At 61.2% G+C, this 50596-nt stretch carries 27 protein-coding genes and 1 pseudogene; 6 read left to right on the top strand and 22 right to left on the bottom strand.

Features of this window, described 5'->3' with window-relative positions; genetic code table 11:
• Positions 1 to 651: pseudogene (locus tag B0E41_RS27315) on the bottom strand (hypothetical protein); the annotation flags it as partial.
• A 982-nt stretch (positions 652 to 1633) separates the two neighbouring features.
• Positions 1634 to 3811: a PKD domain-containing protein gene (locus B0E41_RS05050; protein ID WP_077329591.1), complete on the bottom strand. Its 2178-nt coding sequence runs from the start codon at positions 3809 to 3811 to the stop codon at positions 1634 to 1636.
• A 1415-nt stretch (positions 3812 to 5226) separates the two neighbouring features.
• Between B0E41_RS05050 and B0E41_RS05045 the strand changes: the two genes are divergently transcribed.
• From B0E41_RS05045 to B0E41_RS05030, 4 genes are all read left to right on the top strand, one after another.
• The gene (locus B0E41_RS05045; protein ID WP_077329589.1) at positions 5227 to 6123 is read left to right on the top strand and encodes a glycosyltransferase family A protein; all 897 of its coding nucleotides are present in this window, start codon (positions 5227 to 5229) and stop codon (positions 6121 to 6123) included.
• Positions 6123 to 8081, top strand: coding sequence for an asparagine synthase (glutamine-hydrolyzing) (asnB, locus tag B0E41_RS05040; RefSeq protein ID WP_077329587.1), 1959 nt, complete (start codon positions 6123 to 6125; stop codon positions 8079 to 8081). The genes B0E41_RS05045 and asnB overlap by 1 nt, the downstream gene beginning before the upstream one ends.
• On the top strand, positions 8078 to 9292 hold the full coding sequence (locus B0E41_RS05035; protein WP_077329585.1) for a glycosyltransferase: 1215 nt from the start codon (positions 8078 to 8080) through the stop codon (positions 9290 to 9292). Before asnB ends, B0E41_RS05035 begins: the two co-directional genes overlap by 4 nt.
• Positions 9293 to 9446: 154 nt before the next feature.
• Positions 9447 to 10562, top strand: a complete 1116-nt coding sequence (locus B0E41_RS05030; protein WP_171984670.1) for a polysaccharide deacetylase family protein — start codon at positions 9447 to 9449, stop codon at positions 10560 to 10562.
• 177 nt (positions 10563 to 10739) lie between these two features.
• Here the strand turns inward: B0E41_RS05030 and B0E41_RS05025 are convergent, their stop codons facing one another.
• The 20 genes from B0E41_RS05025 to B0E41_RS04935 all read right to left on the bottom strand — a co-directional run bounded on the left by B0E41_RS05025 (position 10740) and on the right by B0E41_RS04935 (position 48242).
• Positions 10740 to 13148, bottom strand: coding sequence for an AMP-binding protein (locus B0E41_RS05025; protein WP_077329579.1), 2409 nt, complete (start codon positions 13146 to 13148; stop codon positions 10740 to 10742).
• A 228-nt stretch (positions 13149 to 13376) separates the two neighbouring features.
• Positions 13377 to 14186, bottom strand: a complete 810-nt coding sequence (locus B0E41_RS05020; RefSeq protein WP_077329576.1) for a hypothetical protein — start codon at positions 14184 to 14186, stop codon at positions 13377 to 13379.
• Between the two features lie 61 nt (positions 14187 to 14247).
• Positions 14248 to 15702 (bottom strand): undecaprenyl-phosphate glucose phosphotransferase, encoded by a 1455-nt coding sequence (locus tag B0E41_RS05015; protein ID WP_077329574.1) that lies wholly within the window; start codon positions 15700 to 15702, stop codon positions 14248 to 14250.
• Between the two features lie 141 nt (positions 15703 to 15843).
• A complete protein-coding gene (locus B0E41_RS05010) occupies positions 15844 to 16611 on the bottom strand; it encodes a hypothetical protein (protein WP_216350732.1) in 768 nt (255 codons plus the stop codon).
• A gap of 155 nt (positions 16612 to 16766) precedes the next feature.
• The gene (locus B0E41_RS05005; protein WP_171984669.1) at positions 16767 to 22817 is read right to left on the bottom strand and encodes a non-ribosomal peptide synthetase; all 6051 of its coding nucleotides are present in this window, start codon (positions 22815 to 22817) and stop codon (positions 16767 to 16769) included.
• Between the two features lie 46 nt (positions 22818 to 22863).
• Positions 22864 to 24111 carry a glycosyltransferase gene (locus B0E41_RS05000; RefSeq protein ID WP_077329567.1) on the bottom strand — a complete coding sequence of 416 codons (1248 nt, stop codon included), beginning with the start codon at positions 24109 to 24111 and terminating at the stop codon, positions 22864 to 22866.
• A gap of 170 nt (positions 24112 to 24281) precedes the next feature.
• Positions 24282 to 25334, bottom strand: a complete 1053-nt coding sequence (locus B0E41_RS04995; RefSeq protein WP_171984668.1) for a glycosyltransferase family 61 protein — start codon at positions 25332 to 25334, stop codon at positions 24282 to 24284.
• Between the two features lie 23 nt (positions 25335 to 25357).
• Positions 25358 to 26143, bottom strand: coding sequence for a 4'-phosphopantetheinyl transferase superfamily protein (locus B0E41_RS27705; protein ID WP_290440836.1), 786 nt, complete (start codon positions 26141 to 26143; stop codon positions 25358 to 25360).
• The gene (locus B0E41_RS04985; RefSeq protein WP_077329560.1) at positions 26143 to 30780 is read right to left on the bottom strand and encodes a MupA/Atu3671 family FMN-dependent luciferase-like monooxygenase; all 4638 of its coding nucleotides are present in this window, start codon (positions 30778 to 30780) and stop codon (positions 26143 to 26145) included. Before B0E41_RS04985 ends, B0E41_RS27705 begins: the two co-directional genes overlap by 1 nt.
• A 32-nt stretch (positions 30781 to 30812) precedes the next feature.
• Positions 30813 to 31805 carry a glycosyltransferase family 2 protein gene (locus tag B0E41_RS04980; protein ID WP_077329558.1) on the bottom strand — a complete coding sequence of 331 codons (993 nt, stop codon included), beginning with the start codon at positions 31803 to 31805 and terminating at the stop codon, positions 30813 to 30815.
• Positions 31802 to 38251, bottom strand: coding sequence for a type I polyketide synthase (locus B0E41_RS04975; RefSeq protein ID WP_216350731.1), 6450 nt, complete (start codon positions 38249 to 38251; stop codon positions 31802 to 31804). Before B0E41_RS04975 ends, B0E41_RS04980 begins: the two co-directional genes overlap by 4 nt.
• Positions 38252 to 38338: 87 nt before the next feature.
• Positions 38339 to 39238 (bottom strand): AAA family ATPase, encoded by a 900-nt coding sequence (locus B0E41_RS04970; protein WP_077329556.1) that lies wholly within the window; start codon positions 39236 to 39238, stop codon positions 38339 to 38341.
• Positions 39239 to 39537: 299 nt separating this feature from the next.
• On the bottom strand, positions 39538 to 41025 hold the full coding sequence (locus B0E41_RS04965; protein ID WP_171984667.1) for an oligosaccharide flippase family protein: 1488 nt from the start codon (positions 41023 to 41025) through the stop codon (positions 39538 to 39540).
• Complete coding sequence (locus B0E41_RS04960) at positions 41022 to 42533, bottom strand: O-antigen ligase family protein (protein WP_077329551.1); 1512 nt, start codon at positions 42531 to 42533, stop codon at positions 41022 to 41024. The genes B0E41_RS04965 and B0E41_RS04960 overlap by 4 nt, the downstream gene beginning before the upstream one ends.
• 150 nt (positions 42534 to 42683) lie before the next feature.
• Entirely contained in the window at positions 42684 to 43544 is an 861-nt protein-coding gene (locus B0E41_RS04955) for a CpsD/CapB family tyrosine-protein kinase (RefSeq protein ID WP_143433668.1), read from the bottom strand.
• A gap of 14 nt (positions 43545 to 43558) precedes the next feature.
• On the bottom strand, positions 43559 to 45157 hold the full coding sequence (locus B0E41_RS04950) for a hypothetical protein (RefSeq protein WP_077329548.1): 1599 nt from the start codon (positions 45155 to 45157) through the stop codon (positions 43559 to 43561).
• A gap of 12 nt (positions 45158 to 45169) precedes the next feature.
• Positions 45170 to 46270 carry a hypothetical protein gene (locus tag B0E41_RS04945; RefSeq protein ID WP_077329546.1) on the bottom strand — a complete coding sequence of 367 codons (1101 nt, stop codon included), beginning with the start codon at positions 46268 to 46270 and terminating at the stop codon, positions 45170 to 45172.
• Between the two features lie 2 nt (positions 46271 to 46272).
• Positions 46273 to 46833: a polysaccharide biosynthesis/export family protein gene (locus B0E41_RS04940; protein ID WP_077329544.1), complete on the bottom strand. Its 561-nt coding sequence runs from the start codon at positions 46831 to 46833 to the stop codon at positions 46273 to 46275.
• Positions 46834 to 47773: 940 nt separating this feature from the next.
• Positions 47774 to 47941 (bottom strand): hypothetical protein, encoded by a 168-nt coding sequence (locus B0E41_RS27030; RefSeq protein ID WP_171984666.1) that lies wholly within the window; start codon positions 47939 to 47941, stop codon positions 47774 to 47776.
• A 49-nt stretch (positions 47942 to 47990) separates the two neighbouring features.
• Positions 47991 to 48242 carry a transposase gene (locus B0E41_RS04935; RefSeq protein WP_171984665.1) on the bottom strand — a complete coding sequence of 84 codons (252 nt, stop codon included), beginning with the start codon at positions 48240 to 48242 and terminating at the stop codon, positions 47991 to 47993.
• 772 nt (positions 48243 to 49014) lie between these two features.
• Between B0E41_RS04935 and B0E41_RS04930 the strand changes: the two genes are divergently transcribed.
• Together B0E41_RS04930 and B0E41_RS04925 are read left to right on the top strand one after the other, a co-directional pair.
• A complete protein-coding gene (locus tag B0E41_RS04930; protein ID WP_077329540.1) occupies positions 49015 to 49980 on the top strand; it encodes a glycosyltransferase family A protein in 966 nt (321 codons plus the stop codon).
• Positions 49981 to 50004: 24 nt separating this feature from the next.
• Complete coding sequence (locus B0E41_RS04925) at positions 50005 to 50502, top strand: hypothetical protein (protein WP_143433667.1); 498 nt, start codon at positions 50005 to 50007, stop codon at positions 50500 to 50502.
• The last annotated feature ends 94 nt before the right edge of the window (positions 50503 to 50596 follow it).

Below are 50596 nucleotides of genomic sequence, written 5' to 3'. Positions count from 1 at the left end.
AGCAGGAGCAGGAGCAGGAGCAGGAGCAGGAGCAGGAGCAGGAGCAGGAGCAGGAGCAGGAGCAGGAGCAGGAGCAGTTGTTGTTGTCTTGGAGAGGAAGCACGACTTCGCCGTCAGCGGTATGGGATCGCCAAAGGTGGCGTTCGTGCAGCTAACCGGGCCGGTCAGCAGCTTGACAGTGAATCGGCCAGCGGCGCCGTAAGCCACGTATCGCGACCCGGAATAGGTGCAAACGTTGCCTTCAGAGGTGCAGGCTGTGCTGCTGAATGACTGACCATTGATGATCTGTGTGCCAGTCGACGCTTTTCCGAGAGGGCCAGCTTCCGCTTGTTCCAGGTCAGAGGTGGTTGCCACGACTTGTTCCAGGGTGTAGGAATCTTCGCCGGCAGTTCGCCCCGGGACAGATGCAATTGCTGCGCCTGTTTCCGACGTGTTGACGTCCTCGCCACCTGCTCGTTCCAGGCCAGAGGCCGTGACTGCGGCTTGTTCCGAAGTGACGATCTCCTCGCTGCTGCCGCCACAGGCACTCAATCCAAGTGCGCTGACCAATGCGATCAGCAGCACGGAGGGGGTTGGACCAGTGCCAGAACGCACTGCTTTCTTCCCATTGGGCAATATCGCCGAAGGGAGGGTTAACTCGGAATAATTCATCTTGCGACTCGTGAAGTAAATTAGCGTACAGTTTCAGGGTGGGCGGTGTGGTCTGGTGGAACTAAAAGCACAGCGAATTCTGGTCAATAATTAGTTTCTACCTGATCACTTCCGGGCGTATTGATATGTTCAAGTGCTGCGAATATATCGAAAACCATGCCGATACATTGACTTGAATTCGATGAACTGCGGCTGTCAGGCGACATGCGGCGAAACTCAACTAGATCTTATAAATGTTACCAAGCTCACAATTGGAAACAGTTAAATCGATTTAGTTAGTCTGAAATTTCGAGATAGTTCTAAGGATTTGAAAAGGGGCTCCATGCCTTGTGTAAATAGGAAAATGCCAGATCTTTGCTGGCAGGCTTTGATCATTCCCGAATCGATGCAGATCGAACGGTTTCAATTTTAAAGTGGTGGCGGTGCCAGCATGTAGCCAAATAATTCTGGCTTGCATTTGTCGTGCGGCAATTGAATTACTTTCCGCCTGTTTGGATGTCAGATGAAATGTGCTGTTACCTTGGTTTCAGCTGTATCGTTCTGAAATCACATCTTCGCCTCTTGATGGAAAGGCCTGACATACTGGCCTGCCCTCCATCGGCCGCGGCTGGCTGACCGCAGTGAAGTGGATCGCTCACATGGGAGGTGCAAGGACAAGTTAAGAGCAGATGCCCCGAAGACGTGATCTCCGGAGCATCCCTGGCCTTCTGTAGCGTGCCTGGACTCGCGAAAGAGCCGGGGCTAAGCCCCCAGGTGGGGTACACAGGTCAGGGGTGGTCGCCCAACCGCGCGTGCAAATATGGCAATGTCATCGGTGCTCGCAACAGGGGCTTGAAGTTGTCGCCTTTGTATGCACCACTCATTGCGAACTCTGCGGGTACAGTGATCACAATGCATCCATTGTCGATGCCATGCTCACAAAGTCTGACGCGTTTGCTGGACTGAGTCGGTTTAGCTGAAATTCAGCTGAATCCGCGGCCGTTCACTGGTAATAAAACGGGCCGACCCAATTGGAAGGCAGCAACTGGTAGGAATTGTTGTATTGACTGATGTTGGGCGTACCGCCATCGGCCCGCGTGTTGCCACGCGAAGTCATTCTTCGGCCCATGATGATGAACTCGGTGTTGGTATTGGGGCCACGGTGAAACACGTTGCTTTCAAGGACCACATCCTCCAGACCTTCACGGCTGTCGGAGCCATTGTTTTGGGGACCGGCAACCCCCGTCCACGAATTGTTGTCCGTGGCATCGCCCAGACGGTTGTTGCCAATGACAATCTGCCGCGAGGCCCAGGTGGTTCCTGAAATGCCATAGTTGTCATTGAAATCACCCAGCCCGCCAGAGTGCACCTTCAATGCATGCCGGATCCCATCGGCAGATCCACCGCGAAGTGCGTTGTGTGCGATATACCCCTTGTGCATGGCCCACAGGCGAACCGTGTGTTGCTGGGCCGTTCCCATGTCGTTGCCCATGACGACGAAGCGAGTTCCCAAGCCAGCCATTCCCATTTGCGGATTGGATGTGCTTCCACGGAGCTGATTCTCCACAACGAAAAGCTCTCTGGGCTGGAAGTACTGGCCGGGAGACAGTGAGTTGCTTTCAACCACATAGCCCAGCGCACTGGCGATATTGATCTGCGCCACGATGGTTCCGCTGGTGGGCGGGTCGAATGTATTGCGGTACAGCAGCAGTCGGGCCATCGTTGAGAACTGCTCAAATCCTTGAAGAATGTTGAGGTCCATGATGGAGACATCACGCGGGAAAGCGGTCGAAGTGGGGCGAACCGTGCCAACCACGACGCTGCTCACGCGCGGTTTCGCCCCAGTGCCAAAAGCCCCCACCTGCACATTCTGGCTTCCGTGCGGAATGGAGATGGAGCCGAACGTTTCACCCCTGCGAAGCAAAACACGGCGACCATTGAATGTGGCCGAACTGGGCAGCGTGGTCACGCGGGAAGCACCCGTGGGGCAACCAGTGAAGTTCGCTGCAGCTGACACGCAGACCGTTCCGGTGCTGGCGTACACGGCATTGGGGTCAAGCACCTGAACGGTCATCGACCTTTCCGAATAGCCGCCCGCCTGGTCGGTGGCACGAACCCGTACCTGATAGGTGCCAGGAAGATCAAACACGTGTGCGGAAAGCGGTCCCCCCGACTGAGCGTTCTTCGGGAGGCCCGATACGGGCCAGCTCAAACCGCGGTCATCACCGAAGTTGAATGAATAGCGCACGTGATGAAACGGGTGCTGGCTGGGCAGGCTGGACGTGGTGCCCGTGGAATCAAACTGAACCGCCAGCGGTGCGGTGCCGCTGAGTCGTGTGGCTGCAAGTTGGAGCACGATCGATTGGGAGGTGCCCGTCGCGGGTCCTGGCTGGGGTGATTGTGGCTCGGTGCCGCTGTCCAGCACGTAGTAACCAATGCCTTCATAGCGGTAGGCATTGCTCATATTGGCCTGGATGTTGGCCTTCTCGCTTTCGCTGGCGGTGTAGAAGTGAAACCCTTTGCCGGGCACATAGAAGCGGTGGAACGCCACCAGCCCCTGCCCAGCCACTTGGCTGGCATGGTAGGCCACACCTTCGTAGGTGTAGTGCCGCGAGGTTGCCACCAAGTTGGCGCGCTCGGCCTCGCTGATGGTGTAGAAGTGAACACCGGTTCGGGTGTTGAAAAAGCGGTGCACCGGCGAGAGGCCCGGCGAGGAGGAGCCGGCCACCCAGAAGGCCGGACCCTCCAGATTGAAGGGGGATAAGAAGTCGTCCGCGACACTGTCTCGTTCAATGGTGCTGATGGTGTAGAAGTGCGCGCCTGTGCCGGGGTTGTAGAAGCGGTAGGCCGGGATCCCCACCACAGCGGCTTTGCGAGCGATGGCGCCGGAGACGTAGGCCTCTTTGGTGGCGATGCTGCCCGGTAGCAGATTCTCCAACGGCTGTGAAGCGTCTGCCATCTGAGCCTGGGACTCTGCCTGGGCGAGTGTCTGGGCCGTCAGCTGGGCGTTGTGCGCGGATGTGTCTTCCGCTTCACTGCTCTCTTGGGTCATCGGCGTCGAAAGGGTCTGCGCACCGTTGGCCGAGGAATCGGCGGTGCCGGTTCCGCCACAGGCCGCCAGCAACAGGGCCAAGGTGCAGGCAAGGCTGGCCCGAATCCAGCCGTTGTCAGGTGTTGTCATGCTTGTTTCTTGGAGCGTGTTGACCGGCTTTATCGCGGACATGGGCATAGCGTGAAGGCAGCTTGGCAGCCGCCTCATCACGATTCTGGGATTGGGGGGGCTCACCAGGAGCAGCGTCAACGCCACCACTCCGATGCGTGAGAAACAAGAATGCAAGCGAACAAAGTGACAGAAATGAATGCTTTAGAAGCAGTCACGGAAGTCAATGGCGTGTTCATGGAATTGATCAGGATGTTGCTCGTTGAGTATCGGGCGCCATGCCCGTCGCATAGGCCTCCGGACAAACTGGCTGAAGCGCGGGTAGGAAATCAGTGTCACTCGCAGAGCCATCGGCCGTAAAGATCGTAAAGGACAGGCGGATGAAACCACCGATTCAGCGGGGTATCAATGCGTAAGCGGGTCTGCGTAAACGGGTACTTCGCCGCAATAGGTTAATGCGTGTAACTATATGTGCGATCTTGACCGCCTTTTGTTGGCCAACATCGACGGAGTCGACGGAGGGCTCCGCGCAAGTTTCGCCTCTGTCCGGTGGATGAGCGACCCGTTGGGTGAAGTCAGGTGTGTAACAAGAAAAGCTTACTGATGATTTCTATTGGTAACTCGCCGCTTCTGCCCCCTAGATGTGGCTGATGGGGGCCAGATGGCTTGTTCTCGTTGACCACGGGCATCCTTCCCGCGTTGTCGGCGCCATGGGCGCTCGTATCTGCCAGGGCCTGCGGTGAACCACTTTGGCCTGGGCCAGCCGTTGGCGGTTTTGGCCAGGCGCCCATGCGGCCCACCGATGGCTCGATCTCAACAGCGGTCCCAGTTGTACATGTACTGGAAAAGTGCTTGGTAACTTGAAAAGCTCGTCGGCCTTGTGCGTTCTGGTTTGACTTCGCTCTCGCCGGCATCAATCTGATCGCGTTTGACCGATTCATTGATCGTCTGTAGCGTGCAATCGATGGGATTTTTTTGAGTGGCATGTATTGGTCAATCGTTGAAATTCCTGTCTTAGGTCAGTGTCTTGATCCAATTTTTTGCCCAATGGTGCTATTGCGCAGTTTCCCCCCGAATTGAGGAGGTCACCGCCGTTTCATCCTCGGCCATTTTTCGCCAGCGCTCGTCAGGGGCCAACGCCCAAGGCACGTGCAAGGCGATGCCCGTGATTGAAGGCGGTGATCGTCGCCGTCCGACACGCTTCCAGATTCTTTGGCGCCGGGGCAGCAGAAAACTGTTACCTTTACCATTGAGCCTACGGCGTGAGTAGGTATGGACCTCACCCGTCGACCGAATCACGGGTTCCGGCCTTAGGGGCCGTCTCTCCGCCGTCTGGCATTCTTGTGTTCCATGCTGCTTCTTCAGGGATTTACGCGTGTAAGAAGTCGGCTTGGGTGCGTGCTGAGTCCTTCTACCGTTCTGCGACCTAAATTGATATGACCCAGCGCTATGTTCTGATCTCGCCGTGCCGCAATGAGGCGCACTACATGCGCCAGACGCTGGATACCGTCGTCGGCCAGTCCCAATTGCCCGCGAAGTGGGTCATTGTTGATGACGGATCGAGCGACGCCACGCCGCAGATCTTGGCGGAATACGCCGCCCGCCATCCTTGGATTGAGATTGTCACGCGCCAGGACCGTGGCCATCGTGCTGTGGGGCCGGGTGTCGTCGATGCGTTCTATTCGGGGTATGGGGCGATCAATCCGAGTGACTATGAGTTCGTGTGCAAGCTTGATCTGGACTTGCGGCTGCCGCCGCGGTACTTCGAGATCCTGATGCAACGCATGTCCGAGGACCCGCGCATCGCGACTTGCAGCGGCAAGGCCTATGTGGAGGAGGGCGGTGAACTCATTCCAGAGCGCCACGGCGATGAAACGTCACTGGGCATGACAAAGTTCTACCGCGTCAGCTGTTTTGAGGCGATCGGCGGGTTCGTTCGTGAGGTGATGTGGGACGGCATTGACTGCCATCAATGCCGCATGAAGGGCTGGATCGCCTGCAGCTGGGATGATCCGGCGTTGCGCTTCGTGCACTTGCGACCCATGGGGTCCAGCCAGGACAGCATTTTCACCGGCCGCATGCGCCACGGTTACGGTCAGTACTTCATGGGCACCGGGTTCCTGTTCATGGCGGCCAGCGCCTTGTCCCGCGTGAACCAGAAGCCCTACGTGATGGGCAGCGCTGCGATGCTGTGGGGTTGGCTGAAAGCGGCGCTGCAACGCAAGCCGCGTTACGAAAACCCCGAGTTTCGGCGTTTCCTGCGTGCCTATCAGCAACGCGCACTGCTCGTCGGCAAGTCCCGTGCCACCCGCGAACTGATGGGGCGGTCCTGATGTGCGGCCTTGCTGGAATTGTTGGACGGGTTGGTGAGGCGAATCGCGCTGCACTGCGACGCATGACGGATGCCATGGCGCATCGCGGACCTGACGGTGACAGCCTGTGGATGGGCCCGGCCGATGCGCGTGGCTGGGGCGTCATGCTGGGGCATCGGCGACTGTCGATCCTTGATCTGTCGACGGCCGCGTCGCAACCGATGGTGGATCCGCAGCGTGGCGATGTCGCCGTGCTCAACGGTGAGATCTACAACTACCTCAACATCCGGGGCTCTCTCGAAGCGCAGGGCCATACCCTTTGGTCAACTGGCGACACGGCCGCGATGCTGCGCCTTTTGAGCCTGAGGGGATTCGACGCGGTGCGGGAGCTGCGCGGGATGTTTGCGATCGCGCTGTGGGATCCGCGGCGCGGCGAGCTGCTGCTGGCGCGCGACGCGCTGGGGATCAAGCCCCTGTACTTTGCGCGCAATCCTGATCCTGCGGGTGAATGGTCTTTCGCGTTCGCGTCGGAGGTTCGTGCGTTGCTGCGCTCGGGCCTGCTGCACAAACCTCGACTGCGGTCTTCCGCCGTGGCGAGCGTCGTCTGGAACGGGTTCACCGTCGCGCCCGAGACCATCGTAGACGGCATCGAATCGCTCTTGCCGGGCGAAATGCGGGTCTATGCGCAGGACGGTATTGAGCTGCAGCGGAAGCGCTACTGGACCCAGGCCGAACTCCCCTGCTCCGGGTCTGCGACTGACCAGGATGTTTCACTGGCGCTAGAGGACAGCGTGCGACGCCATCTTGCTTCTGACGTGCCGCTCGGGGTGTTTCTTTCAGGTGGGGTTGACTCCTCCGCGGTCGCCAATGTGGCCAAGCGCGTGTCGCGTGACCCGGTCCACTCCTTCACACTGGCGTTCACCGAACAGGAGCGCAACGAGGGTGACATCGCGCGCGCCGTGTCGAAGGCGATCGGCACGCAGCATCATGAGGTCGTGCTGCGACAGGAAGACTTTCTCGACCGACTGGATGAGGCGGTTGGCAGCCTTGATCAACCGAGCTTCGACGGCTTGAACTCGTTCTTCATGTCGCAGGCGGTGGCACAGGCCGGTTTCAAGGTGGCGCTCGTGGGCAGCGGCGGTGACGAAATGTTCGGTGGATACACGTCGTTTCGCGACCTTCCTGCGATGGCTGCCTGGTCGCGTCGCCTTGGGTTCATGCCGGAGGGATTGCGGAACATGGCGGCGAGATCATTTGCGGCGTGGAAGGCGCCCGCCGAAGGCCCATTCCCGCCGCAGACGCGCTGGGCAAAACTGCCGACGATGGTTGCTGCGCGAGACGACCGGCTCGCGCTCTACCAGTGTGCGTATGCGTTGTTTCTCCCTGAAACCCATCGCCGATTGCTGGGAACCGCCGCTGACGGATTGGGGAACGGCTATGTCGGTTTGCCGCCAGAGATGGTCACCGTGCTCCGCGAAGAGACAGCGGGACGGACCGATCTGGCGGCGATCGCCGCGCTTGAGCAACGACTGTTTCTCGGAGAGCGCCTGCTGCGCGACGCCGACTCGACGAGCATGGCGGCGTCGATCGAGATGCGCCTGCCACTGGTCGATCAGCAGTTGCTCGAAACCGTTGCAGCCGTGCCGGACGACACGCGGTTCCACCCGGTACGGTCGAAGGCGATGCTGCGCCGTGCGGGGCTCCGAGGGCTGGATCCGGCGCTGTTCGATCGGCCGAAGTCAGGCTTTGAGTTGCCGTTCGATCACTGGTTGCGTGGCGCGCTGGGCGCAGAGGTGGATGCGGTTCTGACCGACCGCAGCTTGATGGCGAGCGTCGGCCTTTCGCCGCAGGGGGTGGCAGAACTCTGGCAGGCCTATCGGTCTGGCGCGCCGGGTCTGTACTGGACGCGCATCTGGTGCCTTTATGCACTGGCGGTGTGGGCGCGTCGACAGGGTCTTTCGATGGAGCTTTCGTCATGAGGATTGCGTACCTGATCAGCGAGTACCCGAAGGTCAGTCACAGCTTTATCCGTCGTGAGATTGCGGCGCTGGAGAGGCAGGGTGTCGAAGTGCTTCGATTCGCGATCCGCGGCCCCTCTGACGGGAGTCCGGATTCCGCCGATGTCGAGGAGTTGAATCGCACACGGTATGTGCTGGGCGCAGGCTTGATCGCGACGACTGCACATGTCCTGCGGGCGCTGGTGCGGCGTCCGGTGGCTTTTGGTCGTGCTGCGTTCAGTGCGCTGCGATTGTCCCGTCGGGCTGATCGCGGCCTGGTCCATCACTTGGCCTACTTCGTCGAAGCCTGCATTGTGGGGAACTGGATGGAACAGAGCAAGGTGCCTCACCTCCATGCGCACTTTGGCTCGAATCCGGCGGCGGTTGCGATGCTCGCCGCGCAGTTGAACGGGGGCACGTTCAGCTTCACGGCACACGGCACGGTGGAGACGGATGCCGCTCGGTTCATCGGCATCCCCGAAAAGGTCCGTCGCGCTGCGCACGTTGTCGCCGTCAGTGAATATGGGCGGAGTCAACTGTGTCGCTGGGTGGATCCGCCTCACTGGAAAAAGATTTCGGTGGTGCATTGCGGACTTGATGAGGGATACCGTGACGTTCCGGCCCAGGGGTTCAATGCGGTTCGGCGATTTGTCTGCGTCGGTCGACTGAGCGCGGAAAAGGGCCAGTTCGTGTTGATTGATGCGTTGAGTGAGCTTCGCCGCCAGGGCGTGGATGCCGAGCTTGTGCTGGCGGGTGACGGGGAGCTGAGAACAGAGATCGAACGCCATTGCGCAGCGCGTGGTGTGGCCGATCTGGTCCGGATCACGGGGTGGATTTCGGGTGCCACCGTTCGCAAGGAAATTGAAGCTTCTCGCGCACTCGTGCTTAGCAGCTTTGCCGAGGGATTGCCGGTGGTGCTGATGGAGGCCATGGCTTGCGCGAGACCGGTGATCGCCACTCGCGTGGCCGGTGTGCCCGAACTGGTGCGCGACGGGCAGGACGGATGGCTCGTGGCGCCGGGCAATGCGATGGAGCTCGCGGCTGCGATGCGACGGTGTCTTGAGGCAGATGTTCCACAGCTTCAAGCCATGGGGCATGCGGCCCGATCACGAGCGCTCGACAGGCATGACGTTGATCGTTCGGCACAGCAACTCAAGCAGGTCTTCGAACCATTCTCCGGGGCAAAAGCATGATCGCGAACATCGACTTCTGGCCGCGCTGGGGCACATCAGCGTTCCAACCCCAGTCAGACAACCGCATGCCCGATGGCATGGCACAGGACGAAGGGAAGTACTTTGGGCGTTTGCCTGCGCGCGACGGGCAAGCTCCAGCGAAGGTCGTCGCACCATGAGTGCCATTGCTTCATTCAAGGCCTTGGCGCGCGACACTTGCAGTCAGGTCCTTTCTCGTTTTCGGTTGACGGCGCCCGAAGCGCGACTGCACCAGCGGCTTTCCATCATCACCTTTCACCGGGTGCTCACTGAGCCACAACGTCAACGCTACCCATTGCCAGGGCTGGCCGTCACACCGGACGAACTGGACGCCCACTTGAAGTTCGTGACCCGTCACTTTCGATGCCTGTCGCTCAATTCGGCGCTCGAACTCTGGGGCCAGAACCGCGACGCCGGTCCACCACTTCTGGCCGTCACCTTCGATGACGGTCAACTCGACAACTACCAGAACGCGCTCCCCGTCCTGGAACGACATGGGGTGACCGCCAGCTTCTACGTACCCAGTCAAATCCTGGAGAACCAGGCGCCGCTGTGGCATGACGCGATGGCCACTTCTGTCGCTTGGCTGACCTCTCACCTGACCCACCAAGCCGTGTTGCCCGACCCTTCACAGCTCAAGGGCGCTGGTGAGTTGCTGGCCAAATTGAAGTCTGGCGGGGACCTCGAGCGCTCGGTCGGCCACACCACTGTCGAGGTGGCACTCGAAGCGACCAAACAGTGGAGCCCTGCGCAACGTGAAGACTGGATGCTGCGAGCCCAGACAATGCTGCCGCCGCCTGCGCGGCACAGTTGGGACGGTTTCATGACGGTGGCGCAAATGAAAGACCTGATTGCTCGCGGTCACGAGATCGGCAGCCATTCGCACTCCCATGCGCTCCTGCCGCAGTGCACGGCCGATGAGCTGCGGGCGGAGATTGCAGGCTCCAAGCTGAAGCTCGAATCCGCTCTGGGCTCGCCCATCACCACGTTCTGCTATCCCAATGGCTCTACCGATGAGCGATCAGTGGCGCTGGTGCGCGAGGCCGGCTATCGCGCCGCCGTCACCACCCAGTGGGGCAGCAACGCTCGGGGAGCCGGTCTCTACACGCTGCAACGGTTCAACATGAACGCCAGACACGCACAAGACCGCCAAGGCCGCTTTTCCGAGGCTCGCCTGGCCTGGCGGATGAGTGGTTGGCACCCCGGACTCACCGGAACAAAACAGGATCCGTACGGCAGAGCGTCTGCGTGACGAAGATCCGTGACCCGTCAAGCGAACAGGCCGTGCCGTGCACCATCGGCGATCAACGCCGGTAGCGACTGCATCACGCTGGGGTTTGCGCCACAAAGAGGATAAATTTCGCCCACGGGGCTGCCGGGGACCGGGTGCCCCGGGTGCGGCACGCGCCGTGCCATTGCGGCCTTTTCTCTATTGGGCCCAACTCACCAATCGCACGAATCTGCGTTTTGACCACGCATACATATGGGTCAGGGCGACGCCAGCAGCGATTGCCAAAATCAGCGACAACCATGGTTTGTTCTCGCCGAACAATTTGGTCACGATGGATATCATCACTTCGTGGCTGAGAAAAATAAACAGCGAGGCCCCCGCGATCTCCGAAATCACCACCTTGGCCGGTGCAGGCACGGAGAAGGCTCGCACGAACAACACGAGTGCGCAGCCACCACCCACGTAGAAGGCGGCAGTGGTTGGACCCCAGAAGAACAACGCCAGCACGATCGATACGGCCAAAGCCAAGAGCCGGGTGCGCAAATCATTCGCAATCGCCAGAACGATGCCGAGGGAGAAGGCCCATGCATAGTTCCATGGCGTTCGCCTGTAGTTGTAATCGGCGTCCCAGAGCATTTCGACAACTTGACGGAAAGCGACTGCTGCTGCGAGCAGGACAAGTGCGCTGATCAGCGGACGCACACGGAACGACTCTCGCACTCGCGCGAAAGAGAACATCAATGCAGCGAGCAGCAGCAATTGTGTGTATATCTCAATGAAGTAAAAGAGAAACCCTTTTAGCGTCTCCGGATCGAGAAAGTTGGAGATCAGCAGCAGCTGTGACAGTTCAAATTTTCTGGTGACCAACTGCAAAAATGCAACGATGAGAATGGTCGGTATTGCCACATGCTGAATGGTTCCAAGCAAGGTTCGGATGCTCCCGGTGCGGATGATTTCAGGCAGTTGAAAGCGGGTGACTGAATAACCCGCAAGCAAAACCAAAAAATACGCCGCCCCCCAGTTTGGGCTGTAGACAAATGCATCTGTGTGCAAAGCCACGATACAGACGATGAAAAACGCGCGCGCAAATGTGATCGATTCCAGCTGGCGCCAAATGGACTTGCTTCCCGTGCCGATATGGCGTTGTAAATCTGAAGCGCTGAGCTTTTCCCAACCCATTGGTAACGGTCCAAACCGCTGCTCGAAACTCAGGGAGAACTGTATGTAATGCAGCGAGTCCCCCCCAAGAGACTCGAAGGTATCTTCCGGCTGAACCGTTTGACCAGGGAATTCGTGTTTGAACAAGGACACCACGTCGTTGATCTTGCCGGCGGGCAAGTGGGTGTCGGTGGGACCCGCAGCGGGTCGTTGTGAAATGAACTGCGCCGCGAGCACACTTCGCTGCACTTTGCCTGTGCCAGTGACGGGTATGGCATCCACCGCCATGACCTGCAGCGAGCTGCCGGCCTCGATTCCCATGTCTCGCAACGCGGCCATCGCCACATCGTGCATTCGCTTGGTTCCGGATGGATCGGTTTGCACCGCGACCAAGATGCCCTCGCCGCGTTGAGCATCAGGAATTTTCGCCACCGCAATCTGCGCACCCGGTTCCAGACGGGAGCGAATGCGCTCTTCAAGCTGGTCGGGAACGATCTTCAGGCCGCCGCAGTTGATCAGGTCGTCCGCCCGGCCATCGAAAAACAGATGGCCATCCCGCATGTGGCCAAGATCGTTCGTCTGCAACCAGCCGTCCGAGTCCAGCAAGTCATGCAAACCGTCGGCATCGATGCGTGATTTCGCGACATGCGGTCCGCGAATCCGGATGCGGCTGTCCGTGCTGAGCTGCACTTCGGTCCGCCCAATGGGTCGTCCGACGGATCCCAGCAGATCCATGGGTGCGTCGGAAACCTGAAGGAAGGTGCTGCGCGAGGCTTCGGTCAGTCCGTAGTGCTGCACGATGAGCGCATGGGGGAACAGCTCTCTAACGCGGCGCTTTTCCTCCGCAGTCATGTGCTGCGAGCCGATTTCCATCCAGCGTAGGTGCTGGCCCGCCTCACCGATCACTTCGGGCGCGGACAACAGGATGCGAAGCAAAGTGGGCACCGCTGAGAGCGCATTGACCTCACCGGCGGCGAGCATGCGTGCCAGTTCGAGGGGATCGAAACCGCGAGGAGACAGGTAGGCCCGCCCGCCGACGGCACTGATGGCCCGGTAGCGCGCCATGCCGAAGCTGAAGGTGGCCGGTACACCCACGTACTCACGGATGTCTGCGGTCATCTGCATTTGTTCGATGATTCGCTCAGCAGCGTCCGCCAGGTTGGCGTAGGTCAGCAGGATGCCTTTCGGTTGGCCTTCGGTTCCTGAGGTGTAGGTGACCTGCGCGGGGAGATCGTCGTGAATCAGGGCATGCTGAGCCGCAAACCAGCCCGACTGCTCCTCGGGAACGATGCAGCGGTCAATGGTGATGCCTGACAGGTTCTCGGCTTGAGCTTCGTTCTTCACCGTTACCAGCGGTCGACGTGCCTCGTACAGCGAAAACACCTGCTCGACGAAAGCGATCGAGTTTTTGGCGACCACTGCGGTGGCCTGCAAATTAAGGACATGCATCTTGGGTTCTCGTGAGAGGGAGATTAAAACTGCAGCCGCCTCTGAATTCAGCTAGATTTCCTGCTATAGGCAAGAGCAAAGATTGCGAAATTGTTTGACACAGTATGCGACGAGGGCGTGACCCGCCCATGCCTTCGCACCCATCAAAAGTGGAGGTCACCTGATCAGCAGCCCCCGCTTCGACCGACCGATGCCTGAAGCTGAGCATCAGCGACGGCCGCACGCTGTTCAGGCCTTGGTGCCAAGCAGATCCGGGTGCCCCAGCCGATGCAACAATGCTTGCATCACCGACGGGTCCTGAAAACCACTGGCGAACTTACCGTACAAGGACCGTTTGAGCAGCGGAAATCCAGCATCCAGCATCTGTTCCGGGCAGTTCAGGCACAGGTCCTGGTAGCTCGAGCCGTCGGTGTACCAGAAGGCGCCCACGCTCATGTGATGGCTGGCGACGCGGGCCAGACGGGTTTCCTGCAGCAAAATGACAGGCCCTGAGGCGTCGTAGCACCATTTGGTGGATATCACGGGGGCGACCGCTTGCAGGAACTCGGCGTTGAGCTGGCGAACGATCAGGGCAAAGGACTGCAGGTGGTTTTCCTCCATCGAGCTGGCGCTCAATCCGGAAAGACGCCACCGGGATTTCTCGATGAAGGGTGTCAACGGTGCGAAGGGGCCCAACATCGAGTCGTTGAATACCATGACATCGGAGTCCGGTGCATGTCGCGCCAGTTCGGTCAAGCCGATTGCGTACGCCGAGAAGTCAAAGCCTTTGACCGCTTTCCAGCAAAGAGCGTCGCAATGGTTCTGGAGTTCTGCCAGCACCGGGTGATCGGGCGGGCAAGCGCAAACGATCATGAGTTGGGCATCTTCCACCGCCAGACGCTCCAGCGTGAAGCGGTGCTGCGGCGACAGCTGCCCCTGGGGCAGGTACATGAAGTACATCAGCCACTGGCCGGTGGTCGACGGGGGCGCCAGCAGCTTCCAAGCCGGCGCATCCAGACGGGCCCGGCGGGCGACCCAGCGACGCAACACGATTCCCAAGCGGGGTGTGCTGGGAAGGTAGTTCCAGTGCGTCTGGGCGCCGGGAACCGGACGAACAAGTTCAGTAGGCATTCTTGCCCGTCAGCGCACCCAGGGTACGCAGCAAGATGGTGAAGTCGAGCCACAACGACCAGTTGTTGATGTACTCGATGTCCGCCTCGATGCGCTGCTGCATGCGCTCGATCTCCTTGGTTTCGCCGCGCAGCCCACGCACCTGGGCCAGGCCAGTGATGCCGGGCTTGATGTTGTGTCGCGCGAAGTAAACGTCGATACCCTTGGAGTACTGTTCGTCGTGCTGCACCGCGTGTGGCCGCGGCCCCACCAGCGACATCTCCCCGTTGAGCACGTTGAAGATCTGAGGCAGTTCATCCAGGCTCGTCTTGCGAAGGAAGGCCCCGACGCGGGTGACTCGGGGGTCGTTTCGGGTGGCCTGCTGAACCACACCGGCATCTGGCTGGTGCACGAACATGCTTCGGAACTTCCAGATGTGGAAGACCCGGCCACTCCAGCCCTTGCGCGCTTGGCGGAAGAACACCGGTCCCGCGCTGTCCAACTTGATGGCCATGGCGATGAGCAGGAGAACGGGCGAAATCAGGATCAGAATGAGGGTGCCCAGAATGCGATCTTCCAGGGCCTTGAGCAGCAGCCTAGTACCGGTCAGAGGGGTTTCCGACAGGGTCAACACCGGCAGTCCTGCGATCTCCCGAACGCTGTGGTTGACCAGCAGGAGTGAAAAGATGTCTGGCACCCAATGAACCGCTACCTGGCGGTCCAGCAGCTGGAAGTACATGTCCTCGATGAGGTCTGATTCGCCCAGAGGAATGGCGAAGTAAACGGTGCGCACATCATGTCGGTCGATGATGGCCAGCATCTCGTCCAGAGGGCCGATGATGTTGGGTTCCTTGAGGGTGCCGAAGTCAGAGGTTTCGTAAAGGGATGCACCCGTCTTCCCGCTGCGACTCTGGGCCGCCGAAGGCAGCTGCAGGCAGCCCACCACGTGCTGGTTCAACCAGGGGTTGCCCGACACCTTGTTCTGTAGGTAGCGCGCGAGCTTTCCCGTGCCGACGATCAGCACGTTTTCAGCCGGCACCGCGTGGCGCATGACGCGGGTCTGTGCCTGACGGCTGAGGTACTGCAGCAGCACCTGCAGCAGGTAGCCCCCCACATACAGCTGCCCCAGCAACAGACGGGAAAATGTGTCTGTCTGCTTGGTCGCGAAGCCGACAACCAAAAGGAAACCGAAGGCCAGCGACCAGGCCTTGAAATGGGTCAGGGCCTTGCGCGTGAAACTGCTGTTGCTGCGGTAGACGCCGAATTGGTCATAAGCAAACAGCATGCCGATGGCCAGCAGCAGCAGCATCATCGAGTAGTCGGCCGTGAGTCCGCCGACTTGCTGACGGATCAGCAGCAAGGCAAGCCCCAGCACGGCCACAAGATCGAGCACGGTCTGTACGGCCGTGGAGATGCTGCCGCGGCGTTTGAGGATGGATCTGGGGGGTCGCTTGGGGAGGACCATGGCGAGGAAGTATAGGTGTGCGATGGCTTTCAGCGCCTGGCGAAGCCAGCCAAGCGTGATGGATCTGCCTCAGGTATGCGGATGTTCACGCTCATGGCGACACCCGTCACAGACTTTGACCAGCATTGAGTTTCAGGGCCATCAACGCTTGTTCTGCGCGACGCCGGTCTTGGGGTAGCTGGTCACCACCGACCAGACCACCTGGCTCATCAGCTGCGCCAACTCGGGCGAGATGGGGGGCAACCGGGTGCCGTCGACCAGCTGAAGATCAAGCGGCTCTGCGGGGGGCGGGCGGTGATAGAGCACGGCATAGTGGGTCATGGCGACCAGGTAGTTGCCCAGTGCACTCAGGTGAATCATGTCGCGCTCACCCTTCTCGTTGAGAAAGAAGAGATCTTCACGCGACCGGAGGCGATCCACGCCCCCTCGGGTTTCGATCTCCCGGACCAGGCGGGCCATCACCTGCCCAGCAGGAATGACGTACACAGGACCTCCGGTGTCCCCGTGCGCCAGTCCCTGTGCCAACAGCACGCCCTCCCAGTACAGGCCCAGGTCTTCATCCACGCGCTGTAGCCATCCTTTGGGGTCGTTCAGTTCGTGCCACGTTTCGTAGAGATAGACGCGGCTCCGTGGATTGGCGGCCCGGGCGGCACGGGCCCATTGGCGGATGTATTTGGGGCTGTCGTGGTATTTGATTGCGTCTTTGATTTCCACAGACTCGGTCAGCACCAGCACGTCGAATTGGCCACTGTCGACGGCCTGACGGGCATCCTGATAGCGAGGATGGGCATTTTCCACCTCGAATCCGTTCACGGGCACATCCGGTTCCCAGTGCGACCTCAGCGAGGCACCCCACCCGAGCTGAGAACGGTGATCATGGCCTTTCCCAGCCAACTGCTCCAGCAGCATCGGGACGTCCTTGTTGACCAGGCTGTGGCCGATGTGAAAAACCCGCAGGGGCTTGTCCGGGGGGGGCAGCGGTTGCGTGTACAGGGCGGAGAGCTCGGCTGGGTCCAGGGTCTTGTGCCAGTCGCAGGCACTCAGGACGAAGGCCAGGAGGTATTTCAACGAATGTCTGAGGCGCATGGGGTGGACATGGAGGAGGGGTGTTGCGGTGCGGTGCTGCCCATTGGCCCGGCGAGGGAACCCGTGGATTTGGCCTTGGCAATGTGCTGGCGCACAAGGGATGCCAACACCTCGACGTTGGGCGGCTCCAGGATGTCCATGTGTTTACCCGGCACGCGTTCCACGGTCAACCCTGGCACCAGTGAACGCCAGCCGTATGCCGGCGCGGTGGAGGCATCGTCACCCGCCTGCATGAACACCACGGGCAGGTCGCTGGGCACGGCGTCGTAGGCACGGATGGCCTGCGCGTATGCCTGAATGCGCCGGCTCCCGGGCTCGTGGCGATGCTTGGTTTGGTGTCGATAGACGTTGTAGATGTGAAGGAGATGCTTCAGACCCTGGCGACGGAGCAGCCGCAGGCGTCTGAGCACACCCGCCACCAGATGCTTGAAACCACGCCCGGGCAGCTTGGAGTCGAGCAAGACGATCAGGCCAATGTCTTCGCCTTCCTGTTGCAGACGCTGGGCCACCTCGAAGGCGAGCGGGCCGCCGATCGAAAAGCCACCGAGAAAATAGGGGCCGTGGGGTTGAATGCCGCGGATCAGCGCCAGGTACTCCAGCGCCAGCGTCTCTACCGACACTTCAGGCGGCGCAACGTCTGCCGGCCAACGCAGCAAGTCGATTTCGGTTTGCGAGAACACGCCGTACACCGGCATCGCCGGATCCAGTTGCTGCGCGAGACGGCGGTACATCTCGGCACCCGCCAGCAGGAAGAGCCCTGGCCCGCTCCCATGGGGCTGCAGCACGGCCACGGGGATGTCCACCGTGTCCTCTGCCTGCGTTTGCGCAAGCGCTGCGGCCAGCTCTGCCACCGTCGGGTGCTGGAACAGCAGGGCCAGCGCACAGGGGCGTTTGAGCGCCGTTTCAATGCGGCTCACCACGCCCACGGCCAGGATCGAGTGCCCGCCAAGGTCGAAGAAGTTGTCGTGGATGCCAAGTCTGTCGGTCTGCAAAGCCGCTTGCCAGATCGCGAGGAGGGTGGTCTCGGTGGCGTTTCGCGGCACTGCTGGTGGTGCGTTCGAACCCGCTTGACCGCTCGGCGGCACCGGAAGGGCCCGGCGGTTGGTTTTTCCGTTGGGCAGCACGGGGATGTTGGCCATTTCGACAAACAGGCCGGGCACCATGTGATCGGGCAACCAGCGTCGCAAGTGCTCGCGCAGGGCTTCGCGCGAGGGCATGGACCCGTCAGGCACCACGTAGGCCACCAGCCTGGCTTGGCCTGGCACATCTTCGCGCAGCATCACCACCGCGCGCGCCACGGACGGGTGGCTCAGCAGCCTGGTTTCAATCTCGCCAAGCTCCACCCGAAACCCACGCAATTTGATCTGATCGTCCAGCCGGCCACCATGTTCCAGCGACCCGTTGTGCCGCCAGCGCCCCCGGTCACCCGTGCGGTAAATGCGCGCGTGAAGAGGATCCTGATGGCCCGTCTGCTCAATGAATCGCTCTGCGGTCAGTGCTGCGAGCCGGTGGTAGCCGAGGGCGACGCCAGAGCCTCCGATGTAGATCTCTCCAGGAACACCAATCGGGCAGGGTTGAAGGTGTTCGTCGAGCACCTGGATCGAGGTGTTCAACACGGGGCGTCCCAGATCGATGGCTTGAACGGCGTCCGGTGACACCCGCCAGCAGCTCGACCACACCGTGGTTTCGGTCGGTCCGTACATGTTCCAGACCTCGCCACAGCGGGCCAGCAACTGTGAGGCCAGGCTGGGGGTCAGGGGCTCTCCGCCCACCAGCGCCTTGAGCTGAGGGTTGCCAGCCCAGCCGGCCTCCAGCAGCAAATGCCACCGCGAGGGCGTGGCTTGCAGCACCGTGATGTTCTCGCGCACCATCATCTCGGCCAGCGCGCGACCATCGGTGACCTGGTTTTCGCCCGCGACGACCACGGTGCCGCCCATCCCCAAAGGCAAAAACAACTCCAGGACCGCGATGTCGAAACCAGGTGTGGTCACGGCCAGAAGGCGGTCTTGCGCGGTGAAGCCAGGCGTGTGTGCCATGCTGGCCAACAGGTTCACCACCGCCCGGTGCGGCACGGCCACGCCCTTGGGCTGCCCCGTGGAACCCGAGGTGTAGATCACATAAGCGGGATCTTCGGGATGCGCATCGAGTCGGGCATCAGCTGGCAGCGGATCAGCGGCGGTGCCTGCGATCAGCGCGCTGTTCCCATCGATCAGCAGCCGCGGTGGCTGCTCGCCTGCCAGCTTCACCACACTGTGGGTCAGCAGCAGCGCCAGGTCGGCATCGGCGATCTGGTCGTTCAGCCGCTGGCAGGGGTAGTCCGGGTCCAGCGGCACGTAGGCAGCCCCTGTTTTCAGGACGGCCAGCAGCGCGATGACGAGGTCGTGGCTGCGGGGCAGGCACACACCCACGCGGGTGCCACGCGCGATACCGCGCAGGCGCAGCAGCCTGGCCAGCCGGTTCGACGCCTCGTCCAGCTGCTGATGGGTCAATTGCACGCTGCCGAACACCAGGGCCACCTGCTGCGCGGATGGCTGCAATCCGTTGGCCACCCACTCGGCCACCGATCGGGCCGTTGGCGCTTCGACGGCCCCGAGCGACCATTGCTTCAGAAGGTCGCGCTCTGCGTCGCCCAGCAGCGGGAGCGTGGCCACACGGGTTCCCGGTTCGCGTACCGCGGCACGCAGGATGTGCTGCAGGTGCTCCCCCATGCGTTGCACGGTTTCGGGCGCAAAAAGGTCGGTGGCGTACTCAATCACGAGGGCGTGGTCGTACAGCATGTCGGCCACAAACGTCAGGTCGAACTGGGTCGACGCCCGGTCGAAGTCGAGCCGGGACCACGTCAGCCCCTCGAAGTGGCAATCTCGGGCCTGCGAGTTCACCATGTTGAACATCACGTTGAACAGCGGTTGCCGGCTGCCGTCAGGCTTCGCAGCCAGTTCGCGCACCAACACCTCGAACGGCATGTCCTGGTGCGCGAAGGCTTCTAAGGAGACTTCGCGCACCCGTGACAGCACGGTGTGGAAATCCGGGTCGCCGTTCAGGTCGGTTCGGAACACCAGCGTGTTCACAAAGGTGCCGATGAGGTTTTCGGACGCGAGGTGGTGGCGGTTGGCGATCGGCACGCCAATACCGATGTCGGTCTTGCCCGTGTGCCGATGCAGCATCACGTTGAGCGCGGCGATCAGCACCATCGAGAGACTGGCACCATGGGCCGCGCCGAGGCCACGCAACGCCACGATGTGGTCGGGGTCCAAGGGCCAGCGCAGCGAGGCACCCCTAAAACTTTGTGCCAGCGGCCGCGGAAAGTCGTAGTTGAGCGGCAGCGGCTCCAGGCCGTCCAGGCGGCGCGACCAGTAGGCCAGTTCGTTCGCTCGCCGCTCGCCTTCAAACCAGCTCCGGTGCCAGCTCGCGTGGTCCGCATACTGGAGCGGCAGACTGGGCAACGCGGCTTCCGCGCCGGTCCGAATGGCGCTGTACCGCGCGGCCAGTTCCCGGCCCAGTTCGGCGAACGACCATTGGTCGCTGATGATGTGGTGCATCACGATCAGCAACACGGCATCCTGTTCGGCGATATGCACGACCTGTGCGCGCAGCAGCGGGCACCGATCCAGCCGGAAGGGCTCGGCAGTGACTTGGGCCAGGTGGCGATGCAACACACCGTCGGACACGGGTGCTCCGTCCAGGGCCAGCCGCACCTCGTCGATCAGCGGAGGAGGGGCCGACACCACTTCACCCCATGCGCCTTCAGGTGACTTGATGAACCGGGTTCGCAGGATTTCATGGCGTTCGACCACCTGCTCCAGTGCCGTCTGCAGCGCGGCGAGATCGAGCAGGCCCCACAAGCGAATGGCCAACGGCACGTTGTACGCGCTGCTGTGGGGCGCCAACTCGTGCATGAACCACATGCGCTCCTGCGAGTGGGACAGCGTGACCCGGGCTCCCGGCGCACGTACACCGTGCCGCGTCGCTGGCCCTACCGTCGGGTGGGGACGCGAATGGGACAGCTGCTCTTGCGCTTGACCCACCCGGCGTGCCAGTCCGCGCACCGTGGGGCTTTCGAACAGGGCGCTGATGGGCAGTTCAACGCCCAGCCTCGTTCGCAGGCGCGATACCAGCTGGGTGGCCAGCAGCGAGTCACCGCCCAGGTCAAAAAAGTTCGCGTCGGGTTGAATCCCATCGTGCTCGAGGACATCGGACCACACCTGGGTCAGGGTATCGATGAGCGGCGCATCAGCGTCGCCGTTCTGCGGCAACGCCAGAAGCGGTGGCGCCTCGGCCGCCAGCCGCAGGGGCTCCAGCGCTCCTTGCAGATAAAGCCGCCGCGCCGCACCGCGCATGGGCTTGCCGCTGGACGTGCGCGGGAGGGCGCCGGCTGGCAACGGCACGATGTCGTGCAGGTCCAGCTGGTGCTCGATGCCCACCTGTTCCTGCACACCGTCGAGCAGCTCACGCACCGCATCCGGCGCGGGTCGTCGGCTGCATTCGACCAGCATGACCGCGGTTTCCTTCAGACCTTTGTCTACCGAGATCGCGATGACACCACCCGAACGGATGTTCGGGTGCGACGCCTCTGCTGTCTGCTCCAGGTCGTGCGGATACAGGTTGCGCCCGTTCACCAGGATCAGGTCCTTGAGCCGGCCCGCGACGAACAACTCGCCTTCATGCATGAAACCCAGGTCACCTGTGCGCAGATGGTGCGTTGGGTCGGCGCCCGCATGGGCCAGGGTGGCGCCAAAGTGCTCGGCCGATGCTTCAGGTTGTCCCCAATACCCTCGACCCACGCTTGGCCCTGCCACCCAGATTTCGCCGATGCGATGAGGCAGGCATGGCACCGAAGTGTCAGGGTCGACGATGCACAGCTCAAAACCCGGGAGCGGGGGACCACACCCCACCAGGGTTCGGGTCCCGGGCGCCCCCAGAAGGGCATGCTGCACCTCATGGCGTTCGATGGCTTGCGCGTCGAGGGTGAGCTGCAGCAAAGGGGTGTGGGTGTCCCGCACGGTGACCGCCAGAACCGCTTCGGCCAAGCCGTAGGAAGGTGCCAGTGCCGCGTTGTGGAAGCCAAAGGGCGCGAAGGCTTCGGCGAAGGCGTTCAAGGTGGTGGCTCGCACCGGCTCCGCGCCACAACTGGCCACCTGCCAGTTGTCCAGCCGGGCGGTCCACCCGGGTGCGCGGGCCAAGGCCTTCACGCAGGCAACGTAGGCGAAATCGGGGGCGCCACTGTGCGTCACGCCGTGTTTCTCGATCGCCTCCAGCCACCTCAAGGGTCGCAGCAGGAACTGCGCGGTGGGCATCAGGAACGCGGTTGCACCCGAGTACAGGGGCTGGATCACGCCATGGATCAGCCCATAGTCGTGGAACCAGGGCAGCCAGATCAGCCCCCGCTTGCCGTGGGTGTCCAGCCTGCGCATCAAGGCAGCGCATTGCGCGAGCACGTTCCCGTGGGTGATCTCGACACCTCGCGGGGCACTGGTGGAGCCGGACGTGTATTGCAGGTAGGCCGCGTCCGCTGGACCTTCCCATTGGGCGGCGGGCACGGCTGGGTCGACCCCCTGCGGCAAGGCCAGCAGGGTCTGAAGCGAGTGCCAGCGCACGTCGGGGATCTGCCCGCGACCGGTCTCAACGTGGCTTTCATGGGTCAGGGCCAAAGCCACGTTCGCATCGACCGCGATCCCTCGCAGCCGTGCTTCACTGCCCCTGACATTCTTAGTGTCCGGTGCCGGTGCTGGGATCGGAAGGGTGCGGGCCAGGATGCAGCCCCAGAACAGCTGCACCGCCTCCAGGTCGTTGCTGAACGCCAGCAAGACCCGGTCACCGGCCTGGGTCAGCCCGCGCAGCTTGCGGGCAATGGTTTCGGCAGACTGGCCCAGCGCGGCGTAGCTCAGCGCTTGGGCGGGCTCAAGATCGCTGCCCAGGAACACGTAGGCCGGGAGGTCTCCGAGGTCCGCTGTCCGCTCACGCAGCAGCTCTCGAAGAGTGATTCTCTGAGCTATCGGTGTTTGAGCGTCGCAACTGTCTTTCGGCGACATGGTTTCTACCCGGTGCATGGTCCCGTGATCCCTTTAGAGCTGGAAATCATAGGTAGGTGCGAATCACTTCGCTTCGATGTCTGAACACTTCCACATCGTTGAAGGCGCTGCCATCCAGCGCGGCCTGACCGATTAAATTGGACAAGCGCTTGCGGTCACCCGCCAAGCCAACCAGAGATGACACCAGGGCCTTGACATCATCCTTGGGAGACAACAGACCCCCTCCGTTCGCCGAGATCAGGTCTTGGGGAAACGGGCTGTCGTACCCGATGATCGGGGTGCCAGACACCAGCGCTTCGATCAGATTCCTCGGCGACTCCGGCGTTTTGTGGCAAAACACGAATAGGTGAGCCTCTCGGAGTGCTTTCAGAATGGCCGTTCGGTCTCGCACGAAGCCGGGCAACGTGATCTGCTTCCCCAACCCCAAACGGCCCACCGCTGCCTTCATGGTCTGCAGGCGTTCTCCCTCACCCAACCAAGTTGCATGGAAGTCGATGCCTGCCGATTTGAGACCGGCCATCACTTCGATCCAGTCATCCGTTCCCTTCATGGCGTCGGCACGACCGAGATAGCAGATGTTCAGGGGTCCGTCCAGGACACGATGAAGCTTGCGATTGAGCTCGTCGGCGGGAATTCGATCCTGCTCGCGCAAGTGGATATCGTGAACGATTTCGGCTGCTTTGGCGTAGGGGGCATATGCGGCGTGGGTTTCCGCTCCGTGAAAAAGGCCGACAGTGGCTCGTCGAATGATGGCGCGCTCCAGCATGGCCATTGGACGGTGATACAGAGAGGCTCTCAAGCGTGCCTTGGCGCTTTGCGCAGTCTGCGCTTGGTGGCGGACGACCTCTGATTCCACTCGGTCTGTCCAGACGGCAAAGCGCCTCCCTTTTCTATGGGCCTCGATGGCAGCGACGGAGCCCCAGTCGCCGAACAGGCCACCGATAGAGAACGACAGGTAGTGCGCACGGTCAATGAGTTGCGCGATCTGTTTTCGAACCGACCAGTAGTGGATGAGAAATTGATCGGGACGGTAGGTGGTGGGCAGCGCCACCATTTCCACGCGGCTCAGATCAATGCCAGACGATTGAACGGGGATCCAACTGGGCGGTGCCGCACCGTGTTCGAGTGGATGCATCACGATCACCCGGTCAAAGTTCTCCGCCCAAAGTCGCAGACCATTGCATGCTTGGTCCTCAAGCAGGTAACCACCTTTGCCGGGGTAGATCGGAACAGGTGCGTACAGCAGCAAGCTGTTGCTAGGTATCGACATCTCAGTTCTTTCGTTGTACTTCATGCAGCTGATCTGGACGGACGCCCTGTTGGGATCCGTGGTCCTCAAGTCGTCGTTCGCGCGAGAACACAACTTTGAGCGCGAACTCAAACGCCGCAATAAGCACTTGGCCCAACTTGTCTTCAGCGATTGATCTCACGGTTGGGCCAATGAGCAGGCCATTGGGGCCGGGATCATTCGCATTTGTCTTCTCTCTGGCGCTCGGCAAGATCCAGGGTTCTGAAAACGTCGTCCACGTTGACGTGGTAGCCATGTTCGACCCGGTCAATCACCACGCAGCCCCATTGAAGTTCAATTGCTCTGGCATAGCCCAGCAAAACCACTGAGAAGCGATCAGACGGTATCAGTGAAATAAGGGATGCCCCCGGGGGGAGGGCGAAGGTGAGATGACACTGCTGACTGCCTTCGATACTGACCACGGTGCGCGCATGTCGAAACCGCTGTTGAATGTCGGAGACGCTGGCCCCTTCGAGATCAAAAACCTCGAACCCCTTGGCTGTGAGTGCCCGCATGAGTTCGTCTTCGTTTTCAATCAGCCTGGCAACACCGCTGTGTCCACGCCGGAAGTACACGGCGCTGCCCGGTGCATAGCGATCACCATCAGGAATGGCTGCTGCAAGCCGGGTTCGCAATTCGGCAATGCGTGCTCGCTTGGAGGGACCTTGGCCGTAGTCTTGGTAGCAGTGGAGTTCACGAGCCAAGTACACGCTGGCGGGTAAGGGGCTGAGTCCGGCTGCCTTCACATAGTCTGTGGCATGGCTGCCCTCGGTACCCACATCGAGAAGCAGGCCTTCATTCGGCTGGGCCAGCAAAGCGCTCGTGTACGCGTCTTGCAGCCAGTGGCCGAAGTACCGGTGGCTCACACTGGACATGCAGTAGCTCAATGATGCCAATTCGGTGATGGGCTGGATCAAAAAATCCGGCCGATCTATTCCCTTCTTGCGCCATGCACCACCCAGCACATCGAAACCTGCATCGTGCACGATGCAGTTGGACAAGGTGTAGCGGATGGTCGGGGCGTGTCGCACTTCGGTGATTTTGAGGATGGCCAGTTCATTCGCAAGGGTGTCGAAGCCCTGGATAGGTGCCGTGGCTTTGTCCAATTGCCCCTCAAGATACGCGAGCGGTTTGCATGGCTGGGTCTCCTCGGGGCAAATCACTTCGGCGCTGATGCGATCGAAATTCAGGTTGGTGGGTTGCCGTAGAAGCTTCAGTCCAAAATTCACGAGAGGGTTCAACCGTTGGAGCCTCATGGCAGGACCTCGGTGTGGTTCGACGGAGGGTTTTGGGGCAGGGCGGCTTGTAAGTTGCCTGGACGCATGCCCTGCGGCACCCGAGGTCGACCGGGGTGTCCACAAACCCAGGCGATGACCCATTGCTTGTCGGTGAACATGCCGCCAGTCACCGGTGCGAGAGCGTCAGGCCATCGAAGCGCATCAACAGGCCCAACCGAAAAACCGCCACCTCCCAGCTCCAGGTTCACCTGAACGTCCTGGAAGTCCAGCAAACGTCTCGTCAAGGGGTACTGCCATTTATAGAAGGCTTCCTTGGCGGAAAACAGTTGGGTGACGATGTCGCCCCGTTGCTCCACGGGCTGGCTTTGCAGGTAGGTTTGTTCTTTTGGGGTACAGATGCTGTGCCAGAGGTCCGGGCTGACCGGCAGGCGCTCTTCCACGTCGATGCCGATCGAGCCCACCTCTTTCGCGTGCCCCACGGCCACGATACAAATCTGCCGGGTGTGGGAGATCGAGCCCACCAGGCCCAAGGGCCATATGGGTGCACGGTCTGGGCCACTGGGTACTGGACCGCGCTCGACCCCTATGCAGGCCATGGCCTCCCGTGCGGCAGCCCGTCCTGCAGCAAATTCGCGCTGTCGGCCTGGTACCGCCTGGATGATCGAGATCCGCTCTTCCGGGTACAAATTTCGCGGGTCACCGTCGACCGCGGTACAAACCACGCCCAAGCGGGGGGGCAGCAAGGCGGCGATTGATGCCTGCACATGCCCCACGGCATTGGCCTGGTCTGGGGAGCGCATCATTCCTGCGGCTGTTTGACCGCCCGCATGGCCCGCCTGCGCGACATGGCGTCGGCGCGTATCTGTGCACGCTCGGTCGATTCTGCGGCAGCTTCTGCCGTGTCGCGGGGCTTGTCGTCGAGGTGCGCGGCCAGCGCGGCCAGGGTCGGAAAACGGAAGATGTCGGTGATGCTCAGGCGCGTGGTGTTCAAGGCCAGCTTGATCTCGCGATGGGCCTGCACCGCCAGCAGGGAGTGGCCTCCGAGGGCAAAGAAGCTGTCCTTGGAGCCCACTTGTGGCACGCCCAGCACCTTGACCCAGATCGCGGCGATTTTTTGCTCGACTTCGTTCTCGGGCGCTTCGTAGACTTCGGTGGAGGCGCGCTGCACGCTGGCACTCGGCGCAGGCAGGGCCTTGCGATCGACCTTGCGGTTGGGCGTGAGCGGGAACTCGTCGACGGTGACGAAGTGCGCTGGCAGCATGTGATCGGGCAGCACCTCGGCGATGGCCTCGCGCAGCGCGTCGGTCGCCACGCCGGGGTCGGTGCGCAGGTAGGCCACCAGGCGCACGTCGCCTGGGTTGTCCTCTCGTGCAACGACCACCGCCTGTCTCACCCCCGGCTGACCTTCGAGCACGGCCTCGATCTCGCCGAGTTCGATGCGGTAGCCGCGGATCTTGACCTGGAAATCGGCGCGTCCCAGGAAGTCGATGCGTCCGTCCGGGCGCCAGCGCGCCAGGTCGCCCGTGCGGTACATGCGCGCGCCGCCGGCGGCCACGCATGCCGCTTTCACGAAGGGGTCGCTCGGGAATCGCTCGGCGGTGAGTTCGGGCCGTTGCCAGTAGCCGCGTGTGACGCCATCGCCGCCAATGTAGAGCTCGCCCGGCACGCCCACTGGCACGGGTTCTTGATGTTCATCGAGCACGTACATCTGGGTGTTGGCAATCGGTCGACCGATGTTGACGATGGACTCGTTGGCGCCTGCGGTCTCGGTGGATGACCAGATGGTGGTCTCGGTCGGACCGTACATGTTCTCGACCGTGGCGTGGCCGAGCTGGGTGAGTTCAGCCACCAGTGTGCCGGGCAGGGCCTCGCCACCGATCATCAGGTGCTGGACTTTGCTAAGTGCCTGACGGGCTTCGTCGTTCATGGTGATCATGCGCGCCATGCTGGGCGTGCATTGCAGGTGCGTGACACCGTGGCGGACGATTTGCGCTGCGATGGAGAAATCGTCATCGGCCACGGCGGTGGGTTCGTTGGAGCGGCGAAGCACCTCAGCCAGAGGGTACAGGGCCTCCATGACCTTTTCGACGGGGATGCCGTAGTCGATCAGACAGGCGACTTCGGCCACACCGATGGCCTTGAGTTCCTCCACCCGTTTCAGGCAGTCGTCCACGGTGCCAAACAGACCGGAATCTTCGAAGTAGCGCAGGAAGGCGAACTCCAGGATGCCTTCCAATTCGTCTTCGGTCAGCGACCGGAGATCCAGCTCGAACGGATTGCTCACGCCCACCGGCTTCTTGAAGGCCGGGAAAGCCCAAGCGTATTGCTTGATCAGGCCGGCAGCGCTGCGCAGGTAGTCCTTCATCGGACCACGGGCTGTTTCGCGTGCCTGCGCACGGTCGCGTGCCACGTAGGTGTGCAGCATCAGGGTGATGGTGAAGTTCGCCGGGTCGTGGCCGGCGTCGCGCAGTGCCTGGTGGTAGATCTTGATCTTGCCACCCACCTCTTCGACGGTCTGTCCCAGCAGGTGGGTCAGCACGTTGGCACCGATGGCGCCGGCTTCCTTCCAAGTCTCGGGGTTGCCGGCGGTGGTGACCCAGATGGGCAACTCCTTGGAGACCGGGCGCGGCTGGGTGACCACGCTGAACGGTTCGCCGCTGGCGGTGGGGAAGGCCACGGCTTCGCCGCGCCAAAGCCGACGAAGTTGTTCGATGGTCTCGAACATGGCCTTCTTGTTGTTCGGCGGGGTGTTCTGAGGACGCAGCACGAAGTCGTCGGGCTGCCAGCCGGACGCAATGGCCAGCGCAGCGCGCCCATTGGTGAGGTTGTCGATCACCGCCCACTCTTCGGCGATGCGCGCCGGGTGGTGCAGCGGCCCCACGCAACTGCCCGCGCGCACGCCGATGTTCTTGGTGACTGCGGCCACCGCAGCGCCCGTCACCGAGGGGTTGGGGTAGGGGCCGCCGAAGGCATGGAAGTGGCGCTCAGGCGTCCACACCGCGCAGAAGCCGTGCTGGTCGGCGAACTTGGCGCCTTCCAGCAGCAGCTCGTATTTCTTGGGGCCGGCGCCGTCGTCGTTGCCCCAGTAGTACAGGCTGAAGTCCATCTTCTGCGCCGAAATCGGCATCGTGCCGCTGGAGACGAGCGCGCGGTTTTCGTCGCTGGAAAGCACGAGCTTGAAGCCGCGCGCCAGGGTGTAGAACAGCTCGAGCACCGAAATGTCGAACGACAGGCTGGTGACCGCCAGCCACACGCCCGGCGGATCGTGGCGGATGCGGTCGTCCATGCCGCGGAAGAAGTTGGCCACGTTGCGGTGTTCGACCATCACCCCTTTGGGGCGGCCGGTCGAGCCCGAGGTGTAGATCATGTAGGCGATGTCGGACGGGCTCACGCCGCTCGCCAGATCCGTGTTGGGCTGGCCGGCGATGGCGGTGTCCTCGTCGATCACCAGCACCTGGGCCTGATGGGCCGGAAGGCTGTCGACCAGCGTCGACTGGGCAATGATCACCGGGGCGCCGCTGTCCTCAATGTAGAGGGCGATGCGGTCGGGCGGATAGGCCGGGTCCAGCGGCACATAGCCACCGCCCGCTTTCTGGATGGCCAGGGCACCAATCAGCAGGTCCAGCGAACGGGGGGTGTACAGCCCGACCAACGTGCCGGGCAGGACACCCAAGGAGACGAGGCGGTGGGCCACCTGGTTGGCGCGTCGGTTGAGTTGCGCGTAGCTCAGAGCATCTCCTTCGAACACCACAGCCGTGGCATCGGGTGTCCGCTGCACCTGCTGCTCGAAGAACTGGTGCACACAAGTCTGGCGTTCGTAGTCGCAACGGGTGTCGTTCCACCCGTAGAGCACTTGTTCGCGCTCGACCGGGCTCATGACCGGCAAGCGACCCAGTGCGGTCTTATGGGCCGTCGAGTCGCCAAGGGCATCCAGCACCCGTTGCAGGCGCTGGGTCAGGGTCGATGCGGCCTCTGAGGTCAAGCGGGCTTCGTCGTGCCACAAGGTCAGCATGCCAGGGGCAGGGACCTGGACTGTGATTGCCGTGCCTTCGATTCCAGCCGCTTCGCCACCCACGGACAGGCCGACCTGAGGCACGTTGAGCGCCTTGATCGCCGGGTCGCGCGCGACGATGTCGAGGGCAAACGCGGGCGCGCGCCGGGCCACTTGCAGGACTTCAGTGCATTGGGCTGAAAAGGCTGAAAAAGGGGTGTCGCCGTTGGCCGTCAGCCGCAACGGCACCCATGTCGACAGGTAGCCGGCGGCCTGGGGCGCGTCGGTATCCCGGTAGGCCAGATCAAAGCTGCTTTTGCCACTGACGCGTGCCACCCAGGCAGCCACAGCGGCCAGCAGGCGATCACCCGACAGGACGGCGGGTACGGTCAGGGGTGTCGCATGCCAGCGACTCGGGCCAGAGGTCGGCGCCACCAAAGGCAGATCGACCCCTTCAGGTGTCTGCAGGCACCGGCGCCAGCCGGCTTCCCCGCTCACCACACGCGCCATGGTTTCAGAGAGCATCCTGGCGGTGTCGGCATCGAGCAATGGCAGGCGCTCCCCCGGCTTCGCCACCGTCGACGGGCACACGGCAACACCATCGAAGTCTTTCAAACCCGTTAGGCGCACAGGGACCGAACCGGTGCCCACCACCAGGCCTCCCATGGTCGCTTCCAGTACCTCGCCGGGTGCCGCAGCGGCTGCCCCGGCCTCGGCGGCGGCCGCGGACACGAGCAGAACCCGTTCACCCACCACCAGCTTCGGGCAGGTCATCGGGTTCCAGTAGCTGCCATGGTCCAGTGCGCCCACCAGGGCCACCACCTCGTTGGCAGGCCTGGCCAGGTCGAGGCGGGCGGCGGCGGCGGGGCGGTCCAGGCGTGCGTGGTAGCTGCGCTGGCTCAGATCCTGCGGCTGGCGCTGCGGGCCGGGACCGTGCAGATCGACCAGCAACTCGGCAAAGCTCTCCATCGCGGCCTCGTAGCACCGGGTGTTCAGGGTCAACGCGGTCTCGTTGGGCGCCATCTCGAACAGGTGCTGTTTGACGATGTCGCCTTCGTCAATGCCGCCTTCGATCATGTGCCAGGTCACACCGTGCTGCTTCTCGCGCGCGAGGATGGCCCACACCGGTGCGTTCAGGCCGGCGTGTCGCGGCAGGGGGCCGTCGTGGAAATTGATGGCGCCGCGTGCCGCCTGGTCCAACACGGCCTGGGGAATGACCGACAGGTTGGCGATGCTGAACAGCCAGTCGAAACCCACGCCAGCCAGCCGATCGGCGAGCCCCTCGGCGGGTGCTTCGACGCGCAGACCCCGGCTCGCCGCCCACGAGCGGATGTCCGGATGGCGCGTGATCACCGCATTGACCCTGTCGCCATCCTGAAGCAGACGTTCCGCGCACTGAATCAGGAGGGACTCGTTGCCCATCACCACACAGGAAAAATTGTTCATAGACGACTCCTGGGATTGCCAAAAATGGAATGTCAGACGGATGCGGCGCTGGAGCGTCCGACAAGACGCCGGTGCCACGCGCAACGCAGAGCGTGAGAGACAAGATCGCCCAGGAAGTGTTTGGGCTGATCGGGGCTCTTTTGCTGAAACAACCGTCGAAACCTGGCGATCAAGGCGCCGGCGACATGGGCCAGCGTGGCCATCGCGGCGTAGAGCACGCCATGGTTCTTCGTGAAGTACCACATGCGCGAATCGAACCAGAACGGAGGCATCCGCTTCCAGGTCTTCATACCGGTGGAGACCGACCCGATGTGCATGACGCGGCTCTGGGGCAGGTAGACGGACAGCCAGCCGGCCCGACGTGCGCGCAGGCACAAATCGGTTTCTTCGAAATAGAGAAAAAAACACTCATCGAATCCGCCGGTTTCCTCGAAGGTGCGGTGGCGCACCATCAGGCTGGCGCCCGCCATCCAGTCCACCGTCTGTGCTTCTCGAGGTTCTGGCAGGGCCACGATGTAGCGCCGGAGCAGGCGGGAGATGGGGCCGGTCACCGCGGCCCCCTCGAATTCGCTGAAAACGGTGGGAAAACGGAACGCCGTCTGGTGGTAGACACCGTCTTCCCCGTGCAAGCGGCTGCCAGCGAAACCCACCTGGGGATGGGCCTGCAGATGCTCGGCCAGCACCCGAATGGCACCGGGCTCAGGAAAGGCGTCGGAGTTGAGGATGTAGATGTAGTCGGGCGAAGAGCCATCGGGCAGACCGTGGCGGATGCCGAAGTTGTTGCCAGCCCCGTAGCCGCCGTTGTGACCGGATTGCAGCACCCGCACCCGGCTCCAGCCGCGTTCCTGCACCGCCCGGGTCAGGGTCTCGTACGACCCATCTCCCGAATCGTTGTCGACGATCGTGATGGCACCAGCCAGCCCTTCCATTTCCCTTAGGGCCGCCTCCACCGCCCGCAGCGTCAGCTCGGGTGTCCGGTAGTTGAGCACGATCGTCAGGACACGTGCTTCCACGGGCTGGTTCATGCGTTTGCCCCAGGACGTTGGGCCTCTTCGATGCACCCCTTCATCAGGCTGGCCATGACACGCACATTGGGCTCCAGCACCATGGAGTCATGGTCGCCAGGCACTTCCAGCACGCGCAGGGCCGGCATGAAGCGGGTCCAGTCGTTGTCGGCATGGACATATTCCCGTTCTGCGCTGACCCAGCGTCCTCCAGAGACCTTCCATTGCAGGTCGAGAGGCGGGCGGAACAGCACCGCAGACCCGTTCCAGACGTGCAACTTGTAGCGGGGAAGGGCGGCCAGGAAGGCCGCCTGGATCGCTTCGTTGTTCAGCTGGTTGGTCCGGGGCTGGACGGGCAGCACATGCCTGTTGCGAAGCCGGTCGAGCTCCCAGCGGGCGCGTCCCAGCGCCCAGGTCCACAGGAAGCCCGCGCCCTTCTTGCGCAACTCGGCCAGCTTGATGATGGTTTTGTCGATGCGGTTGATCGGCGGGTGTGTGGGCAGCGGTGTGTCCAGCAGCACCAGAAGGCTAACCTTTTCTCCGGCGGACTCCAGCTGACGGGCGATCTCAAAGGCCGTGATGCCCCCGCCCGAGAAACCACCCAGCAGGTAGGGGCCGTGCGGCTGGACCTGGCGCATTTCAGCGATGTAGTCGGCCGCTGCTTCCTCAAACGTTTCGTGGGGCGCCTGGTCTCCGTAGAGGCCGCGAGCTTGCAGGCCGTAGAACGGCCGGTCGGCGCCCAGCAAGCGGGCCAGGTGCCGCAGGTTCAGCACGTTGCCGAACATGCCCGCCACCAGGAAGAAGGGCGTGCGCTCACCGCCTTCGCCGTCGTGCATGGGCACCAGGTGGACGAAGCGGCGCCGGGCTGGCGGCGGTGCCGCACCGCCTGTGACGGGGGACGCTGCATCTTCAGTGCCACTGTCTCCAATGCGCTCCCGGATCATCGCAGCGCACAGCGCGATGGTCGGCGCTTCAAACAGCACAGAGATCGGGAACTCGACCCGATAGGCCTTCTTGATCATGGCGAACAGGCGCACCGCGATCAGTGAGTGCCCCCCGAGATCAAAAAAGCTGTCTTGAACGCCCACCTGATCGACACCCAGCAATTCTTCCCAGAAGCCCACCAGCGTGCGCTCCACATCATTGCCCGGCGCCACATAGTCGCTGTCGAGGTCGGGTCGCTGGAATTTCTGTCCGGAACCTGCATCGTTCGCCGCGGACTCGCCGGCCTTGTGAACCAGCGCGTCCAGGTTCATCGATGAAATCACCACCTGCGACAGACCGGTGGCCAGGGCGCGTCCGAACGCGTCTGCACCTTCGTTCGGCAAGATGCCTTGCGACACGTTGTACTGAAGCTGTTCTTCGGCTGGGGATAGCTTGGCGTGCGCTCCAGTTGCCTTGTTGTCCTCGAACACGAGTTCGCGCGCATCGAGCCGGCTGATCGAGGCTGAAAAACCGCCCTCCTGCAGGCGTTTGATCGAGAAGCCTTGCACCTCCACGCAGACCTCACCCTGTGCGTCGCACAGCGTCACGTCAAAGACCGCGAACGGCGCGTCAGATCGGTTGTCTTGGGCATTGCGCACCCAGCTCCACACGGTGCCGGGCAAGGGGCGGTGCACTTTCACCGACTCGTATGAAACCGGCACCCACAGGTGATCGGACTTGTAGCCGTCGATCAGCAGCATCGCCCAGCCGGTGGCCAAGTCCAGCAGCGCCGGGTGCAGGAGGTAGCCCGCCGCGAGGTCGTTTTCGAACGCGGTTGGCAGCTGCAGTCGGGCTATGCCTTCGCCCTCGCCGTAGGCGACCGTTTGCAACACCCGCCAGCGAGGGCCAAAGTTCAGGTGTTCCTCTTGAGGCGACCGAAGTCCATTGGCGTCCTCGGCGCCGTGGAGCGTGCAGCGAGCCTGCAACGCGGCGATGTCCATCCGTCCAACGGTGGGCAATGCACCCGGGACCAGCGTGGCCTGGGCGTTGAGCTGAAAGCCCTTGCGACCTTCAAACAGCACGTCGCTGCGCACTTCCAGGGCATAACCTTCGTCGCTGCGTGCCAGCTTCACGCGCACATCGCGTGTCTGGCCGTCGTTGACCTCCAGGGGGCGGAAGAAGTACAGATCTTTGATCGAGAAAGACCCCGTTTCGCCGTTTCCACGCAGGGCCTCAGCGGCAAGCTCAAGGTAGCCGGTGCCAGGCAACAAGGCTTGCCCGGCCTTGGTGCGGTGGCCGTCAAGAATCCAGCGGCCTTCGGTTTGCCAGGTGGAGGTGAACATCCGGTGGCCGCTGGCATCGAAGGTGGCCTCGTCCAGCAGCGGGCTGCCGGCCGGGTGGCGGGGCGGTGGTGCCGCTTCGCCCAGGCGGCTGGCCATCGCTTTCGCCGCCATGCCGACCTCGTTCCAGATGCCCCAGTCAATGGCCAACACCTTGGTGCGTTGCCCGGCGCGACTGTGTGCGTAGGCGTTGAGGTATTCGTTGGCCGCCACATAGTCGACCTGACCCGCCGGCGCGGTGACGGTGCTGGTCGATGAGAACAGGATCAGGCGGTCGATGCTGCCGTCGGGGAACAGGTCGTGAAGGATCTGAACACCATGCACCTTGGGCGCAAACACCTCTTCCACGCCGCCCGAGGTTTTGGTCATCAGAGGACCGTCGTCCACGACACCAGCGGCATGGATCACCACCTCGATGCGTCCGAAGCGCTGTTGCGCCTGATCGGCCGCCGTCCGCATGTCCTTGACGTTGCACACGTCGGCGGCGATCACCAGCACCTCGGCGCCCAGGCTCTCCAAGCGGCGCACCGCCAGAATGCGCTGCACCACCGGGTCCATTGGATCACCACTGCGCAGTCGCGCGTCCCAGGTCTCAGGCGCGGGCAATGGCTGGCGAGCCAGCAGCACGAGGCGCGCCTGTTTTTCGCGCGCCAACCGCTCGGCCAGCGTCAGGCCGATACCGCCCAGGCCGCCAGTGAGCAGGCAGACGCAGCCCTGCGAAAACCCGGAAAGTCCTTCGGTGGGCGCCAGTGGCAGCGGGGCGAAGCCCAGTTCGAAGCGCTTGTCGGCCCGCCAGGCAACCACACGGTTGTCAGGCGCTGCAAACAGGTCCTCAAGCACATGGTCTGCCAGGGCGTTCAGCGCATTCACATCCGGTTTGGCGCGCCAGCTTTTGTTCACGGCAGGCAGCACCACATCGAGCACCGAACAGGTCAAGCCGGGCAGTTCGCGCGGAGCCACCCGGGCCGGGCCCATGAGCGTGGCTTTTTCAGGGTAGGGCAGGGCTTCGTCGCGCACCCGCACCGCACCAGAACTCAGCACGGTCAGGTGCTGCGGCTTGGGCAGGTTTTCGCCGGCCATGGCCTGCGCCAGGAACAGCAGGCTGAAAAAACCCTGTTCCAGGTTGCGGTGAAAGAAGCTGCTGCCAGGACGAAAGCGCTCCTCCTGCGTGACCAGCCAGGCATGCACGATTTGTTGCGGTGTGTTGCCTGTGGCCACCAGATCGCGCAACAACTCGTCATAGCCTTCGCGCCCGCGCTCCGGTGCCAACAGGTACTCGAACTCGCTCAGTCGCGCAAAAAGGTCGCCCGCGCGCACCACCGTGACCCGGTGGGACGCTCTGCGCAAGCGTTCGATCAGCTTGTCAGAGAGGCCGGTCTCGTCCGCGAACAACAGCCAGTTTTGTGGCGCCGTGCTGGCCAAGTCTTGGGTGACATCGATCTCGATGTTGGCTTGGCGGGGGCGCCAGCGCGGCTGGTAACCCCAGGTGCGGATGTCGTCGGTGCGCACCAGCTGTGGCGCCGCCTCCGGCGCCGAGCGGGCCGCGCCCGGCTCGATGAAATAGGGCTTGCGCTGAAAGGCGTAGGTGGGCAAGGGCACGCGGTGCCGGCGCGCCTCGCCCCAGATGGGCTCCCAGTCCACCTTGACACCGGTGGCCCACAGCCGACCCAAGGTGCCCAGAAACCACACGTCATCAGGCACGGCATGGTCGGCGTGGCGCAGCGAGTTGATCACCTGGGAGGCAGGAACCCCATTGGCCTGCGCCAAGGAACACAGCGCTTTGCCTGGGCCTACCTCCAGGTACACCCGGTGGCTCTCCTTCTTCAGCGTGGCCAGGCCATCGGCAAAATACACCGTGCTGCGCAGGTGCCGCACCCAATACAACGGATCGGTGGCATCGGCAGCGCTCAGCGGCAGGCCGTCACGGTTGGAGATGATGGGGAGCTTGGGGGCACTCAGGCGGATGCTGCGCAGGTAGGCCTCGAAACGGCTCAGGATCGGCTCCAGCATGCGCGAGTGCGCAGCGATGTCGATCTGGATGCGTTGCGGCTCGATCTCGCGCTCGCGCAGCCGGGCCTCCAGTCGATCCAGGGCATCCTGCGGCCCCGACACCACACACAGCTCCGGCGCGTTCACGCTGGCCATGTCAAGTTCTTGGCCCAGCAGACTGCGCACTTCGTCGGCAGGCAGCGGGACGCTGAGCATGCCTCCAGGTGGCACGGTGTCGAAGAGCTGTCCGCGCAAAAGCACCAGACCGATGCAGTCTTCAAATGACATCACGCCCGCCAGACAGGCGGCGGTGTTTTCGCCCATGCTGTGACCCACCAGCGCTGCGGGCTTGACCCCCCAGGACATCCAGAGTTGCGCCAGCGCGTGCTCCACGATCATGATCAGCGGCAGCTGAACCGACGGCCGCTTGAGTTTTTCGACCGCTGCGGCGTGGTTTTGCGGCTCAGGCAACCACAAGGCCCGGATGTCGTAATCGAGTTGTCTTTGCAGCACGTCCAGCCCGCGGTCCATCCAGTCCTGGAACACGGGCTCGGTGGCGTAAAGCTCCCGTGCCATGCCGGCGTATTGCGCGCCTCCACCCGGGAACATGAACACGACTTCGGGGTCGTCCAGGTGGCTGTGGGTGAACACGCGGCGGGTATCGCTGCCTTCGAGCAAAGTGGCAGCTTCTTCGTGGCTCTCGGCCACCAGCACGCGCCGGTGTTCGAACGCCCGGCGCCCTTGCTTGAGCGTGAAGGCCACGTCGGCCAAAGCTTGTTCGGGATGGGCCCTCAGGTGGGCAGCCAAGGCCTTGGCGTTGGCGTCGAGCGCCGCTCGCGAGCGGCCCGATACCACGAGCAGCTGGAATGGCCAGTCGGAGGGCTCGGAAGCCTCTCGCGCAGGAGCTTCTTCCAGAACCGCGTGCGCATTCGTTCCGCCCACGCCAAGCGAATTCACCCCGGCACGCCGTGGACCCTTGTGCGACACCCAGGGGCTCAGGGTGTGGTTGACCTGAAAAGGGCTGGTGTCGAAGTCGATCGAAGGGTTGGGCTGCTCGTAGCCCAGACTCGGCGGAATCTCCTGGTGCTTGAGTGCCAGCGCGACCTTGATCAGGCTGGCCACGCCAGCGGCGGTGTCGGTGTGCCCGATATTCGTCTTGACTGAACCAATCCGGCAGAACCCCGTGTCCGACGTGGTTTCGCGGAAGGCCTGGGTCAGCGCAGCCACCTCGATGGGATCGCCCAGGTAGGTGCCGGTCCCGTGGCATTCGACGTAGTCGATGGTGTCGGCGCTCACGCCCGCCACGGCCTGCGCCTCCGCAATGGCCTTGGCCTGGCCATCCACGCTTGGGGCCAAATAACCTGACTTGGCCGCGCCGTCGTTGTTGATCGCAGTTCCCTTGATCACGGCCCAGATATGATCGCCGTCCTTCAAGGCGTCTTCCAGGCGGCGCAGCACCACCACACCTGCACCAGAACCGAACACGGTGCCTTGGGCACGGTGGTCAAAGGCATGGCAATGACCGTCGGGCGAAAGGATCTCGCCATCCTGGAAGATGTAGCCACGTGCGTGGGGCAGTTCGATCGTCACCCCACCGGCCAGGGCCATGTCGCACTCGCCGAGCAACAAGGACTGGCAGGCCAGGTGCGCCGCCACCAGCGAGGTCGAGCAGGCCGTCTGGACATTGACGCTTGGGCCCTTGAGGTCAAAAATGTGGCTCACCCGGGTGGACAGGAAATCCTTGTCGTTGCCTGTGTGGCGCAACAGGAACATGCCCGTGCTGGCCACCAAGTCGGGGTTGGAACAGATGTTGAAATAGAAATAGCTGCCCATGCCACAACCGGCATAAACCGCAATCGGGCCGGCAAAAGTCTCGGGTGGGTGACCGGCGTTTTCCAGAGCCTCCCAGGCCACCTCCAGGAACTGGCGGTGCTGCGGGTCCATGATGGCCGCTTCCTTGGGGCTGAAGCCAAAGAAATCGGCGTCGAACTGCTCAAACCCTTCAAGCGGCGCCGCCGCTGGCACATAGTTTCGGTGCCGGATGCGTTCCGGCTTTTCCCCGTTTGCCAGCAGCTCGGTTTCTGTGAGTCGCCTTATGGATTCAATCCCCTGGCGCAAGTTGGACCAGTAGGCCATCGGATTGGAGGCACCTGGCAGATGCGCTGCCATGCCGACGATAGCAATGTCGTTCGAAGCGGCTGAAGGCGTGGTCACACAGTTCTCTCAAGTAGGAACACCCGTTCTTGCTCCCATCGGGTAAACCATTATGACTCAACAATTTGTTACCTGATGTGAGCGAGGTCACACTTTTGGGGGATCAAATGGCAAGGAAACGGGCCCGTCTCCCCATTGACTGTCCCCGGCTTGGCCGATATTGAAGTTGGTGTCCCCCAGCACACCGTACTCACTGCGGTCACGCAGCACTTCATCGATCACCTGAACGTCGATCAGCCGGGATTCAGCGGCAAAACCGTACACGAGTGCCATATCGCAAAGGATGTTGATGCTGCGGGGAATGCCATGGGCTGCCCTGGCAATCTTGGCCGTGGCGTATGGCGTGAACAGCTGACGAGTCCTTCCCGCCACCTTCAACCGATGCGCTATGTAGTCTCCAACCTCCACCGAATTCAATGGTGAAATGTAGAAATCTGCTGCTACCCGCTGGGCGAACTGTTGCAGTTCCGGTCGCCTGAGCAGATCGCGAAGCTGGGGTTGCCCGACGAGCACCACCTGCAACAGCTGGTCTTTGTCGGCGTTGATGTTGGAGAGCATGCGCAGCGACTCCATCGCTGCCGGGCTGAGGTTTTGGGCCTCGTCGACAATGAGTACCACCCGGTGGTGCTTGGCATATTCGCTGATCAGAAAGCGCTGAAACGCATCGTACCGAGCGACGGGCGAGAGTCCATCGTAGGGCTGATCGAAGGCCAGCATGATCCACTCGGTCAAATCTGCCAGGTCGGGGTGCGTGTTGGTTACCAGCCCCACCTTGACCTCGTCTCCCAGCTCGTTGAGCAGGCGGCGAATCAGCGTGGTTTTGCCACACCCTATGTCACCGCAAATGACAGTGAAGCCCGCCCGGCTGCGTATCGCGTACTCCAGCATGGTGTAGGCCAGTGAATGGCGCTTTCCCATGTAGAGGAAGGCGGGGTCAGGCTGTATCGAGAACGGCTTTTCTTTCAGCTCGTAGAAGGATTCGTACATGTTCAGTTTGGTGGTAAATGCCGCCGATATGCCTGTGAGGTGTCAGAACCACCCGTTTCTTCGCAACGCTCAAGCGAGAGAGTATGTCGCAACGTGAGAAATAGGCGCATGTGTTGACCCGGCCCTCAAACAGCCTCATGAGTCGTAGGTGACGAACGGGTCTGAGAAGAAGATCAGACTCACCATGTGCTCAGCGGTGGCTGCCAGCATTTTGCTTTGGTTTGCACGGGCACCCAGGATCGAATCACATGTTTGTGGTCCGAGCCGATCCAAATCTGAGCCAGGATGTCATGGGCTGCCTATGAAGAACGCCTTCTGAGAAGCGGGTATATCGCCTTCAAAAATAGCGGCGCGAAGAGAGTCGTCGTCAGTGTGCCCAGCACCAGCAACTGCAGCGCCGGGTGCAGGTGTGCGAATGGCTGAAAGTGGTGAACCAGCAAGAGGCCTAGTCCTGACGAAAAAATCAGCATGAAGAGCATCACGACCTCAACACGCAGGTTCTTCAGACCCAGTCGCCATCCGAGATAGCGACTGACGATCACCGTGATGATTTCGCTCGCCAGGACCAACGTGGTCGCCATGACCATCGTGCTTTCAACCAGAGAGAGCAAAGCCAAAAGCAATAGGAAAGAAAGCACCTTCACCGCACTCGCAAATGCCAGCCACTTGGACAGCCCCTTGACAAGAAAGGCCGATCCGTACAGCCCGCCAATGTTGCTAAACCAGGCGCTGGCAGCAAGTATTGGCAGAAACACTGCTGCCTGCGAATAGCGGTCATCGTAGGCCAAAGCAAAAAAACTCTGGGCTCCAACGATCAGCAACACGACCACATAAGTCGACATCACCAGCACGGGCATCATGGCTTTGTGAAAGGCTTCAGACAGAGCCATGCCATCTTCAAGCATGCGCGCGTACCATGGAAAGACTATGGCGCTCTGCAAACTGCCTATCAGACTTGGAATCATCAAGGCCAAACTGGACGCAATGGAATAGACCCCGACTTCAGCCAGTGGATACATCGCTGAAAATGCCAAGCGATCGATTTGAATTGAAAGAAAGGTCAGCAATGTGGATAGAAAAATCCACTTGCCGAAAGAAAAAATGGATCGAACTGCCGTTGCCTCGAGAACAAAGCGAGCACGCTCGCCAGGCAAGAACCAATAGGTCAATGCCGCATGGAGTGACGCCGACACCACAGCAGCAATTGCCAGGGCGTACACCGAACGCAAGTACCAGGCCAAACTCAGAAGCACTGTCGTATTCACGATCGTCACAGCGATTTCGATCCGCGTAATCTGGGCCACTCGCATGTGCCTGGCAGCACTGAGCACGCGGGGCGACCTCAACCCTTCTATCAACGCTGTCAATGCGACCATTGGGATCAACCATCGCAGCTCCAGCGCTGCAGAATCATTGGCGCCATAGAATGCGGACATCGGCCATGCCAAACTCGCCGCCAGCAAGGTCAGAACGACGCCCCTGATAACCTGCATGGTCCAGGCGGTATTCAGAAACTCCGGTTCGTCGCCACGCGGACTTTGAATCACGTTCTGCTGTAGCCCAATGTCCGAGAACATCGCCAGCCCCATCATGACCGCATTGACAAGTGCCATGAGGGCAAACGCCTCTTCGAACAGCAGCCCCGCCAGGATGATGTTCATCCCGAGGCGAATCACCTGTCCCGAACCGAATGCAATCACAATCCAGGTCGTGCCAGAGCGGGCCTTCGCATTCAACGCTGACCGGTTCTGAGCAGACATGGTTGTGGTGGTGGCGTTGATGGTCACAGTACAGGAGCCTCTTTGGGTTTGCGAGCCCATCCGTTCATTAGCGTGGCGTAGGCCACACTCAACCCAAGCACCGACCAGTACACCACCGGTATTGCGCTGATGCTGCTGACGGTGTAGATGATGAGCATGATGGCCGACACTATGGCGAACAGAGCGCGCCCTAGCAAAGCGGACCGGGGGTCATGCCGCCGCGCAATTCGCATGCCTTTTCGCAGTTGGTGGAGCGCGCACACGAAGGCTCCAACGAAAAGCGTCAGTCCCATTAAACCTGAATACAGCGCCACGCTGACATAGGAGTTGACCACATCGATGATTCCCTCTCCTTGCATCATGACCTGCAATTCAGGCGCGTCGAGGTAATCGTAGGAGCCAAACAACAGGTTGCGCTCAATCACAGGCAACGCCGATGTGAGCAAATTGGCACGGTACTCCACATTTTCCTGCTCGGTCGTGCCGACAATTGGCAACATGTCGATCAGCAACTGACCGCTTGGCAACAGACTCAGCAACAGAAAGAACGTGATTGCGCCCAACCCCAAACTGCCCAGTCGCTTCACGGATTTGGGTCCGATCAGGAAGAGCATGACCACGAGGAACGCCGAGCCCACCCACGGCCCACGAGACAGAGAGGCAAGGATGCCCGCGGCGAGGAGCGAGGCTCCAAGAAACCGGTACAGCGGCTTGGAGACGAATTCCTTGAGGTAAAAAAAGAAACCCAATGCCACCACCAGGACGTAGCCGAGAACAATCGAATTTCCCACTGATGCGTTCGGTCTCAGCAGGCCAGATCGCAACAAATAACCACCGAACATGTTTTGATGTAACCCCAATGCCCCCAGCACACCTGAGTACAGTTTCCAAGTGCGAAGCACTTCGACAATAGCTACAATTGCCAGGATCATTGCAGCGATCAAGTAGCCTGTCATGGCTTGTCTGAAGCCGTCTTCGCTGCGAATGCTTCTGCTCGCCACGTAGTACGGCAGGAAAATGTCGACCCATAGCGACAACACCGATCGCAACCCACTGGTGACATTGCCCTCGCGAAATGCCAGCAACGACATGAGGGAAAGGTAGCCCAGCACCATCCAGTCAACAGGCGAACTGCCCAGACGGGCAGTCGTTGTCCGCTGTAAAAGAGAAAGGGCGGCAGGCAGCAACAAAGTCACGCCGAGCAGCCGATAGTGATTGAGCACCCAGAGATGGTCGATGATGCCAAGACCTGGAATCTCCGCAGGCGCTGGGGGTGCCACAAACAGCAAAACGAAGTAGAGGCCCATCACATAGGCTTCTCTGCGCCGACAGGCCAGGATGATCGCACCGAGCACTAGGAAATAAAGCAGGATGCTGTTCGAAAGGAATAGCACAACCGTGGCCACCAGCCAAAGGTTGCGCCAGCGCTTGAACGTTTCTTCTGTCAAGAGTTGTGAGAGAACACCTCGGGCAACATAAAAATAGCCCAGACTCAGAAACATCAACACCAACAGGGCGCGCAAATGCTCAGCCATGAATGTGAAACACCGGGCTCAAGTGAGTGCCACGGCAACAGCCATGGATGTGGGTTGGAGCAGACTCAAAGGGCCGCTGCAAAAAGGGGCGAGGCACAACTGTGCGAATGGAGCGGCCACAATCACGCACCGTCTTTATCTGGTGCCACGCTAGTAGTAAGCGTTCTGGACGGGCGCCTCGTCTTTGTTCAGCACCACGCCCAGCAAATTGGCCTTTGAAAGGCGGCCCATGGCCTCCTCGACCTCATTCTGGGTGGACGCCCCGCTGCCAACAACCATCAGCACACAGTCAATGCGCGGCAGCACGGTCATCACATCGTCGGCCGCCAGAACGGGAGGCAGATCGAATATCACGATGCGATCGCTGTACCGCTCACGCAAATCACCGATGAGGTTGCCCACCTTGGCGGAAGACAGCACCTCGGAGGCACCGGTGACCAGGTGGTTGGTTGGAAGGACAACAAAACGCTCAACACCTGGATTGACAAGGGCTTCTTCAATATTTACACGCCCGTCCAAAAAGTCATTTAACGACAGTGAGCGGTTCAAGCCCAGGTAGCGGGCCACACTGGGGCGGCGAAGGTCAAAATCAACCAGCAAGGCTGTGCGGTTCGTCTGCTGGGCGATGCTCATGGCCAAATTGATAGCCACCACAGTCTTGCCTGACTCCACGCTTGGAGACGTGATGGCCAGTGTCCGCCAGCCGTTTTCGTCCATCTTCTGCAAGACCTGGGTTCGCAGCACGTCGAAGGCCCAACTGGCTGAATGGGTCTTCTGATGGGAGACGACTCTGTGGCGTTCCAGGTGTGCAGCGTCCATCGAGACCACTGCCGTTTGGGTGTAGTGCACGGAAGAGGCGTCTCCCGGCGATGCTTCACGTCTGATCGCTGAACTGGATTCGCCTGCGGGTGTTTCCGAGTCACTGACCTTGCGCAGCAGTGGAACATCTGGCCTGGCCGAATCAGCTTCGGCGGCCTTGGCCTTCTCAATCGCGAGCTTGATGCGTTCCATTTGGCAAATTACTTTCAGCCCAGACGGGAGAACAATGAGATCAGCAGGGTATGCAGGGGCATCACAAAGGTATGAACCACCACAAGAGCCATCAGCACCAATCCCGCTATGAGTCCTATCAACCGTTTTCGCAGCAGTTGTGACGATTGGAGTTCGGCGGCTGAGGGGATGTAAGGGATGACCACCATCGGTCGCTGACCGGTGAGTGCGGTCACTGCGCTGACCCCTCTGACACGGCCAAAAATCATCTCGAGCAATATCACCACACCTGCGGAAGCGGCGAGCGAGAGGAGAAATCCGAGTGCAACAAGTTTCTTGCGATTCGGCTTAAGGGGATATTCAGGCATGAGGGGGGGCTCAAGCAGCGTGAAGCGTTCCCCTTGTTGATCACCCTCCAGGTTTTGAACGATCTGCGCTGACATTTGCTTGGACCGTAGGTCCTCATACTTTGCCCGAGCGGCATCGTGATCTCGCTGAAGAGCGGCCAGATCACGTTCCACCTGCGGCGCACGCGTCACTTGAGACCGTTGTTGATTGATTGCATTTCGAAGGCTCCTCTGTTGATCTGCCAACAAGTCGGCTCGTGCGCGCGCCGTGCTGCGTTGGGCCTCAAGGCGGGACACTGCCAGCCTTGCTTGGGCAGCGATAGCATCACGGGTTGGGCTGCTGACCGCCGTCTCCGTCCGCAAAGCCCGCTCCAGTAAATCGATCTTTCGCCGCTGCGCTTGCACGTCCGGATGGTCCTCTGTGGAAACACCGCGGATGCGCGCCAATTCGGATCGAGCCCGTTCCAGATCCTGCTCCGCAACGCTGGGGACGGTGGGGTTCACCGTACCGGGTGACAGAACACCCGCACGTGCTCCGGCCAAATCCACCTCCAAAGTCTGCAATTCGTCCAGGGCCAAACGGTGATCTCGCTCAGCCGCTCGAAGGTCGCTCTCAAGCGTTTGAATGCTTGCCGCCGCCACCTGACTGTCTACTGTGGAACTGCCCTGTGTGCGCTTGTAGTTCGCGATGCGACGCTCCAAATCTTCCAACTGGGCCTTGACGCGATCGGCCTCCTGGCTCAAAAACTCATTGGCGCGAGAAGCCTGATCCACCCTCTCGCGAACGCTGCTTTCCAGGAACAACTGAATCAATGCGTTTGCAACCTCCAGTGCCTTTTCCGGTTCGCCGTGCTGAAAAGACACATTGAACGCAAAATTGTTGGTGGGGCGCTCCCAACTCGGCATATTGCCGATGAGCACGTTCACGCCAATGCTCGCGCGCATGGCGTTGACCATGTCCGTGTCCTTCAATACAACCCCGGACTTGGGATCAAACACTTGATGTTCCGCCGCAATGCGCAACAAGCTCTCCCGGGTCATGATTCGCTGGCCCAAGGCTTGAACCCGCTGTTCCCCGTTTCCAGGCAGAGCCGAGCGCACGACGTCACCCGAGATCGGAGGTCCCTCAACCAGCAACGTCCCAGTGGACTCGTACACCCGCGGCAACAACATCGCAACCACCACAGAGGTTGTCAGGACAACACCAATGGTCAGGATGATGGCCGTCGCTCGGCGTCGGGCGATGGACAGGTAGTCTTGGAGGCTAAGTTGGTAGTCGGCCGACATGAAGTTGTTGAGTTAGAAGTTGGGGTGCGCGTACACCAGCCCCACGGCCACCGAATTTCCCCGCGCAGTGGGACCGCCAAAAGGCTTGGCTCGCCTTTGCTCAAAACCCAATGTGAATGCCCAAAAACGGGTGAGCTCTGATCGGATCCGTGCATATGCGCTGACACCGGTGTCTCCATTTGCCTCCAGGGATCGGGCGCGTGCAATCCCGAGAGACAGCGACGTGTTGACGGTGAACGGATAAGTCAATGAGCTTTCGAAGCTCTCAGCACGGGTGTAAGCCCCCGACGAGCCGCCTGCGCTGACATACCTGGACCAGGCCACAGCGTAGTCGAACCGTTCACCCGTGAAGGTGAGGCGCAAAGCGCCCACGGGAACGGTTTTGCTGCGCTGCGCGTTGGTGCGAACGGCGCCAGCGGTCGCGTTCAGGTTAACGCCCTCACTGAGGTCGACTTCGTAGCCCAGCCCGAGTTCGCCACGCGATGCGCTATCGCCAACCCCGTCCGGGTTCAGGCGCGAAGCACTTGCAGACAGCGAATAGCGTGAATTGGCGCTCGACTCGAAGCGATATGCCACGGATCCAAGCGTCTCGCTGTAGTCAACAAGCAATGGTGTGTCGTAGCTCAAGCGTGCATGTGACGCAGCCAGTTCAACAGAAGATCCTGCCGTCAGATTGCGGGTCCACGAGCCTCCCAGCGTTCCGGTGCGCTGAGTGCTGTCCCGAGTCACCCTACCGAATTCTGCAAATTCGGTCTCCCGGGTCGACGCTTCTTCCAACGATGCCCGCAACCCAAACAAAGCGACCGGGCTGGAGCTCTCCCAAAGCACTCGCACGCTGGGCAGGGTGCGACTGGCGCTCAGATCGGTGTTTCCCGACCTTTCGATCATCCCGCCAAGAGACAACTCCGTGCGCGAACTCCCCTGAACCATCTGGAGCGTGTATTGCGGGTGAAATCGATAAAGCGTGACGCTTCCCCGGCTTTCTGCTGAAAGGTCAGGATTGCTGATCCGGACGATTTCCATTGGGACGGTGAGCGTGTTCTGCGCTATCGCCGGTAGACACACGAAAGCCTGGGTAGTCAGCACGGAGAAGGCAAAGAGCCGCGAATTCATGATCAGGGCACCAGAATGGTATCGCCGGGCACAAGAACCACATTGGTGTCGAGTTGGCTGCCTTTGACCAGGTCGTCGTACCGGACCGGCAAGATCCGGTTGCCTTGCGGCGAGTTGCGCAACACACGGATCGAATTGCCATCAGCGAAGCGATCAAGCCCTCCTACTTGGCTGAGCATCTGCAACACCGTGGTTTCTGGCGAAGTCAGGGTCACTGCTCCAGGGCGGACCACCTTGCCAAGGACATAAACCTGATTGCCATCGGTAGCCGTAATTGCAACCGTCACAACCGGTACCGGAATGTACTTCTTGAGCTTTTCCGCTACACGGGCTTCGACCTCTGGCGTGCTCAATCCCACCACCTCGACACGCCCGGCCAGCGGGAAGGTGATGCTGCCATCCGGCAGCACACGCACTTGCATCCGCAAGGCTTCATCCCGCCAGACGGACACCATCAAGGCATCACCGTGCCGCAGCTTGTAAGCGGACTCCGTTTGGGCAATCGCCGATCCACTGACCGCCACCAACAGAAACGTCATGGCGAAGCGCAAAAAAGCAGGCATGTTCAGTCTCCAAATACCAGAGTCGTTACAAGAGCTCTTCAAGAGCAAACATTATCTTTGCCTTGACTGGATACGCCAAGTTTCAAATTTTTACAAGTGCAACTTAAGCCAAGCCAGCCCAAAGAGTTGGAACCATTCGGTTACAGACACGTCCTGATTATGACTGCCGCGAATGGGGTGGAGCACCTCACAGAGAAGAGAAAAGAGAAAAGAGAAAAGAGAAAGTTTGCCCCGGAGCGGTGACAGAGCTGTGCATGCTCGTCCTGAAGATGGGTGATCTTGGCTTCCAGCTCCGCAAGTTGCGTATGGTCGGCACGTTCCGTGCCTTCAAATAGCGTCGGACGCGCTCGTCGGTCTTGCCAGAAGTGGAGACCCTTGTGATACAACGCACAGAAGGGGCTTCCCTCGAAACCCTGAGAACATGTTTTTTCAAATCTCTCGCAACGACGTGAACGCCGACCTGCTGCACCTATATTCCCAATGTGGTGCCCATGGTGAAAGTCAGTTTCCCCCAGGCCATGATTGACAGCCAAGAAGCCGATTTGGACCGCGAGCATCTGCAATCAGGTGATCGGCATCCGGGTGGGGAATTGTCATCATGATCAACCACCGTAGCGCGGTCTGCGGGCCACAGGGGACATTTTTCGGCGCTTTTTCTGGAGCGCGGTGAGTGGGGCAGTCGTTCCCTTGAGGTTCCAATTTGGAGGTGGCTTGCACTTGCCTCACCTCCGTGTGGGTTATCTGTCCCTTTGTTTTTACCGTGAAAGCCGTGTCCCATAGAGACGCGCCCATGCGTGCCGGCCCGCAGCAACGAGAGGGAAACCGCTGGGCCCGACCCCAGGAATTCAGCGGTGAATCAGTTGGCGGCGTGAGCCGCTGAAGCGTTGGAGGTAGGCCACTTGCCGATGGCCTTGAGCTGCTTGATCCAGCGCGGCGCGCTCTACTTGGCGCTCATGGCGGCGTGGTCGATGTCTTGGTCGAGATGGGGCTGGCGTCGAGACAGCAGGATGTAAATCAGCCGGATCATCTTGTGGGCCACGGCCACGATGGCCTCCTTGTGCGACTTGCACACCATCAGACTTCGGTACTTGGCAGCCAGCGTGCTCATGGTCATGCGCGCAGCGTTGGCGCATTCGCACAGAATGAAGCGGATGGTGTTATTTTGCCGTGGCGTGTGCGCCCGGACTTGCGCTTGCCTGAACTCTCGTTGTTGCCGGGCTCAGCGCGGCCCAGCAGGCCAGGCGCTCGGGCGAGCAGAAGCGGGCCATGTCCTCGCCGATCTCGATGAGGATCAATGCAGCGGCGACTTCATCAATACCCCGAATCGTCTGCAGCAAGCCATGAGCCCAGGCGTAAGGCCGCATGGCTGCGGTCAGGTTGGCGTCGATGTCGGCGAGCTGACGCTGCAATGCGTCGATGCTGTCAGGCGGCCAGGGCGCGGCAGTCGCGCTTGAAGCCGCCGAACTCCCGACTGTGCTTGGCCATCGAGCCGTCGGGCTGCTCGATGAGAACCGTGTCCACATGTAGCATGCGGTGCACATCGATACCGGCCACACGCCGGTGCAAGGGGGGAAAGACCTTCCATGACGATGCTCTTTTGAGTAAAGTGCCGTGTGAAGTCACCAATGGCACGCAGGAGCGTCCCGTGACCAGCCAGTGGCAGAGCTGCAACCGCAGCCCTGTTGCAAGCCGGTGAGCTGCAAGACTCCTCGAACCGAAACCGGTTCGGGCCTTCTTACCGTACGTGCTGTCACCCGCTCCACGGCAATGGCGCCGGCAGCGCAACAGTCGGGGGTACGTGTCAGCTCGGGTCCGGTTAGGCGCCGGGGTCGGGCCTTCATTCGTTTTACAACCTCTTCGCACCTGCGTGCCACCTCACGTGGTGCACTCGAACTGGGCTTTCATGCTTGGGGGCGAGTGGGCCAACTCATGATTGCTCAGGTATGGATGCTCCGATCCAGCAGAAAATGGCAACTCGCGGATCGCTGGCGCCAAGCGGCAGGTCAATCGACGGTGGGCTATGGATGTAGCCGCACGTGCCATGCTGTTCGGTGGCTCCGTCGCCGCAGATTCGGCCAGGTTGGGTGCCGATGCAGTGTGTTAGTGGAAGTCGCAGTGTGGGATCCGAAGCTTTGGGTGCTCCGGAGTGCCGCCGTTTAGTCAACCGGGGAATCGCTTCGCATGCATGACAACAATCTGGGTGTGGTGGTGATCGGACGCAATGAGGGCGAACGGCTGCGGCGCTGCCTGAGTTCGATACGGTCAGTTGCGCCGGCCATCGTGTATGTCGACTCGGGGTCTAATGACGGTTCGACGCGGATGGCCGCAGAGCTCGGTGCCATGGTGGTTGATCTTGATCTTTCGCGGCCCTTCACCGCTGCACGGGCTAGGAACGAGGGCCTGCGCCGACTGCTGCAGCAACGCCCTGACGTCGATTTCGTGCAGTTTGTTGATGGAGACTGTGAGGTTGTCCCGGGCTGGCTGGAGGCTGCAAGTGGTTTTCTAAAGGATCACCCATCCCACGCCGTGGTGTGCGGCAGGCGTCGTGAACGGTATCCGGAACGCTCTGTCTACAACTGGCTGTGCGACGAGGAATGGAACACGCCGATCGGCGACGCCCTTTCCTGCGGAGGCGACGCCATGATGAGAACTGCTGCACTGCAGGCGGTGGGGGGCTACCGAGACAGCATGATTGCGGGGGAAGAGCCCGAACTGTGCGTTCGCTTTCGTCGGGACGGTTGGCGCATCCACCGAATGGACCACGAGATGACCTTGCATGATGCGGCCATGACCCGTTTCAGCCAGTGGTGGATGCGCACCGTTCGATCAGGTCATGCCTTTGCAGCGGGCGCCTGGCTTCACGGCGCGCTACCCGAACGTCACTGGGTTTGGGAAACACGTCGTTCTTGGTTCTGGGGGATCATCCTCCCGCTGTTGATCGCCTTCGCCATGATCGGCTTGGGGCCCTGGGCTGCGCTTTTGGCACTGGTCTACCCGCTGCAATGGTTGCGCCTGTTCCGGCGCAATGGCTCAGCTCGATCGAGCACCTTTCTGGTCATTGGGAAGTTTCCCGAGGCCCTGGGAGCGCTGAAGTTTCATATTGATCGTTTGCGGGGTGTCGCGGGCACTATCATTGAGTACAAATAGGCCGCTCTAACGGAGTCAACATCGTTGAACCAAGGTCTTGTTGGCAGTTGGTCGCCGGGCATCGGAGATCCAAGCTTGGGTGGATGGTTGACCGTTTTGTTGTATGGGGTCGCCGGATGGACCACATGGCGGTTGCTGCGCGGATGGAAAGAGTCGCAGACATGCGCGCCGCGCTATGAGCATTGGTTCTGGAGAGTGCTCCTCATAGGCCTTACCCTGCTGGGCATCAACAAACAACTCGACTTGCAGAGCGCCTTCACCGAGATCGGGCGCATCCTGGCTGATAGACAAGGCTGGTACGCTGATCGACGCCAACTTCAGATGGCGTTCATCGCCGGAGTCGCCATGATGGGGTTGACGCTGTTTGCCGTCACGCTCCACCTGACTTGGGGAGCCCCTGCTTCGACGCTCTGGGCGCTGTTGGGCGGTACTGGCCTGCTGGTGTTCGTGATCATCCGGGCAGCGTCTTTCCACCATGTCGATGAGGTGCTAGTGTTATGTCCCGTTAATAACTGGCATTAATCGTGCATGCCGATGCGGTATCTTGGGAATGGAGATACCGCGATGAGAACTGGCAGACCGAAGGTCCAATTGTTGTTGAGCGAGCAAGAGCGTG

It is taken from the genome of Hydrogenophaga sp. A37 (assembly GCF_002001205.1).
Lineage (GTDB): Bacteria > Pseudomonadota > Gammaproteobacteria > Burkholderiales > Burkholderiaceae_C > Hydrogenophaga.
The sequence above is the reverse complement of the archived record's forward strand: the minus strand, read 5'-3'. Positions and strand labels throughout refer to the sequence as shown.

Bases quoted from the DNA above. Each gene is read 5' to 3' on its own strand.
- B0E41_RS04945 (WP_077329546.1), bottom strand. From the start codon at position 46,270: ATGAATTCGCGGCTCTTTGCCTTCTCCGTGCTGACTACCCAGGCTTTC.
- B0E41_RS05005 (WP_171984669.1), bottom strand. From the start codon at position 22,817: ATGTCGCCGAAAGACAGTTGCGACGCTCAAACACCGATAGCTCAGAGA.
- B0E41_RS05025 (WP_077329579.1), bottom strand. From the start codon at position 13,148: ATGCATGTCCTTAATTTGCAGGCCACCGCAGTGGTCGCCAAAAACTCG.
- B0E41_RS27705 (WP_290440836.1), bottom strand. From the start codon at position 26,143: ATGCGCTCCCCAGACCAGGCCAATGCCGTGGGGCATGTGCAGGCATCA.
- B0E41_RS04980 (WP_077329558.1), bottom strand. From the start codon at position 31,805: ATGAACCAGCCCGTGGAAGCACGTGTCCTGACGATCGTGCTCAACTAC.
- B0E41_RS04970 (WP_077329556.1), bottom strand. From the start codon at position 39,238: ATGTACGAATCCTTCTACGAGCTGAAAGAAAAGCCGTTCTCGATACAG.
- asnB (WP_077329587.1), top strand. From the start codon at position 6,123: ATGTGCGGCCTTGCTGGAATTGTTGGACGGGTTGGTGAGGCGAATCGC.
- B0E41_RS04950 (WP_077329548.1), bottom strand. From the start codon at position 45,157: ATGTCGGCCGACTACCAACTTAGCCTCCAAGACTACCTGTCCATCGCC.
- B0E41_RS05010 (WP_216350732.1), bottom strand. From the start codon at position 16,611: ATGCTGCTGGAGCAGTTGGCTGGGAAAGGCCATGATCACCGTTCTCAG.
- B0E41_RS04955 (WP_143433668.1), bottom strand. From the start codon at position 43,544: ATGGAACGCATCAAGCTCGCGATTGAGAAGGCCAAGGCCGCCGAAGCT.
- B0E41_RS04930 (WP_077329540.1), top strand. From the start codon at position 49,015: ATGCATGACAACAATCTGGGTGTGGTGGTGATCGGACGCAATGAGGGC.
- B0E41_RS04940 (WP_077329544.1), bottom strand. From the start codon at position 46,833: ATGCCTGCTTTTTTGCGCTTCGCCATGACGTTTCTGTTGGTGGCGGTC.
- B0E41_RS05035 (WP_077329585.1), top strand. From the start codon at position 8,078: ATGAGGATTGCGTACCTGATCAGCGAGTACCCGAAGGTCAGTCACAGC.
- B0E41_RS05030 (WP_171984670.1), top strand. From the start codon at position 9,447: ATGAGTGCCATTGCTTCATTCAAGGCCTTGGCGCGCGACACTTGCAGT.
- B0E41_RS05045 (WP_077329589.1), top strand. From the start codon at position 5,227: ATGACCCAGCGCTATGTTCTGATCTCGCCGTGCCGCAATGAGGCGCAC.
- B0E41_RS04985 (WP_077329560.1), bottom strand. From the start codon at position 30,780: ATGAACAATTTTTCCTGTGTGGTGATGGGCAACGAGTCCCTCCTGATT.
- B0E41_RS05015 (WP_077329574.1), bottom strand. From the start codon at position 15,702: ATGGTCCTCCCCAAGCGACCCCCCAGATCCATCCTCAAACGCCGCGGC.
- B0E41_RS27030 (WP_171984666.1), bottom strand. From the start codon at position 47,941: ATGAGCACGCTGGCTGCCAAGTACCGAAGTCTGATGGTGTGCAAGTCG.
- B0E41_RS05050 (WP_077329591.1), bottom strand. From the start codon at position 3,811: ATGACAACACCTGACAACGGCTGGATTCGGGCCAGCCTTGCCTGCACC.
- B0E41_RS04960 (WP_077329551.1), bottom strand. From the start codon at position 42,533: ATGGCTGAGCATTTGCGCGCCCTGTTGGTGTTGATGTTTCTGAGTCTG.
- B0E41_RS05000 (WP_077329567.1), bottom strand. From the start codon at position 24,111: ATGAAGTACAACGAAAGAACTGAGATGTCGATACCTAGCAACAGCTTG.